The organism is Pseudomonas sp. HP_01 (assembly GCF_055284355.1).
On sequence record NZ_JBTOPV010000005.1, the window covers coordinates 1 to 56692 of the forward strand.

At 60.8% G+C, this 56692-nt stretch carries 51 protein-coding genes and 2 tRNA genes (1 of these 53 cut by a window edge); 27 read left to right on the forward strand and 26 right to left on the reverse strand.

What is annotated here, in order from left to right; all coding sequences use genetic code 11:
- Positions 1 to 23: 23 nt before the first annotated feature.
- Together ACYAR8_RS04810 and ACYAR8_RS04815 are read right to left on the reverse strand one after the other, a co-directional pair.
- Positions 24 to 110: transfer RNA gene (locus ACYAR8_RS04810), tRNA-Leu, on the reverse strand.
- Between the two features lie 193 nt (positions 111 to 303).
- Positions 304 to 390: transfer RNA gene (locus ACYAR8_RS04815), tRNA-Leu, on the reverse strand.
- A gap of 213 nt (positions 391 to 603) precedes the next feature.
- Between ACYAR8_RS04815 and rnr the strand changes: the two genes are divergently transcribed.
- The 11 genes from rnr to ACYAR8_RS04870 all read left to right on the forward strand — a co-directional run bounded on the left by rnr (position 604) and on the right by ACYAR8_RS04870 (position 17400).
- The gene (rnr, locus tag ACYAR8_RS04820) at positions 604 to 3222 is read left to right on the forward strand and encodes a ribonuclease R (protein WP_074891414.1); all 2619 of its coding nucleotides are present in this window, start codon (positions 604 to 606) and stop codon (positions 3220 to 3222) included.
- Positions 3219 to 3968: a 23S rRNA (guanosine(2251)-2'-O)-methyltransferase RlmB gene (gene rlmB, locus ACYAR8_RS04825; RefSeq protein WP_037015712.1), complete on the forward strand. Its 750-nt coding sequence runs from the start codon at positions 3219 to 3221 to the stop codon at positions 3966 to 3968. Before rnr ends, rlmB begins: the two co-directional genes overlap by 4 nt.
- Before the next feature lie 251 nt (positions 3969 to 4219).
- Positions 4220 to 4642 (forward strand): 30S ribosomal protein S6, encoded by a 423-nt coding sequence (rpsF, locus tag ACYAR8_RS04830; RefSeq protein WP_065987796.1) that lies wholly within the window; start codon positions 4220 to 4222, stop codon positions 4640 to 4642.
- Positions 4643 to 4670: 28 nt separating this feature from the next.
- Positions 4671 to 4901 carry a 30S ribosomal protein S18 gene (rpsR, locus tag ACYAR8_RS04835; protein WP_037015707.1) on the forward strand — a complete coding sequence of 77 codons (231 nt, stop codon included), beginning with the start codon at positions 4671 to 4673 and terminating at the stop codon, positions 4899 to 4901.
- A gap of 38 nt (positions 4902 to 4939) precedes the next feature.
- Positions 4940 to 5836 carry a YybS family protein gene (locus ACYAR8_RS04840; protein WP_065987795.1) on the forward strand — a complete coding sequence of 299 codons (897 nt, stop codon included), beginning with the start codon at positions 4940 to 4942 and terminating at the stop codon, positions 5834 to 5836.
- 19 nt (positions 5837 to 5855) lie between these two features.
- Positions 5856 to 6302: a 50S ribosomal protein L9 gene (gene rplI, locus ACYAR8_RS04845; RefSeq protein WP_065987794.1), complete on the forward strand. Its 447-nt coding sequence runs from the start codon at positions 5856 to 5858 to the stop codon at positions 6300 to 6302.
- A gap of 150 nt (positions 6303 to 6452) precedes the next feature.
- Positions 6453 to 7850 carry a replicative DNA helicase gene (gene dnaB / locus ACYAR8_RS04850; RefSeq protein WP_065987793.1) on the forward strand — a complete coding sequence of 466 codons (1398 nt, stop codon included), beginning with the start codon at positions 6453 to 6455 and terminating at the stop codon, positions 7848 to 7850.
- A 167-nt stretch (positions 7851 to 8017) separates the two neighbouring features.
- Positions 8018 to 10327, forward strand: a complete 2310-nt coding sequence (locus ACYAR8_RS04855; protein ID WP_108119052.1) for a YgiQ family radical SAM protein — start codon at positions 8018 to 8020, stop codon at positions 10325 to 10327.
- 246 nt (positions 10328 to 10573) lie between these two features.
- A complete protein-coding gene (locus tag ACYAR8_RS04860) occupies positions 10574 to 13867 on the forward strand; it encodes a transglutaminase family protein (protein ID WP_463579220.1) in 3294 nt (1097 codons plus the stop codon).
- A 135-nt stretch (positions 13868 to 14002) separates the two neighbouring features.
- On the forward strand, positions 14003 to 16504 hold the full coding sequence (locus ACYAR8_RS04865; RefSeq protein ID WP_463579221.1) for a circularly permuted type 2 ATP-grasp protein: 2502 nt from the start codon (positions 14003 to 14005) through the stop codon (positions 16502 to 16504).
- A complete protein-coding gene (locus ACYAR8_RS04870; protein ID WP_108119049.1) occupies positions 16504 to 17400 on the forward strand; it encodes a transglutaminase-like domain-containing protein in 897 nt (298 codons plus the stop codon). Before ACYAR8_RS04865 ends, ACYAR8_RS04870 begins: the two co-directional genes overlap by 1 nt.
- Before the next feature lie 145 nt (positions 17401 to 17545).
- On the opposite strand, the gene ACYAR8_RS04875 is transcribed toward ACYAR8_RS04870, so the two are convergent.
- Complete coding sequence (locus ACYAR8_RS04875) at positions 17546 to 17758, reverse strand: hypothetical protein (RefSeq protein ID WP_074891406.1); 213 nt, start codon at positions 17756 to 17758, stop codon at positions 17546 to 17548.
- A 110-nt stretch (positions 17759 to 17868) separates the two neighbouring features.
- Positions 17869 to 17997, reverse strand: coding sequence for a hypothetical protein (locus ACYAR8_RS04880; RefSeq protein ID WP_463579222.1), 129 nt, complete (start codon positions 17995 to 17997; stop codon positions 17869 to 17871).
- Positions 17998 to 18181: 184 nt separating this feature from the next.
- On the opposite strand from ACYAR8_RS04880, the gene azu reads away from it, so the two are divergent.
- A complete protein-coding gene (gene azu, locus ACYAR8_RS04885; protein WP_074891405.1) occupies positions 18182 to 18628 on the forward strand; it encodes an azurin in 447 nt (148 codons plus the stop codon).
- A 3-nt stretch (positions 18629 to 18631) separates the two neighbouring features.
- Here the strand turns inward: azu and ACYAR8_RS04890 are convergent, their stop codons facing one another.
- The 4 genes from ACYAR8_RS04890 to ACYAR8_RS04905 form a co-directional block, all read right to left on the reverse strand.
- A complete protein-coding gene (locus ACYAR8_RS04890; protein ID WP_074891403.1) occupies positions 18632 to 19657 on the reverse strand; it encodes a DUF1338 domain-containing protein in 1026 nt (341 codons plus the stop codon).
- Positions 19658 to 19949: 292 nt separating this feature from the next.
- On the reverse strand, positions 19950 to 20777 hold the full coding sequence (gene nadE, locus ACYAR8_RS04895; RefSeq protein WP_463579223.1) for an ammonia-dependent NAD(+) synthetase: 828 nt from the start codon (positions 20775 to 20777) through the stop codon (positions 19950 to 19952).
- A 58-nt stretch (positions 20778 to 20835) separates the two neighbouring features.
- Positions 20836 to 22035 (reverse strand): nicotinate phosphoribosyltransferase, encoded by a 1200-nt coding sequence (gene pncB / locus ACYAR8_RS04900; protein WP_463579224.1) that lies wholly within the window; start codon positions 22033 to 22035, stop codon positions 20836 to 20838.
- 471 nt (positions 22036 to 22506) lie between these two features.
- Entirely contained in the window at positions 22507 to 23412 is a 906-nt protein-coding gene (locus ACYAR8_RS04905) for a LysR family transcriptional regulator (RefSeq protein WP_463579225.1), read from the reverse strand.
- A 156-nt stretch (positions 23413 to 23568) separates the two neighbouring features.
- On the opposite strand from ACYAR8_RS04905, the gene amaB reads away from it, so the two are divergent.
- The 8 genes from amaB (at position 23569) to ACYAR8_RS04945 (ending at position 33552) form a co-directional block, all read left to right on the forward strand.
- Positions 23569 to 25059: an L-piperidine-6-carboxylate dehydrogenase gene (amaB, locus tag ACYAR8_RS04910; protein ID WP_463579226.1), complete on the forward strand. Its 1491-nt coding sequence runs from the start codon at positions 23569 to 23571 to the stop codon at positions 25057 to 25059.
- 187 nt (positions 25060 to 25246) lie between these two features.
- Entirely contained in the window at positions 25247 to 26530 is a 1284-nt protein-coding gene (gene amaA / locus ACYAR8_RS04915) for an L-pipecolate oxidase (RefSeq protein ID WP_108119045.1), read from the forward strand.
- Between the two features lie 357 nt (positions 26531 to 26887).
- Positions 26888 to 28024: an ABC transporter substrate-binding protein gene (locus tag ACYAR8_RS04920; RefSeq protein WP_074891393.1), complete on the forward strand. Its 1137-nt coding sequence runs from the start codon at positions 26888 to 26890 to the stop codon at positions 28022 to 28024.
- A 185-nt stretch (positions 28025 to 28209) separates the two neighbouring features.
- A complete protein-coding gene (locus ACYAR8_RS04925) occupies positions 28210 to 29124 on the forward strand; it encodes an ABC transporter permease subunit (protein WP_037015668.1) in 915 nt (304 codons plus the stop codon).
- A gap of 2 nt (positions 29125 to 29126) precedes the next feature.
- Entirely contained in the window at positions 29127 to 30422 is a 1296-nt protein-coding gene (gene livM, locus ACYAR8_RS04930) for a high-affinity branched-chain amino acid ABC transporter permease LivM (protein WP_463579227.1), read from the forward strand.
- On the forward strand, positions 30422 to 31297 hold the full coding sequence (locus ACYAR8_RS04935; protein ID WP_108119043.1) for an ATP-binding cassette domain-containing protein: 876 nt from the start codon (positions 30422 to 30424) through the stop codon (positions 31295 to 31297). Before livM ends, ACYAR8_RS04935 begins: the two co-directional genes overlap by 1 nt.
- Positions 31294 to 32010 (forward strand): ABC transporter ATP-binding protein, encoded by a 717-nt coding sequence (locus tag ACYAR8_RS04940; protein WP_108119042.1) that lies wholly within the window; start codon positions 31294 to 31296, stop codon positions 32008 to 32010. The genes ACYAR8_RS04935 and ACYAR8_RS04940 overlap by 4 nt, the downstream gene beginning before the upstream one ends.
- Positions 32011 to 32781: 771 nt before the next feature.
- A complete protein-coding gene (locus ACYAR8_RS04945; RefSeq protein ID WP_427683465.1) occupies positions 32782 to 33552 on the forward strand; it encodes an SDR family oxidoreductase in 771 nt (256 codons plus the stop codon).
- A gap of 276 nt (positions 33553 to 33828) precedes the next feature.
- Here ACYAR8_RS04945 and ACYAR8_RS04950 read toward each other — a convergent pair whose 3' ends face one another.
- From ACYAR8_RS04950 to ACYAR8_RS04980, 7 genes are all read right to left on the reverse strand, one after another.
- Entirely contained in the window at positions 33829 to 34965 is a 1137-nt protein-coding gene (locus tag ACYAR8_RS04950) for an AGE family epimerase/isomerase (RefSeq protein ID WP_463579228.1), read from the reverse strand.
- Between the two features lie 229 nt (positions 34966 to 35194).
- Positions 35195 to 35767 (reverse strand): HupE/UreJ family protein, encoded by a 573-nt coding sequence (locus tag ACYAR8_RS04955; RefSeq protein ID WP_463579229.1) that lies wholly within the window; start codon positions 35765 to 35767, stop codon positions 35195 to 35197.
- 49 nt (positions 35768 to 35816) lie between these two features.
- The gene (gene ureG / locus ACYAR8_RS04960; RefSeq protein ID WP_037015648.1) at positions 35817 to 36431 is read right to left on the reverse strand and encodes an urease accessory protein UreG; all 615 of its coding nucleotides are present in this window, start codon (positions 36429 to 36431) and stop codon (positions 35817 to 35819) included.
- Positions 36432 to 36489: 58 nt separating this feature from the next.
- Complete coding sequence (locus ACYAR8_RS04965; protein ID WP_463579230.1) at positions 36490 to 37164, reverse strand: urease accessory protein UreF; 675 nt, start codon at positions 37162 to 37164, stop codon at positions 36490 to 36492.
- Positions 37161 to 37661, reverse strand: a complete 501-nt coding sequence (gene ureE, locus ACYAR8_RS04970; RefSeq protein ID WP_463579231.1) for an urease accessory protein UreE — start codon at positions 37659 to 37661, stop codon at positions 37161 to 37163. Before ureE ends, ACYAR8_RS04965 begins: the two co-directional genes overlap by 4 nt.
- 380 nt (positions 37662 to 38041) lie before the next feature.
- On the reverse strand, positions 38042 to 38674 hold the full coding sequence (locus tag ACYAR8_RS04975; protein ID WP_108119037.1) for a TetR family transcriptional regulator: 633 nt from the start codon (positions 38672 to 38674) through the stop codon (positions 38042 to 38044).
- A 248-nt stretch (positions 38675 to 38922) separates the two neighbouring features.
- Positions 38923 to 39144 (reverse strand): hypothetical protein, encoded by a 222-nt coding sequence (locus ACYAR8_RS04980; protein WP_463579232.1) that lies wholly within the window; start codon positions 39142 to 39144, stop codon positions 38923 to 38925.
- Positions 39145 to 39460: 316 nt separating this feature from the next.
- Here ACYAR8_RS04980 and ACYAR8_RS04985 point away from each other — a divergent pair, with 316 nt between their 5' ends.
- A complete protein-coding gene (locus ACYAR8_RS04985; RefSeq protein WP_463579233.1) occupies positions 39461 to 41530 on the forward strand; it encodes an AsmA family protein in 2070 nt (689 codons plus the stop codon).
- 240 nt (positions 41531 to 41770) lie between these two features.
- Here the strand turns inward: ACYAR8_RS04985 and ACYAR8_RS04990 are convergent, their stop codons facing one another.
- On the reverse strand, positions 41771 to 42304 hold the full coding sequence (locus ACYAR8_RS04990; RefSeq protein WP_065987767.1) for a ferritin-like domain-containing protein: 534 nt from the start codon (positions 42302 to 42304) through the stop codon (positions 41771 to 41773).
- Between the two features lie 330 nt (positions 42305 to 42634).
- Positions 42635 to 42973, reverse strand: coding sequence for an osmotically-inducible lipoprotein OsmE (gene osmE / locus ACYAR8_RS04995; protein ID WP_074891372.1), 339 nt, complete (start codon positions 42971 to 42973; stop codon positions 42635 to 42637).
- A gap of 198 nt (positions 42974 to 43171) precedes the next feature.
- Here osmE and ACYAR8_RS05000 point away from each other — a divergent pair, with 198 nt between their 5' ends.
- Positions 43172 to 44062 (forward strand): esterase/lipase family protein, encoded by an 891-nt coding sequence (locus ACYAR8_RS05000; protein ID WP_463579234.1) that lies wholly within the window; start codon positions 43172 to 43174, stop codon positions 44060 to 44062.
- Between the two features lie 58 nt (positions 44063 to 44120).
- On the forward strand, positions 44121 to 44357 hold the full coding sequence (locus ACYAR8_RS05005; protein WP_074891368.1) for a hypothetical protein: 237 nt from the start codon (positions 44121 to 44123) through the stop codon (positions 44355 to 44357).
- A 26-nt stretch (positions 44358 to 44383) separates the two neighbouring features.
- On the opposite strand, the gene ACYAR8_RS05010 is transcribed toward ACYAR8_RS05005, so the two are convergent.
- On the reverse strand, positions 44384 to 45268 hold the full coding sequence (locus ACYAR8_RS05010) for a DMT family transporter (RefSeq protein WP_463579235.1): 885 nt from the start codon (positions 45266 to 45268) through the stop codon (positions 44384 to 44386).
- Positions 45269 to 45419: 151 nt separating this feature from the next.
- Here ACYAR8_RS05010 and ACYAR8_RS05015 point away from each other — a divergent pair, with 151 nt between their 5' ends.
- Together ACYAR8_RS05015 and ACYAR8_RS05020 are read left to right on the forward strand one after the other, a co-directional pair.
- Positions 45420 to 45710: a PsiF family protein gene (locus ACYAR8_RS05015; protein ID WP_074891365.1), complete on the forward strand. Its 291-nt coding sequence runs from the start codon at positions 45420 to 45422 to the stop codon at positions 45708 to 45710.
- A 188-nt stretch (positions 45711 to 45898) separates the two neighbouring features.
- Positions 45899 to 46909 (forward strand): AI-2E family transporter, encoded by a 1011-nt coding sequence (locus ACYAR8_RS05020; protein WP_065987762.1) that lies wholly within the window; start codon positions 45899 to 45901, stop codon positions 46907 to 46909.
- A gap of 941 nt (positions 46910 to 47850) precedes the next feature.
- Here the strand turns inward: ACYAR8_RS05020 and ACYAR8_RS05025 are convergent.
- Positions 47851 to 49116, reverse strand: coding sequence for an Hsp70 family protein (locus tag ACYAR8_RS05025; RefSeq protein ID WP_463579236.1), 1266 nt, complete (start codon positions 49114 to 49116; stop codon positions 47851 to 47853).
- Between the two features lie 294 nt (positions 49117 to 49410).
- On the opposite strand from ACYAR8_RS05025, the gene cbpA reads away from it, so the two are divergent.
- Both cbpA and ACYAR8_RS05035 read left to right on the forward strand, forming a co-directional pair.
- Positions 49411 to 50370, forward strand: a complete 960-nt coding sequence (gene cbpA, locus ACYAR8_RS05030; protein ID WP_463579237.1) for a curved DNA-binding protein — start codon at positions 49411 to 49413, stop codon at positions 50368 to 50370.
- A 2-nt stretch (positions 50371 to 50372) separates the two neighbouring features.
- Positions 50373 to 50669 carry a chaperone modulator CbpM gene (locus ACYAR8_RS05035; protein ID WP_108119032.1) on the forward strand — a complete coding sequence of 99 codons (297 nt, stop codon included), beginning with the start codon at positions 50373 to 50375 and terminating at the stop codon, positions 50667 to 50669.
- Between the two features lie 101 nt (positions 50670 to 50770).
- Here ACYAR8_RS05035 and ACYAR8_RS05040 read toward each other — a convergent pair whose 3' ends face one another.
- From ACYAR8_RS05040 to ACYAR8_RS05070, 7 genes are all read right to left on the reverse strand, one after another.
- Positions 50771 to 51904 carry a sensor histidine kinase gene (locus ACYAR8_RS05040; protein ID WP_463579238.1) on the reverse strand — a complete coding sequence of 378 codons (1134 nt, stop codon included), beginning with the start codon at positions 51902 to 51904 and terminating at the stop codon, positions 50771 to 50773.
- A 245-nt stretch (positions 51905 to 52149) separates the two neighbouring features.
- Positions 52150 to 53850 (reverse strand): urease subunit alpha, encoded by a 1701-nt coding sequence (gene ureC / locus ACYAR8_RS05045; protein ID WP_463579239.1) that lies wholly within the window; start codon positions 53848 to 53850, stop codon positions 52150 to 52152.
- 141 nt (positions 53851 to 53991) lie between these two features.
- Positions 53992 to 54297: an urease subunit beta gene (locus ACYAR8_RS05050; RefSeq protein ID WP_065987755.1), complete on the reverse strand. Its 306-nt coding sequence runs from the start codon at positions 54295 to 54297 to the stop codon at positions 53992 to 53994.
- Positions 54294 to 54830 carry a GNAT family N-acetyltransferase gene (locus tag ACYAR8_RS05055; RefSeq protein WP_463579240.1) on the reverse strand — a complete coding sequence of 179 codons (537 nt, stop codon included), beginning with the start codon at positions 54828 to 54830 and terminating at the stop codon, positions 54294 to 54296. The genes ACYAR8_RS05050 and ACYAR8_RS05055 overlap by 4 nt, the downstream gene beginning before the upstream one ends.
- A 26-nt stretch (positions 54831 to 54856) precedes the next feature.
- Entirely contained in the window at positions 54857 to 55408 is a 552-nt protein-coding gene (locus ACYAR8_RS05060; protein WP_463579241.1) for a GNAT family N-acetyltransferase, read from the reverse strand.
- Between the two features lie 61 nt (positions 55409 to 55469).
- Entirely contained in the window at positions 55470 to 55772 is a 303-nt protein-coding gene (locus tag ACYAR8_RS05065) for an urease subunit gamma (protein ID WP_020293711.1), read from the reverse strand.
- A 198-nt stretch (positions 55773 to 55970) separates the two neighbouring features.
- Positions 55971 to 56692 carry the 3' portion of an urease accessory protein UreD gene (locus tag ACYAR8_RS05070; protein WP_463579242.1) on the reverse strand. It continues 124 nt past the right edge of the window, so the window shows 722 of its 846 coding nt (coding positions 125–846); the start codon falls outside the window, past its right edge; it ends in the stop codon at positions 55971 to 55973.

The following is a 56692-nucleotide window of genomic DNA, read 5'->3' on the forward strand; positions in this document are numbered from 1 at the left end:
CACTCGGCTCGGTTTTGTTTGTTTGGTGCCCAGAAGAAGACTCGAACTTCCACGACCTTGCGGTCACCAGCACCTGAAGCTGGCGTGTCTACCAATTTCACCATCTGGGCATGGCGCTGATTTAATTAGATTTTTCGCAGGAGTGCAACTGAATTTTTGAATTTCTTCGGGAGGCTGTTCAGCGATTCGTTTGCCCCATGGGAGAGGGCAGCGGAAGTGATCTACGCTGAGCGCTGTTTGCCAGACTTGACTTTTCAAACCATAAAATGCACAAAACCGAGCCAAGGCTCGGTTTCGTTGAATTGGTGCCCAGAAGAAGACTCGAACTTCCACGACCTTGCGGTCACCAGCACCTGAAGCTGGCGTGTCTACCAATTTCACCATCTGGGCAGTTCGTTGATTTCATTCGATATTTCGTTTGATTTCAACTACAACTTGGCAGTGCCGTCGTTGTGGGGCGCATCTTACGGAGGAGATTGAAGGCTGTAAAGCCCCCGTGCAAAAATAATTTGAAATAGCGAAAAGTCCCAGCAAACGCTGTCTTCGCGTTTCAATCTGGTATATGCCAAACTAATTACATACAGATAAGGTGAATTCATTCTAATGGCCGATTGGCAGTCCCTCGATCCCGAGGCCGCTCGTGAAGCGGAAAAATACGAAAACCCCATCCCTAGCCGTGAGCTGATTCTGGCGCACCTCTCCGAGCGCGGTTCGCCCGCTGCCCGCGAGCAGTTGGTGGAAGAGTTTGGCCTGACGACTGAAGATCAGATCGAGGCCTTGCGACGTCGGCTCCGTGCCATGGAGCGCGACGCGCAATTGATTTACACCCGTCGCGGCACGTACGCGCCAGTCGACAAGCTGGACCTCATCCTGGGTCGCATCAGCGGCCACCGTGACGGCTTCGGCTTTCTGGTCCCGGATGACGGTTCCGACGACCTGTTCATGAGCCCTGCGCAAATGCGCCTGGTGTTCGATGGTGACCGTGCATTGGCGCGCGTCTCGGGTCTTGACCGTCGCGGTCGCCGCGAAGGCGTGATCGTCGAAGTCATCTCCCGCGCGCACGAAACCGTAGTGGGCCGCTATTTCGAAGAAAGCGGCATCGGTTTCGTCCAGCCGGACAACCCTAAGATCCAGCAAGAAGTGCTGATTACCCCGGGCCGTAACAACGGCGCCAAGGTCGGTCAGTTCGTCGAGGTGAAAATCACCCACTGGCCGACCCCGCGTTTCCAGCCGCAAGGCGACGTGGTTGAGGTGGTGGGCAATTACATGGCGCCCGGCATGGAGATCGATGTCGCGCTGCGTACCTACGACATCCCTCACGTCTGGCCCGAGGCTGTGCTGAAAGAAGCCGCCAAGCTCAAGCCGGAAGTCGAAGAGAAGGACAAGGAAAACCGCGTCGATCTGCGTCACCTTCCATTCGTCACCATCGACGGCGAAGATGCTCGCGACTTCGATGATGCTGTTTTCTGCGAAGCCAAACCCGGCAAGCTGCGCCTGTTCTCCGGCGGCTGGAAGCTCTACGTGGCCATCGCCGACGTATCAAGCTACGTGAAACTCGGTTCGGCGCTGGACGCTGAGTCTCAGGTGCGCGGCAACTCGGTGTATTTCCCCGAGCGCGTGATCCCGATGCTGCCTGAGCAACTGTCCAACGGCTTGTGCTCGCTGAATCCGCTGGTTGATCGTCTGGCGATGGTCTGCGAGATGACGATTTCCAAAACCGGCGAGATGACCGACTACGTTTTCTACGAAGCCGTGATTCACTCCCATGCGCGTCTGACCTACAACAAAGTCAGCTCGATGCTGGAGCATCCGAAAGCCGCCGAAGCCAAGCAGCTGCGCGAGCAGTATGGCGACGTCGTGCCGCACCTGAAGCAGCTTTATGCGCTGTACAAAGTCCTGCTGGGTGCCCGGCATGTTCGCGGTGCCATCGATTTTGAAACCCAGGAAACCCGGATCATTTTCGGGACCGAGCGCAAAATCGCCGAGATCCGTCCGACCACTCGCAACGATGCGCACAAGCTGATTGAAGAGTGCATGCTTGCGGCGAACGTGGCGACTGCAGCGTTTCTCAAGAAGCACGAGATTCCTGCGCTGTACCGCGTCCACGACGGTCCGCCGCCTGAGCGCCTGGAAAAGCTGCGTGCTTTCCTCGGCGAATTGGGTCTTTCCCTGCACAAGGGCAAAGACGGCCCGACGCCGAAGGACTATCAAGCGCTGCTCGAAACCATCAAGGACCGTCCGGATTACCACCTGATCCAGACCGTTATGTTGCGTTCGTTGAGTCAGGCGGTATACAGCTCCGATAATCACGGCCACTTCGGCTTGAATTACGAGGCGTACACCCACTTCACCTCGCCGATTCGTCGCTACCCGGACTTGCTGACTCACCGCGCCATCCGCAGTGTGATCCGCTCCAAGCAGGAAACGCCGCACGTTCGCCGTGCCGGTGCTCCTGTCATTCCGAAGGCGCGCATTTACCCATACGACGAGCCGATGCTCGAGCAGTTGGGCGAGCAGTGCTCGATGAGCGAGCGCCGTGCCGATGAGGCGACCCGCGACGTCACGAACTGGCTGAAATGCGAGTTCATGAAAGACCGCGTTGGCGAGTCGTTCCCGGGCGTGATCACAGCTGTCACCGGCTTTGGTCTGTTCGTAGAGCTGACCGATATCTACGTCGAAGGCTTGGTCCACGTCACCGCATTGCCGGGTGACTACTACCACTTCGATCCGGTCCACCATCGTCTGGCTGGCGAGCGCACGGGTCGTAGCTTCCGCCTGGGCGACACCGTTGAAGTGCGCGTCATGCGCGTTGATCTTGACGAGCGCAAGATCGACTTCGAAATGTCCGAAAAGACCACCAGCGCGCCCATTGGCCGTAAGCGTCGAACGTCTGAACCTGCTGCGGCAGATAAGGGCAAGGACTCAAAGGAATCGTCATCTGCTTCCAAGTCTGGTCGCCGCACTGCGAAAGAGCCTGTTGCCGAGGCCTATCGGCCCGGTGACGCGGCTGCCAAGAACGCAGAAGTGCGCAAAAGCCGGGAAATGAAGAAAGCGCTGCTGACCGAAGCCAAGGGTGGTAGCAAGGCATCGTCGGGAAAGTCGACGAGTGATTCCGCTGGCGCATCAGGTAAAACCAGCAAACATCGCAAGGGGTCGTCCAAGTCGGGCTCGACCTCTGCTTCGGGCAGTGGCAGCGTGCGCAAACCTAAGGCTAAGTCATGAGTCAGCTGGAAAAAATCTACGGTGTTCATGCCGTAGAGGCGCTGTTGCGTCATCACCCAAAGCGGGTCAAACAGATCTGGCTGGCTGAAGGGCGCAGCGACCCACGGGTTCAGGTGCTCATCGAGCTTGCCGCGCAGAACCGTGTGTCGGTGGGGCAGGCCGAGCGTCGCGAAATGGACGCCTGGGTAGAAGGTGTTCATCAGGGCGTGGTGGCGGACGTCAGTCCGAGCCAGGTCTGGGGCGAGGCAATGCTCGACGAGCTGCTGGACCGCACCGAAGGTCCGCCGCTGATCCTGGTGCTGGATGGAGTCACCGATCCTCATAATCTCGGTGCCTGCCTGCGGACTGCCGATGCGGCGGGCGCACTGGCAGTGATCGTGCCCAAGGACAAGTCCGCGACATTGACGCCGACCGTTCGGAAAGTGGCATGCGGTGCGGCGGAGGTCATTCCTCTCGTCGCCGTGACCAACCTGGCGCGCACGCTGGAAAAACTCCAGCAGCGCGGCCTGTGGGTCGTCGGCACTGCGGGTGAGGCGGAGCAGGAGTTGTACCAGCAGGACCTGACCGGCCCGACCATTCTGATCATGGGCGCCGAAGGCAAAGGCATGCGACGCCTGACCCGCGAGCATTGCGACTATCTGGTGCGCCTGCCGATGGCGGGTAGCGTCAGCAGCCTCAACGTTTCGGTCGCGACAGGCGTCTGCCTGTTCGAAGCCCTGCGCCAGCGCGCCGCTGCCAAGAAGTAGTTGTCAGTAGCGAGCTTCAAGCTGCAAGCCTCAAGCTCGAGCCAGTCACGCTCCGGCTTGTAGCTTGTAGCTCAGCGTCATTGTTCAAATATTCACCAATCTCCTTGCGCCCCTCCGACCCCTTCTCTACAATTGCGCCCCTTGCTGTCATGGCAGGCGCTCATGTGCCTGTCCCTGTGCAAGATAAACCAGTGTTATTCACTCCTTGTCTGACCGCTTTGGCGGCAGGCTACAACCCGTAAGGAGCATTCATGCGTCATTACGAAATCATCTTTCTGGTTCACCCGGACCAGAGCGAGCAAGTCGGCGGCATGGTTGAGCGTTACACCAAGCTGATCGAAGAAGACGGCGGCAAGATCCACCGTCTGGAAGATTGGGGCCGTCGTCAACTGGCCTACGCAATCAACAATGTTCACAAGGCTCACTACGTGATGCTGAACGTTGAGTGCACTGGCAAGGCTCTGGCCGAGCTGGAAGACAACTTCCGTTACAACGATGCCGTGATCCGTAACCTTGTCATCCGTCGCGACGAAGCTGTTACTGGCCAGTCCGAGATGCTCAAGGCTGAAGAAAACCGCAGTGAGCGCCGTGAGCGTCGCGACCGTCCTGAGCACTCCGACGCCGATGGCGCCGATGGTGATGACAGCGACAACAGCGATAACGCTGACGAGTAATCCACGGACCTTTTGAGGAGCCCATTACATGGCACGTTTCTTCCGTCGTCGTAAATTCTGCCGCTTCACAGCTGAAAATGTGAAGGAGATCGATTACAAAGATCTCAACACCCTGAAAGCCTACGTATCTGAAACCGGCAAGATCGTTCCTAGCCGCATTACTGGTACCAAAGCTCGTTATCAGCGTCAGCTGGCTACCGCTATCAAGCGCGCCCGCTTCCTGGCCCTGTTGGCCTACACCGACAGCCACGGCCGCTGAGACCAGGTAGTCGACAAACGCAGTAAGGGATAGATCGCATGCGCGCCATGGCTGAATTCATCATGCGCGGCCGCATGCAGGCCACTCTCGTAGTGGTTGGATGTGCGGCATTGCCGCTGTTGTTCTGGTTGAGTGCTGCCGCAGGTTGCCTTGTGCTCCTGCGACGCGGGATGAGTGACGCCCTCGGCGTCCTTGCCTGGGCTCTGCTGCCGGCGTTGGTCTGGTGGTATTTCGGTGAACCTCGCACCCTGATGGTGTTGCTGGGTTCCTGGGGGCTGGCCGCCGTGTTGCGCGCCAGCGAGTCCTGGGTCCGCGTGCTGCTGGTCAGCGTGGCGGTTGGATTGTTGTATGCAGTGGTTCTGGGCGCGGTCTTTCGCGAGCCCATCGAAGCCATGGCGGGGGAGCTGCAAAAGCTCTTGCCCCACGTCTTCGGTGATGTCTACCAGCAGATGTCGGTAGAAGAGCGAGCGCGTCTGGGGGCACTGATTACACCGGTCCTCAACGGCCTGATTGCAGCATTGTTGCAGATCGTCAGCGTGGTATGCCTGCTCCTTGGGCGGTACTGGCAGGCGTTGTTGTATAACCCGGGCGGTTTCGGGCGCGAATTTCGCAGCCTGAAACTCCCGCGGGCACCGATGCTGGTGCTGCTGGTGTGCATGTTGGTGGGGCCGAACTTCGGTCCTCAACTGGCGATGCTGACACCGTTGTGCAGCGTGCCGCTCATGTTCGCGGGCCTGGCCCTGATTCACGGTCTGGTGGCTGCAAAGCGCCTGACACGGTTCTGGCTGGTGGGGTTGTACGTCACGCTGTTGCTGTTCATGCAGCTGATCTACCCGTTGCTGGTGGTGTTTGCCATTGTCGACAGCCTGATTGATTTTCGCGGCCGTCTGGCGTCGAAAGACGCCGATAACGGTTCTGCGAACGGTGAAGGTTAAAGTTAAGAGGTTTTACCAAATGGAACTCATCCTGCTGGAAAAAGTCGCCAACCTGGGCAACCTGGGCGATAAAGTAAACGTTAAGGCTGGCTACGGTCGTAACTTCCTGCTGCCTTTCGGCAAAGCAACCGCTGCAACCGCTGCCAACGTGGCCGCGTTTGAAGAGCGTCGTGCAGAGCTGGAAAAAGCTGCCGCCGAGAAGAAAGCTTCTGCTGAAACTCGTGCTGCTCAACTGGCTGAGCTGGAAGTGACTATCACTGCCACCGCTGGTGACGAAGGCAAGCTGTTCGGTTCGATCGGTACTCACGACATCGCTGACGCACTGACCGCCTCCGGCGTTGAAGTGGCTAAAGCTGAAGTTCGTCTGCCGAACGGCACCATCCGTAACGTTGGCGAATACGACGTAGCCGTGCACCTGCACAGCGATGTTGAAGCTACCGTTCGCGTTGTTGTTGTAGCTGCTTAAGCAGTATGGTTTCTGCACTTCGGTGCAGAAGTCTGACCGGCTGATGAGTTGCTCCTCGGTCGGTTAGCATTGGGCACGTTCCTGTTCGCAGGTCGTGCCCTTTGTCATTTCTGAGTATCCTGATTCAACCCCCCTGATTTCCGTGTGGCCATGAACGACATCTCCGCTCCCGAGCAATATGACCTGCAAACCGCTGCCCTGAAGGTGCCGCCGCATTCCATCGAGGCCGAACAGGCCGTGCTCGGTGGTTTGATGCTGGACAACAACGCCTGGGAGCGCGTGCTTGATCAGGTGTCGGATGGCGACTTCTATCGTCATGACCACCGTCTGATATTCCGCGCTATCGCCAAGCTGGCCGATCAGAACCAGCCGATCGACGTTGTGACCCTGGCCGAACAGCTGGACAAAGAAGGCCAGACTTCGCAAGTCGGTGGCCTGGGCTACCTGTCCGAGCTGGCGAAGAACATTCCGTCTGTTGCGAACATCAAGGCCTATGCCCAGATCGTTCGTCAGCGCGCGACGCTGCGCCAGTTGATCGGCATAAGCACCGAGATCGCCGACAGTGCGTTCAACCCGGAAGGGCGTACCGCTGAAGAGATTCTCGACGAGGCCGAACGGCAGATCTTTCAAATCGCCGAGGCGCGGCCAAAGACAGGCGGTCCGGTCAGCGTCAACGACCTGCTGACCCGTGCCATTGACCGCATCGACACGCTGTTCAACATCGGCGACGGCATTACCGGCCTCTCCACGGGCTACGCCGACCTGGACGAAAAGACCAGTGGTCTGCAGCAGTCTGACCTGATCATCGTCGCAGGCCGTCCGTCGATGGGTAAGACTACCTTCGCGATGAACCTCGTGGAAAACGCGGTGCTGCGCAGCGACAAGGTGGTGCTGGTTTACTCGCTTGAGATGCCAGGCGAATCGCTGATCATGCGTATGCTTTCGTCGCTGGGTCGTATCGACCAGACCAAGGTGCGTTCTGGTCAGCTCGATGACGATGACTGGCCGCGCCTGACATCGGCGGTCAACCTGCTCAACGATCGCAAGCTGTTCATCGACGACACCGCCGGCATCAGCCCGTCGGAGATGCGTGCGCGTACCCGGCGTCTGGTCCGCGAACACGGCGACATCGGCCTGATCATGATCGACTACCTGCAGCTGATGCAGATCCCTGGCTCGAGCGGCGATAACCGGACGAACGAGATTTCCGAGATCTCCCGTTCCCTGAAAGCGCTCGCCAAGGAATTCAATTGCCCGGTCGTCGCGCTGTCCCAGCTCAACCGCTCCCTGGAGCAGCGTCCCAACAAGCGCCCGGTGAACTCCGACTTGCGGGAATCCGGAGCGATCGAGCAGGACGCCGACGTCATCATGTTCGTGTACCGGGATGAGGTGTATCACCCCGAGACCGAACACAAGGGCATCGCTGAAATCATCATCGGCAAGCAGCGGAACGGCCCGATCGGGTTCATCCGGCTGGCTTTCATCGGCAAGTACACCCGCTTCGAAAACCTCGCGCCGGGTAGTTACAACTTTGATGATGATGAATAAGTAGGGCTCTGGATCGCGACTTTGAGGCCCGAAGGGCTCCAGAGTCGAGAGTCATGCCGATCACTTATCCGACTACTGTCGTCGGACTTGATCAAAATTTGTGCTATTCTCCGCGACCGCGAATTTCCACGCGAAATCGCCCCCTGACACGAACACTGGTCATCGATATGCAAGCAGCCAAGCCGTTATTTGACTATCCGAAATACTGGGCCGAATGTTTCGGACCAGCGCCTTTCCTGCCGATGAGCCGGGAAGAAATGGATCAGCTTGGCTGGGATTCCTGCGACATCATCATTGTCACGGGTGATGCCTACGTCGATCACCCCTCGTTTGGCATGGCAATCATCGGCCGGCTGCTGGAGTCCCAGGGCTTCCGCGTGGGGATCATTGCGCAGCCTGACTGGAAGTCAAAAGACGACTTCATGAAGCTCGGCGAGCCGAACCTGTTCTTCGGCGTCGCGGCCGGCAACATGGATTCGATGATCAACCGTTACACCGCCGACAAAAAGATTCGCTCCGACGATGCGTACACGCCGGGCGGCATGGCGGGCAAGCGTCCGGACCGTGCGAGTCTGGTCTACAGCCAGCGCTGCAAGGAAGCCTACAAGAACGTGCCGATCGTTCTGGGTGGCATCGAAGCATCGCTGCGCCGCATCGCTCACTACGACTACTGGCAGGACAAGGTTCGCAACTCGATCCTGATCGACGCCTGCGCCGATATCCTGCTGTACGGCAACGCCGAGCGGGCCATCGTCGAAGTGGCCACCCGCCTGTCCTATGGCGAGACGATCGAAAGCATCACCGATGTGCGCGGCACGGCATTCATTCGTCGTGATACGCCGGAAGGCTGGTACGAAGTCGACTCCACGCGCATCGACCGTCCAGGCAAGATCGACAAGATCATCAACCCGTACGTGAACACTCAAGACACCCAGGCCTGCGCCATTGAGCAGGAAAAGGGTGACGTTGAGGATCCGAACGAAGCGAAGGTCGTGCAGATTCTGGCGAGCCCGCGCATGACCCGCGACAAGACGGTCATCCGCCTGCCGTCGATGGAGAAGGTCCGCGGCGACGCGGTTCTTTATGCCCACGCCAACCGCGTGCTGCACCTGGAAACCAACCCGGGCAACGCTCGCGCGCTGGTTCAGAAGCACGGCGAGGTGGACGTCTGGTTCAACCCGCCGCCCATTCCGATGACCACCGAAGAAATGGACTACGTGTTCGGCATGCCCTACGCGCGCATTCCGCACCCGGTGTACGGCAAGGAGAAGATCCCGGCCTACGACATGATCCGTTTCTCGGTGAACATCATGCGCGGCTGCTTCGGCGGCTGTACGTTCTGCTCGATCACCGAGCACGAAGGCCGGATCATCCAGAACCGTTCCCACGATTCGATCATTCGCGAGATTGAAGAGATCCGTGACAAGGTTCCTGGTTTTACCGGCGTGATTTCCGACCTCGGCGGGCCGACGGCGAACATGTATCGCATCGCCTGCAAGAGCCCGGAAATCGAATCCGCGTGCCGCAAGCCGTCGTGCGTGTTCCCTGGTATCTGCCCGAACCTGAATACCGATCACTCGGCGTTGATTCAGCTGTACCGCAGCGCCCGTGAACTGCCCGGCGTGAAGAAGATTCTGATCGCCTCTGGTCTGCGTTACGACCTGGCCGTGGAATCGCCCGAGTACGTCAAGGAGCTGGTGACGCACCACGTCGGCGGTTACCTGAAGATTGCGCCTGAGCACACCGAAGAAGGTCCGCTCAACCAGATGATGAAGCCGGGCATTGGCAGCTATGACAAATTCAAGCGCATGTTCGAGAAGTACTCAAAGGAAGCAGGCAAAGAGCAGTACCTGATTCCTTACTTCATTGCGGCCCACCCGGGCACGACCGACGAAGACATGATGAACCTGGCGCTGTGGCTCAAGGGCAACGGCTTCCGTGCGGATCAGGTGCAGGCGTTCTATCCGTCGCCGATGGCCAGTGCGACGGCCATGTACCACTCCGGCAAGAACCCGCTGCGCAAGGTCACGTACAAGAGCGATTCGGTCACCATCGTCAAGAGCGAGGAGCAGCGCCGTCTGCACAAGGCGTTCCTGCGCTACCACGATCCGAAGGGCTGGCCGATGCTGCGTGAAGCGCTGGAGCGGATGGGCCGTGCCGATCTTATCGGGCCGGGCAAGCATCAACTGATTCCGCTGCATCAGGTGGAAACCGATAGCTATCAGAGCGCGCGCCGCAAGAACTCGACGCCGGCCGGTAGCCACAAGGTCGCCAAGACCACCAAGATCCTGACGCAGCACACGGGCTTGCCTCAACGTGCAAGCGACGGCAGCAAGCCTTGGGACAAGCGTGAAGAGGCCAAGGCCGCTGCGGCGGCTCGTAACAGGGACGCCGCCAAGGAGCGCGCGGATGCCGCCAAGGGTGGCAAAGGCGGCAAAAGCAAGAAGCCTTCGCGCCAGCCGGTTTTTCCACGGTAAGGGCCCCGCGCAAAGCTTCTTCGCTCCAACAAAACGCCAGCTTTCGAGCTGGCGTTTTGCATTCCGGTGCAAATAACCCCACCTGCCTCATTTCCGTGCGACCCTTGCACCATTCGTTGAGGCTGGCGCGATTTTGGTGCTGTGCCTGGCTGAACAAGCATCCTCCACGCCGGAGGCGCCTGATTTGCCGGGGTGGCATAAGTCTTGCGCAGCTCCGTTACCGTCCAGGCTCGCAGGAGGCACGCCGTGTCGATTCACATTGCCTTGCACCATGTTACGCATTACCGCTACGAACGCGCGGTAGAGCTGGGTCCGCAGATCGTCCGCTTGCGCCCGGCGGCCCACAGCCGCACGCGGGTATTGTCGTATTCGCTGAAAGTCCTCCCCGAAAACCACTTCATCAACTGGCAGCAGGACCCGCAGGGTAATTACCTGGCGCGGTTGGTGTTTCCGGAAAAGACCAGCGAGCTGCGCATCGAAGTGGACCTGGTCGCCGAGATGGCGGTCTTCAATCCGTTCGATTTCTTCCTTGAGCCCTACGCCGAGAAGATCCCGTTCACCTATGCCCGCGAAGAGCACCACGAGCTGCAGCCCTATTTGGAAAAGCTGCCGCTGACCCCAAGATTTCAGGCGTATCTGGACAGCATCGACCGCACGCCGATCCCGGCGATCGACTTTCTCGTCGGCCTCAACCAGCGTCTGGCCAATGACATCGGTTACCTGATCCGCATGGAACCGGGAATTCAAACGCCGGAATACACCCTCGAAAACGCGTCTGGCTCCTGCCGTGACTCCGCCTGGTTGCTGGTGCAGTTGCTGCGTCACCTGGGCCTCGCCGCGCGATTCGTGTCCGGGTATCTGATTCAGCTCAAGGCCGATGTCAAAGCGCTGGATGGACCGTCGGGCACCGATGTTGATTTCACGGATCTGCACGCCTGGTGCGAGGTGTATCTGCCGGGCGCTGGCTGGGTGGGCCTTGACGCTACGTCCGGCTTGTTTGCCGGTGAGGGTCACATTCCGCTGGCGTGCAGTCCCGAGCCGTCTTCGGCCGCTCCAATCAGCGGGATGGTTGAGCCGTGCAAAACCGAGTTCAGCCACGAGATGTCGGTGGAACGTATCTGGGAGGCGCCCCGCGTCACCAAGCCCTACACCGAAGAGCAGTGGCAGGACATCCAGGCGCTGGGCCGGCAGATCGACAGCGATCTGGTCGCCAACGACGTGCGCCTGACCATGGGCGGCGAGCCGACCTTTGTTTCCATCGACGACCGTGACGGCGATGAATGGAACACCGCCGCACTGGGCCCGAAGAAGCGCTTGCTCTCCGCCGAGTTGTACCAGCGCATGCGCAACCATTACGCGCCCCAGGGCATCGTTCATTTCGGTCAGGGCAAGTGGTACCCCGGTGAGCAGTTGCCGCGCTGGTCGCTGAACTGCTTTTGGCGGCGGGACGGGCAACCGGTGTGGCGCAACAATGCGCTGGTGGCTGACGAAACCCGGGACTACGGCGCCGACAGCGAGATGGCGGGCAGTTTCCTGCGCAGCGTGGCCGAGCGGCTGAAGCTGCCGACACGCTACGTTTTCCCGGCTTACGAAGACCGTTTTTATTACCTGTGGCGTGAGGGCGCGCTGCCCAAAAACGTCAGCGCCGAAGCCTCGCGTCTGGAAGATCCTCTCGAACGCGCGCGCCTGCGCAAAGTGTTCTCCCAAGGGCTGGACACGATCATTGGCCACGTCTTGCCGCTGGCGCGGACCGCTGCCGACGATCACTGGCAGAGCGGCCGCTGGTACTTGCGCGACGAGCATTGCCGTCTGGTGCCGGGTGACTCTGCCCTTGGCTATCGCTTGCCGCTGGCTTCGCAGCCGTGGGTCAAGGCGGCGGAATACCCGTACATCCACCCGACCGATCACAACCAGGCATTTGCCGAATTGCCCGACCGCGACGAGGTTCAGTCGCGACTGGAAGGCCTGGCAGAGCAGGGCGACCCGAGCGTTGACCGCGAACCCGAGATCGACGAGTCCGCCGATTGGCTGACCCGCACCGCACTGAGCGCCGAAGCACGGGGCGGGCGGTTGTATCTGTTCATGCCGCCGCTGCAATCCCTTGAGGCCTATCTGGAATTGGTCGCCGCCATCGAAGCGACGGCCGAGGACATGCGCTGCCCGGTGTTGCTGGAAGGTTACGAGCCGCCGAGCGATCCGCGTCTGGCGAACTTCCGCATCACCCCGGATCCGGGCGTGATTGAGGTCAACGTGCAGCCGTCGTCGACGTGGGATGAGCTGGTCGAACGCACCGAGTTTCTCTACGAACAGGCGCGCCTGACCCGGCTGACCACCGAGAAATTCATGATCGATGGCCGCCACACTGGCACTGGCGGCGGCAACCATTTTGTCCTCGGTGGCGCGACGCCGGGCGACTCGCCCTTCCTGCGCCGGCCGGATCTGCTGCGCAGCCTGTTGAGTTACTGGCATAACCACCCGTCGCTGTCCTACTTGTTCTCCGGATTGTTCATCGGCCCGACCTCGCAAGCTCCGCGGGTCGACGAAGCACGCAACGACTCGCTGTACGAGCTGGAAATCGCCTTTTCGCAGATGCCCAAGCCGGGCGAAGAATGCGCCCCCTGGCTGGTGGATCGGCTGCTGCGCAACTTGCTGATCGACGTGACCGGCAACACCCATCGCGCCGAATTCTGCATCGACAAACTTTATTCGCCCGACGGCGCCACAGGGCGCTTGGGCCTGCTGGAGCTGCGCGCGTTCGAGATGCCGCCGCACGCGCGGATGAGCCTGGCGCAACAGCTGTTACTGCGGGCACTGGTCGCGCGTTTCTGGCGCGAGCCCTATGCACCGGCGAAGCTGGCGCGCTGGGGCACCGAGCTGCATGACCGCTTCATGCTGCCGCACTTCATCGAGCAGGATTTCGCCGACGTCATCGCCGAACTCAACGACGCGGGTTATCCCGTGCGCGCCGAGTGGTTCGCGGCGCATCTGGAGTTTCGCTTTCCGAAGGTCGGCGACTACGCCGTCAGCGGCATCGAGCTGGAGCTGCGCCAGGCGCTGGAGCCGTGGCACGTGTTGGGCGAGGAGGGTGCAGCGGGTGGTGCGGTTCGTTATGTGGACTCATCACTCGAGCGCTTGCAGCTGAAGGTCACCGGTCTGCCGCCGCAGCGGTACATGCTCACCTGCAACGGCGTGCCGGTGCCTCTGCAACCGACCGGGCGGGTGGGCGAGTTCGTCGCGGGGGTGCGTTATCGCGCCTGGCAGCCGACCAATGCCTTGCAGCCGACGATTCCGGTGCATGCGCCGCTGGTCTTCGACATCCTCGACACCTGGATGCAGCGCTCGCTGGGGGGCTGCGAGTATCATGTGGCCCATCCTGGCGGGCGTAATTACGAGACCCTGCCGGTGAACGCCAATGAAGCGGAAAGCCGGCGTCTGGCGCGGTTCTTCCGGGTCGGCCACAGCCCCGGCAAACGGCAGGTTCCTGCGCTGACCCTCAACGATGAGCTGCCGATGACCCTGGACCTGCGCCTGCATCGATAGTCGCGGCGGCGACCTGACGTGGGGTCAGGTCGCCGTGCTGCAGATCCAAACGTGGAAGCGCACCTGCGTGTCATGTTGTCTGCGCTACTCTGAGCGCAGTTGATTCGAGTCCTTTTGTTGTCTGCCGAGCCTTCCATGCCTGACCTGCTTGACCACTATCCGCTCACTCCGGGTACCTATCACGAGATGCTGGATGCCAGCGGCGCCGTTCGGCCGCATTGGCAGCGTCTGTACGAGCATCTCCAGCGCAGCACGCCTTCGCAGCTCTTCCAGCGTCAGGCGCTGCTCGCCCGGCAGATTCAGGAAAACGGCGTGACCTATAACGTCTACGCCGACCCCAAGGGTGCCGATCGACCCTGGGAACTGGACATGCTGCCCCACGTGATTCCAATGGAAGAGTGGCGGCCCCTGGCGGCCGGTATCGCCCAGCGTGCCCGTCTGCTCAATGCCGTGCTGGCCGATCTCTACGGCCCGCAGGAACTGATCGCCGAAGGTCTGCTGCCGGCGGAGCTGGTGTTCGGCCACAACAATTTTCTCTGGCCATGCCAGGGCGTAAAGCCGCCTGAAGGCACTTTTCTGCATGTGTACGCGGTTGACCTGGCGCGCACGCCCGATGGCCGCTGGTGGGTGACCGCCGACCGGACTCAGGCGCCGTCGGGTGCCGGTTATGCGCTGGAAAACCGTCTGATCGTGTCGCGTGCGTTTCCCGAGTTGTACCGGGATATGCAAGTCCAGCACCTCTCGAATTTCTTTCGGTCGCTGCAGGAAACCCTCGCGCGCCAGGCGCCGACCAGCCACGAAGCACCGCTGGTGGTGTTGCTGACGCCCGGACGTTTCAACGAGAGCTATTTCGAGCATCTTTATCTGGCCGGTCAGCTGGGCTATCCGCTGGTGGAAGGCAGCGACCTGACTGTGCGCGACGACACGGTCTATCTGAAAACCCTGAGCGGGCTGCGTCGTGTTCACGCGATCATGCGCCGTCTTGACGACGATTTCTGCGATCCACTGGAGCTGCGCACCGATTCGGCGCTGGGCGTGCCGGGCCTGCTTCAAGCGGTGCGACAGGGCCGCGTGCTGGTTGCCAATGCCTTGGGCAGCGGCGTGCTGGAATCACCGGGGCTGTTGGGGTTTTTGCCGAAGATCAATGAACACCTGTTTGGCGAAGAGTTGTTGCTGCCGTCGATCGCCACGTGGTGGTGCGGTGAGCCACCGGTACTGGCGCAGGCGCTGGAGAAGATGCCCGAGCTGCTCATCAAACCCGCGTTTCCTTCGCAGAGTTTCGCCCCGGTGTTCGGCCGTGATCTCAGCGACGAAGAGCGTCAGGCCCTGGCCGCGCGCATGCAGGCCCGGCCCTATGCCTACGTCGCTCAGGAACTGGCGCAGTTGTCCCACGCGCCGGTCTGGCACGGCGAGGACAGTCAGCTGCAACCCCGCGCCATCGGCATGCGCGTGTACGCGGTGGCAACGGCCGATGGCTATCGTGTCCTGCCGGGCGGACTGACCCGCGTGGCTGCCGACGCCGACGCCGACGTGGTGTCGATGCAGCGGGGCGGGGCGAGCAAGGACACCTGGATTCTTGGCGAGCGCCCGCTGGGCAGCGAACCGTGGAAACATCGCCATTCGTTGGGTGTGCATGACTTGGTGCGTCGCGACCCTTATCTGCCGTCGCGGGTGGTGGAAAATCTGTTCTGGTTCGGCCGCTACTGCGAGCGATGCGACAACAGTGCGCGCCTCCTGCGCATCATGCTCACGCGCTATGTCGACGGCGATGACCCAGTCGCCCTGCAAGCGGCGGTCGAGTTGGCCGAACGCTTGAACCTGCTGCCGCTCCAGGACGAAGAAGAGCCGAGCGAGCTGCATGAGCGTCTGCTTGAAGCGCTGTTGGGTGACGACTGGCCGTTCAGCCTGCGCTCGAATTTGCAGCGACTGCAGTGGGCGGCGTCCCAGGTGCGCGGCAAGTTGTCCCGGGAGAACTGGCAGGCGCTGGTGGAGCTGCAGCGTGAAGCGATGAGCCTGGAAACCGAGAGCCCCGACTTCGGCGAGTTGCTGGATTTTCTCAACCGGCTGGTGATGTCACTGGCGGCGCTGTCCGGTTTTGCCCTGGACGACATGACCCGCGACGAGGGCTGGCGCTTCCTGATGATCGGGCGGCGCATCGAGCGCTTGCAGTTTCTGTGCACGACGCTGGCGGCATTCCTGCGCAGCGAGGCGGTATTTCATCAGGATGCTCTGGATGGGCTGCTTGAGCTGGGCAATAGCGGCATCACTTACCGCTCGCGCTATCTGGCCCTGCCGCAGTTGATCCCGGTGCTCGATTTGCTGGTGCTGGACGATCAGAACCCCCACGCGGTGTTGTTTCAGCTCAAGCTGGTGGCCCGCTCGGTGAAACGCATGAACGAGGATTTCGGGGTGCCCCAGGACAATAGTCTCGCGGCGCTGATCCAGCGGCTGTCGGTCTTCGATCTGGGCTGTCTGGAAGAGGGTCTGTTCGGCACGAGCAGCGTCAAAGCGGCGCTGGATGGGCTGGCGGATTTGCTGCAGACCATCGGCGAGACCAGCGGCCATGTGTCTGATCGGCTGGCGCTGCGTCACTTCGCCCACGTCGACGATGTCAGTCAGCGCACGGTGTCGGTCTAATGAACAGTGCCCAGTATCAGATCCTCCACGACACGCACTACAAATACGACAGCCCGGTTTCCCTGGCGCAGCAGCTCGCCCATCTGTGGCCGCGACGCAGTCCCTGGCAGCGGTGCCTGGAGCAGCACCTGGTTATCAGCCCGACGCCGACCACGCGCCGCGATGAGCTGGACGTTTTCGGCAATCCGCTGACGCGCCTGGCATTCGAACGCCCCCACGATGAGCTGCAGGTCAACGCGCGCCTGCGCATTGAAGTGCTGGAACGGCCTCGGCTGGATTTCAATGGTTCCGCTGCATGGGACGAGGCGCAGCATCGGCTGACCTACAGCGCATCGAGGATGGCGCCGGACATCCTCGATGCCTGCCGCTATCGCTTCGAATCGCCTTACGTGCACCTGAAACAGACGTTCGTCGATTTCTCAGCCAGCTGTTTTCCCGCCGGACGGCCGCTGCTGATGTGCGCGCAGGCGTTGATGGAAAAGATATTCGAAGAGTTCACGTTTGACGGCGAGGCGACTCAGGTTGCCACGCCATTGGTGGAAGTGCTCGAAACCCGTCGTGGCGTGTGTCAGGACTTCGCTCATCTGATGCTGGCCTGCGTCCGCTCGCGCGGGCTGGCGGCGCGTTATGTCAGCGGCTATCTGCTGACCCAGCCGCCGCCCGGTCAGCCACGGCTGATCGGCGCCGATGCGTCCCACGCGTGGGTCTCGGTGTTCTGTCCGGTGCTGGGTTGGGTTGATTTTGATCCGACCAACAACGTTCAGCCGGCGCTTGAGCACATCAGTCTGGCGTGGGGGAGGGATTTTTCTGACGTGTCGCCGTTGCGCGGGGTGATTCTGGGAGGCGGGAGCCACGACCCTGAAGTGCGTGTGACCGTGATGCCGCTTGCGATGTGAGGGGGGGAGGCCTGTTGCAGGAGCGCGCTTGCCCGCGATAGATGAGTGTCAGCCAATGGATGGATCACGGCGAAAATCCTATCGCGAGCAAGCTCACTCCTACAGATTTTCGCGTTCATCCATCCCATTGCGCTGAATCAGATGATCACTCGGCAGGCTTTTCTTCAGCGGAGCCTTTTACGTCGGTGGCGCCATCAGCTTCGGTGGAGCCTTCGGCGTTTTCGCCGTCTACGACTGCACCTTCTCCAGCCTCTGCTTCAGCCTTCTCGGCCTGCTTGCGCTGTGCTTTTTCCTCTTTCTTTTGCTCTTTTGCCAGATCACGTTGGCGTTTGGCGAAGGAATAGTTGGGTTTGGCCATGGGCAGTCCTCGAGGCAGACGATAAGTCAGCACATTCTGCCTGAGAATGGTGCAAAACCGGCGTGGTATTTTTCCTCACGCGGTCATCGATGCTAGTCAGTCGCCCGCCATTACAGGTCCTGTCCGTCGGAAACCGCACGTTGATAGACGCCGTAAGCCTGGCTGGCGCGGTCGTAACTGCCCGATGCGCCACAGGCGTAAGCGGCGAGCAAGCTGCGCAAAATGCTGGAGAGTTGCATGGGATCGTCCTGAAGATAGGTGACAGGGCGAGCTTATGCAGCCATCGTAGTGCTGACTGTTTGATTGTCTCGATGGCACTGATAGAGCCGCCCGAGGTGACCGGTATTACCGGTTGATAACGTGTTTTAATTTAAGGGCAGTCCTTGTGTACAAAGTTGCAGGCTGCCCACCAGGAGACGCACCATGATTCGCAAGCTTGTCGCTGCATCCGTTCTGACTTTGGCCAGTGGGCACCTGCTGGCGGCCGAATGCTCGGTCGAAGTCGATTCCACCGACCAGATGACGTTCACCACCAAAGCCATCGAAATCGACAAGAGCTGCAAGCAGTTCACCGTGAACCTGAAACACTCCGGCAGCCTGCCTAAGGCCGTGATGGGCCACAACCTGGTCATCAGCAAATACGATGAAATGTCGCAGATCGCCACAGACGGCATGAGCGTCGGCATCGACAAGGATTATCTGAAGGACGGTGACGCGCGCGTTATTGCCCACACCAAAGTGATCGGCGGAGGCGAGAAGGATTCGGTCACCTTCGACGTATCCAAACTGGACCCGGCCGAGAAATACGGCTTCTTCTGCTCGTTCCCAGGCCACATCGGGATGATGAAAGGCACTGTCACGTTGAAGTGACCGCTAAGCCTGCTTCGAATCGGTCATCTTGAAGATGCCCTGGGCGTTGCTGCTGTCGAAGTTGAGATCGATCCTGCCGTTATCAGGGTCGATCTTGCGCTGAATGAACTCCACGAATGAGCCCGGCACCTTATGCGCCACCACGACGCCCTGGGCATTCAACAGTTCTCGGCTCACCGTGCAGGCTTTGTACGCGGTCTGCATGACCCTTCCCGAACCTGATACCTCGATGCTGTCCTTCATCGGCCGCTCGCGCCGATTCTGCTCTGCCACCGTCGCTTCAAGATTCACCACCCGGTCGGTCAGATGATTGAAGCTGTTGCCTTCAGTAGCGATCCACGCCATTTCCGCGCTTTCGCTCAACAGTTGGCGATAGTCGTCCTCCCGAACGACGCCGTGCTGGCGGCCAAACGCGCGATACAGCGCCGGCAGCAGGCGCGTGGCTTCAGCCAGGCTGCAATGCCGGGTGGTGCGCAGGCGATTGAGGACACTCAGGTCTTCAGGGCTCAACGGGTCGCGGCTCGAGCCGACGACGCGGCTGACCGCGTCTTGAAACGACTGACTGAGTCGCCCTGGGTGCAGTTCGGAAACGAAGAACTGCGCGATGTCTTCCGGCAGGTCCATCTGACGATAGCCCCAGCCGGTCATGTTCAGTTTGGTCAGCGGATAGGTACGCACATCGGTGAAACCCAGCGGCTCCAGCAGGCGCGAGAAGGCCTGGCGACCACGCGGCAATTCGCCGTTCCCCGCCCAATCGACGGTGCGGATGGCGCCGTGGTCAAACACCACCTTGCGGCCGACCTCGAATTGCTCGTCCACATAGCGAAGCCCGTCCGGCACTGCCTCCACCAGCTTGTGGAACAGGCACAGGTTCAACGCTTCGGCCAGCCACACTCGGTGGATCGCCTCTTCAGACCAGGAAAACCCGCTCAGCGCTTGTGGCACCTCGACGCGGTGTTCCAGCCATGCCGCAGCGGGCTGGCCGACAGTGGACGCAACGAGTGTGAAGAGGCCTTGGAAAGCAGTCATGGATAGCGGCTCTGGGCGGGATAGTCAGAGCGCTATGTAAGCCGTGATGGCGAGCGCCATCAAGCGAAAAGAACTAACGGGTTCATTCCGTTTTTGAATGCAGCGCCGTTCGACCTGCGCTGCGTATCGCGTGAATCACTGTAGGAGCGCGCTTGCCCGCGAATGAGTTGGGTCAGTTATGCACATGGCGACTGACAAAACGCTTTCGCGGGCAAGCACACTCCTACAGGATTTGCATGCGCTTAAGCGACTGGATTCACAGCCCAAAGGCGCGCTACCGTTCCCGGAAGGATTACGGCGCGTACGGCAGATCCCGTTTGTGCTGGGTCTTGCGGTAAGTGCTGACAATGATCTCGGCGGTTTCCTGTTTGACCGGCTCGCCGTGCAGGAAGGCGTCGATCTCGGCGTAGCTGATGCCGTGGGCCGCTTCGTCCGGTTTGCCGGGGACCAGTTCTTCGAGGTCGGCAGTGGGGACTTTCTCGACCAGGTTCTGCGGGGCGCCGAAGCTGCGGGCGATGGCGCGAACCTGGTTCTTCACCAGACCGCTCAACGGCGCCAGGTCGCAAGCGCCGTCGCCGAACTTGGTGTAGAAACCCATCACCGCTTCAGCCGCATGGTCGGTACCGATGACCAGACCGCCTTTCACGCCAGCAATGGCGTACTGCGCGACCATCCGCGCCCGGGCCTTGATGTTGCCTTTGACGAAATCCACGGTATTGGCCGGCTGGCCCTCGAAGGCTTTGATCTGCTCGACCAGCGCCTTCACCGAGGGCGCGATGTCCACCGTGTGGCGCTCATCGGGATTGATGAAATCCACCGATGCGGTGGCTTCGTGTTCGTCGTGCTGGATGTGATACGGCAGGCGCACGGCGACGAAGGTGTAGGCAATGTCGCCGGTACTTTCGCGCAGCTCGCGAATGGCGCGTTGGGCCATAAGACCCGCTGTCAGCGAATCCACGCCACCGCTGATGCCCAGCACCAGCACCTTCAGACGGGCGTTATGCAGGCAGTCCTTGATGAATTGCACGCGGCGGCTGACTTCCGCCTGCAGTGCCCCATCATTGGCAAAAGGCGGCTGGACGTTGAGCTGCCGGGCGATCTCGCGCTGTACGTCTTGCATGATTGACTCCTCGAGCAAAAAAGGAATGGCATAAAAAGGGCGGCGGTCGGTGCTCGACTCAGGCTGGCACCTTGAATACGTGGCGCAGATAGGACACGAATTCCGGGTCCTTGCACTGCGTTTTGCCGGGCTCGTCGGAAATCTTGGCGACGGGCTGGCCGGCGCAGGCGGTCATTTTCAGCACGATGCTCATCGGCTGAATCCCCGGGATGTCGGCGGTCAGGTTGGTGCCGATCCCGAAACTGACGTTGATGCGGCCCCGCAGCGCCCGGAATATTTCCAGCGCCTTGGGCAGATTCAACCCGTCGGAGAACACCAGCGTCTTGCTCATCGGCTCGATGCCCAGCTTTTGATAATGCCGGATGCATTTTTCGGCCCACTGCACAGGATCGCCCGAATCGTGGCGCAGGCCGTCGAAGAGCTTGGCGAAGAACAGGTCGAAATCACCGAGGAAGGCATCGGTGGTGATGCAGTCTGTCAGCGCAATACCCAGCAGGCCTCGGTATTCGCGCACCCAGCAATCGAGGGCGGCAATCTGGCTGTCGATCAGGCGCGGGCCGAGTTGCTGGTGGGCCATGATCCATTCGTGGGCCATGGTGCCGAGAGGCTTGAGGTCGAATTTGCGCGCCAGGTGCACGTTACTGGTGCCGACGAACTGGCCGGGGAAATCCTTTTTCAGCACCGAAACGACGTCTTCCTGCACCGCGTAGGAGAAACGCCGGCGCGTGCCGAAGTCAGCGACTTTCAATTCCGCCAGTTCGTCGGCGGTGGCGGTTGCGTTCAGCCAGTCGAATTTTCGATACAGCTGATCGCGAGCCTGACTGAGCAGGGTTTCCGGGTTGCGATGGCGATTGCGGACTTCGCTGACGATGGCCAGGACGGGCACTTCGAAGAGGATCACGTGCAGCCAGGGGCCGGACAGGCGGATGCACAGTTCGTCGTTTTCGATGGTGGTCTGGACATAGCGCAAGTTGAAACGGAACAGCCCGAGGAAACGCAGGAAGTCGGGCTTCATGAAATTGATGCGCTCGAGGAAACCGGTCTCTTCGACACTCAGCGACAGGTCGCAGAGCTGCTCGATCTGATAGCGGATCTCGTTCAGATACGGCCTGAGGTCTTCACCGTTGCGGCAGCGAAACTCCCACTCGACTTCGACGTTGGGGTAGTTGTGCAGCACGGCCTGCATCATGCTCAGCTTATAGAGGTCGGTATCGAGCAGGTTCTGCACGATGCGGTCCGCGAAAGCGCTCTCACTCATTGTGTCGCTCCAGCCAGCAGCGGCCGCCAAGGTGCGGCCCGGGATTCAATTGGGTGTGTCGCATACAACCTTGCGGTAGCGCTGTGGCGGTACGTCCGGTTTGTTATTGACGATGGCCGACATAATGCCAGTGGTCGTGGAAGAGGGGCAGAAATGTTTCAGCGATCGTGGGACTGGCTTTAGCCGGGAAGGCGTCAGTCGTCACACCGCAGATTTGATGGTGAGCAAACGGGCCTCCTCCCGGCTGAAGCCGGTCCCACTAAAAGCCTTGCGTGCATCCAGTGGGGCTGGCTGAAACGCTAACTGTGGGACCGGCTTTAGCCGGGAAGGCGTCGGCATTCACCCCGCAGATTTGATTGTGAGCGAACGGGCCTCTTCCCGGCTGAAGCCGGTCCCACTAAAAGCCTTGCGTGCATCCAGTGGGGCTGGCTGGAACCCCAACGTGTGGGACTGGCTTTAGCCGGGAAGCTGTCACTGCGGCGTTGGCTCATTGAGCTGTTCGAGCATCCATTCCACAAACACGCGAATCTTCGGTACTTCCGCCGCACGCTCCGGGTATGCCAGGTAATACGCATCCTGGCTGGGGAGGGCGTGTTGCCAGGGGATGATCAGCTTGCCGTCCGCCAGCTCTTCCTCCACCAGAAACCGGGGCAGTAGCGCGACGCCGCAGCCCACTTGCGCTGCGCGAATGCACATATAGATCGTTTCGAAGCGCGGGCCGTGATAGCTGTGCTCGGTCTGGTAACCCTGACTTTCGAACCAGTCATGCCAGGCCTGGGGACGATGCGCGTTTTGCAGCAGGACCAGATCGGTCAGTTGCGTAGGATCGGTGAACGGCTCCTCAGGCACGCTGCCTGGAGCGCAGACCGGGACGAGCTCTTCACTGAACAGCCTCACGCTCTCGGCACCGGGTCGGGCGCCACCGCCGAAATAGAACGACAGGTCGCAGCGGCTCTGGGCCAGGTCATCGCTTTCCTGTTCGTTGACCAGATCCAGATGAATGTGCGGATGACGCAAGCGCCAGCCCTTGAGCCGCGGTACCAGCCAGCGGGCGCCGAAGGTCGAAGGCGTCGATACGCGCAAGACTTCGGTTTCGCCGCCGTAGGAACGCAGGAAGTGCGTCGACATTTCCATCTGCGTGAGCACTTTGCGCACCTCGCCCAGGTACAGCGCTCCGGCTGGCGTCAGTTGCAGGCGCCGACGAACCCGTCGGAACAACAGATGCTGCACCAACTCCTCCAGCTGGGCGACCTGCTTGCTGACGGCGCTCTGGGTGAGGTTCAGCTCCTCGGCCGCACGGGTGAAACTCAGGTGACGGGTCACCGCTTCAAAACATTGCAGCGCGGTGACCGACGGGAGATGGCGTTTGCTCAGCATATTCGGCTCGTTCAGCGTCAGCATGAAAAAACGGAATGATATCTCGCTTAATCGTCGTTTGTTGCAGTGTCGCCGGGCAGCTATTACTAGAGGCTGACGAAATAACCAATATTTGGCATTCCGCTTTCGCGCTTACGATCAGTTTCAGGAGAAATCATGCTCAACGACCTGCTTACCCGACTCGGTGTCGATGCCGCGCTTTATCAACAGGGCGACAAGCCTGTTCACACGCCGATCGATGGCAGCCAGGTGGCCTCGGTGAGCTGGGAAAGCGCCGCCGAAGTCGAGCAGCGCATCACCCGCGCCGACCACGCCTTCGAAGCATGGCGCAAAGTGCCCGCGCCCCGTCGTGGCGAGCTGATTCGTCTGTTTGGCGAAGCGCTGCGCAAGCACAAAACCGACCTGGGCGAGCTGGTGTCGTGGGAAGCCGGCAAGATCACTCAGGAAGGTCTTGGCGAAGTGCAGGAAATGATCGACATCTGCGACTTCGCCGTCGGCCTGTCGCGTCAGATGTACGGCCTGACCATCGCCTCCGAGCGCCCGGGTCACCACATGCGTGAAACCTGGCACCCGCTGGGCGTCGTCGGCGTCATCAGCGCCTTCAACTTTCCTGTCGCGGTCTGGTCGTGGAACACCGCATTGGCACTGGTCTGCGGTAACTCGGTGATCTGGAAGCCTTCGGAAAAGACGCCGCTGACGGCGCTGGCTTGCCAGGCACTGTTCGATAAGGTCGCGGCTGAGTTCTCGGACGCTCCGCAGTACCTCACCCAATGCATCGTCGGCGGCCGTGAAGCCGGTGAGGCGTTGGTCGATGACGTTCGCGTCGCGTTGATCAGTGCCACTGGCAGCACGCGCATGGGCCGCGAAGTGGCGCCGAAACTCGCTGCACGTTTCGCCCGCAGCATTCTTGAGCTGGGCGGCAACAACGCGATGATTCTGACCCCAAGTGCCGACCTGGATCTGGCCGTCCGCGCGGTGCTGTTCAGCGCTGTCGGCACGGCCGGCCAACGTTGCACCACCCTGCGCCGTTTGATCGCGCACTCGTCGGTGAAGGCGGAGTTCGTCGAGCGCCTGAAAGCGGCATACGCCAAAGTGCGCATAGGGCATCCGCTGGAAGGCAATCTGGTGGGTCCGCTGATCGACAAGCAAAGCTACGAAAACATGCAAGAAGCCCTGGAACAGGCGTTGAGCGAAGGCGGCAAGGTGTTCGGCGGCAAGCGCCAGTTGCAAGAGCAATTCCCCAACGGTTACTACGTCTCGCCGGCCATCGTCGAGATGCCGGAGCAGAGCGATGTCGTGCGCAGCGAAACCTTCGCGCCGATTCTGTACGTGGTGGGCTATGAGGAATTCAGCGAGGCGGTGCGCCTGAACAATGATGTGCCCCAAGGTTTGTCGTCCTGCATCTTCACCACCGACGTGCGCGAGGCCGAGCAATTCATCTCGGCGCTGGGCAGCGATTGCGGCATCGCCAACGTCAACATTGGCCCGAGTGGTGCAGAGATTGGTGGCGCGTTCGGTGGCGAGAAAGAAACCGGCGGCGGTCGCGAATCCGGCTCGGACTCGTGGAAAGGCTACATGCGCCGCCAGACTGCGACCGTGAACTACTCCCGGGAATTGCCGCTGGCGCAGGGGATTACGTTTGATTGATGCTTTGCGCTGGGTGCTCTGGTTTTAAATGATCGTACCCACGCTCTGCGTGGGCACGCCCTTGGCAGGCGCTCTGCGCCCGCTTTTGTGACGCGGAGCGTCGCCAGTTGCATTACCACGCGGAGCGTGGGAACGATCAACAGTGTGGGAACGATCAGGTCTGGCTGTCTCTCTCCGAGGTTTTGCGATGCCGTTACGCGAAGAGTGTCTGTGGGAAACGCTGACGCCGCAAAGGCCTGAAGCGCCCGCGTTGAGCGGGGAAGTGACTGTCGATGTGTGCGTCATCGGCGCAGGTATCACGGGGTTGTCGGCAGCCATTCATCTGCTTGAGCAAGGCAAGACGGTCGCTGTCGTCGAAGCCCATCGCACCGGGCAGGGCGGGTCCGGGCGGAACGTAGGACTGGTCAACGCCGGCCTGTGGATTCCGCCTGACGAAATTGAAGCCGGCTTCGGCGAGAAAGTCGGCAGCCAGCTCAACACCATGCTCGGCAATGCGCCATCGCTGGTCTTCAGCCTCATCGAAAAATACGGCATCGACTGCCAGGCGACGCGCAAAGGCACGCTGCACATGGCGCACAACGCCAAGGGCGAGCTGGACCTGCGCAGCCGGGCAGAACAATGGACGCGACGCGGCGCGCCGGTGGAATTGCTCACCGGCAAAGTCTGTCAGGAAGCGACCGGCACCACAGAAATCACCTCCGCATTACTCGATCACCGCGCTGGCACCATCAACCCGATGGCCTACACCAGCGGGTTGGCGGCGGCCGTCACGCAATTGGGCGGCCAGCGTTTCGATCACTCGCCGGTCAAGCGCCTTGAACGACAAGGCTCGCGCTGGTGCGTGATCACCGAAAACGGGGCGGTGCTTGCCGAGCAAGTCGTCATCGCGTCCAACGCCTACACCGAGGGCGAATGGACGGAGCTGCGGCGCAACTTCTTTCCCGGCTATTACTATCAGGTGGCCTCGGCGCCACTGACCGAAGACGCGGCGCAGCAGATTTTGCCGGGCGGGCAGGGCTCCTGGGACACGCGGCAGGTGCTCAGCAGCATTCGCCGCGATGCCGATGGTCGGCTGTTGTTGGGCAGTCTGGGCAATGGCAATCAGAAGCCTGGGTGGTTTCTGAAGGCATGGGCCGATCGTGTGCAGCAGCATTATTTCCCGTACCTCAAAACGCTTGAGTGGGAATGCACGTGGACCGGCTGCATCGCGTTTACGCCCGATCACTTGCTGCGAATGTTCGAGCCTGCACCAGGACTGGTCGCTGTCACCGGTTACAACGGACGCGGGAACACCACAGGAACAGTCGTCGGTAAAGCATTCGCCGATTATCTGTGCAGTGGCAACGCCAGTGTCCTACCCATCCCCTTTGCGCAGATGCAGCCGCTGGCGGCCGTCGGACTGCGCAGTTCTTTGTATGAGGCTGGCTTTTCGCTATACCATGCGGGCCAATGCCTCAGAATCGTTATCTGAGAAGAATTCCCTCTCCAAAACAACGCTTTCTCCTACATCCACTACCCTCAAATGGTGCGGCCCGTAGCGGTGCCGCACCGGCGGTGTGCAGTTAGGTGACGCACGCTGTAACAACAGGGTTGTACAGGTGAGGATGGCGCGGTTGCGCGGCTGTCTCGCCAGGGTTGCTCTTTTAAAGTCGCAAGGTTGCACCTTGCGCGGTTTAGACGGTTGCACGCCCCGTGAAAAAGGGCAGGAATCAGTCGGATAGCAACAAAACGACGAGTTTCTCAAGAATAAAAAACCGATGGCACGCCACTTGCTCGCAGCAGCTCTGTGGTCGCAGTGCTAATTAAAAAACCCAAGGAGCACCAACTCATGTCGCAGACGTTCTACAGAAAAGGCTTTCTCGCACTCGCAGTGGCTACTGCCATGGGTGCGGCTTCATTTGCGCAGGCAGCCGACATCAAGATCGGCGTTGCAGGCCCGATGACCGGCGCCAACGCCTCATTCGGCGAGCAATACATGAAGGGCGCTCAAGCAGCTGCCGATGCCATCAACGCTGCGGGCGGCGTCAACGGCGATAAAATCGTCCTGACTGCCTACGACGATGCGTGCGAACCGAAACAGGCCGTTGCCGTTGCCAACAAGGCTGCGTCTGACAAAGTCGCCGGCGTTGTCGGTCACTTCTGCTCCTCCTCGACCATCCCTGCGTCGGAAGTCTATGACGAAGCCGGCATCATCGCGATCACCCCTGGCTCCACCAACCCGACCGTTACCGAGCGCGGCCTGAGCGCCATGTTCCGTATGTGCGGCCGTGACGATCAGCAAGGCATCGTTGCCGGCGACTACATCGTCGACGTGCTCAAGGGCAAGAAGATCGCCGTCATCAACGACAAAGATACCTACGGCAAAGGCCTGGCAGACGCCACCGCCAAGCAGCTGACCAAGCGCGGCGTGAAGCCTGTGCTGGAAGAAGGTCTGACCCGTGGCGAGAAGGACTTCAGCGCCCTGGTCACCAAGATCCGCTCCGTTGGCGCTGACGTCGTTTACTTCGGCGGCCTGCACCCGGAAGCCGGCCCACTGGTTCGCCAACTGCGTGAGCAAGGCCTGAAAGACGTGAAATTCATGTCCGACGACGGCGTTGTCACCGACGAACTGGTCACCACCGCTGGCGGCGCGCAATACGTCGATGGCGTGTACATGACCTTCGGCGCCGACCCGCGCATGCTGCCAGACAGCAAGGCCGTGGTTGAGCAGTTCCGCAAATCCGGCTACGAGCCAGAAGGCTACACCCTCTACGCCTACGCTTCGGTTCAGGCCCTGGCCGCTGGCTTCAACGGCGCCAAGTCGAACAAAGGCGAAGACGCTGCCAAGTTCCTCAAAGCCCACCCGGTCAAAACCGTCATGGGCGAGAAAGCCTGGGACACCAAGGGCGACCTGAAAGTCTCTGACTACGTGGTTTATCAGTGGGACAAGGACGGCAAATACCACCAGCTCGAAAAGCAGAAGTGAGTTAAGCGCTTAGTCGGATCGGTTGTTTCACGGGGGTGAGCCGGGAAACAACCTGATCCGGTAATCGGCGCTGTCTGACGGCGGCGCCGGATTTCTTCTGTTGCCACTGTGTGCGCCGATCTATTCCTCACGAGGGAGTGGTCGCCGCGCGCCAGGTTGGCCTTTCAAGTTCGTGAGCGTGCGTGATGGACGGTATTTTCCTGCAGCAAATGGTCAACGGCCTGACACTGGGCTCGGTCTATGGCCTGATTGCCATCGGTTACACGATGGTCTACGGCATCATCGGCATGATCAACTTCGCCCACGGCGACGTTTACATGATCTCCGCCTACCTCGCAGCCATCGGCCTCGCCGTGCTGTCGTTCTTCGGCGTTGAGTCATTCCCCTTTCTGATTCTCGGCACGCTGATCTTCACCATTGTGGTGACCGGTGTGTACGGTTTCGTCATCGAGCGAGTGGCGTACAAACCGCTGCGTAACTCGACCCGTCTGGCGCCGCTGATCAGCGCGATCGGCATCTCCCTGATTCTGCAGAACTACGCGCAAATCGCTCAGGGCCCGCGCCAGCAAGGCGTACCGACCCTGCTCGAAGGCGCCATGCGCTTCGATGTCGGCAGCGGTTTCGTACAGATCACCTACACCAAAATCTTCATCCTGATCGCTGCTTTCGTCGGCATGGGCGTACTGACCTACATCATCAAGTACACCAAGCTGGGCCGGATGTGCCGCGCCACGCAGCAGGATCGCAAGATGGCCTCGATTCTGGGCATCAACACCGACCGGGTCATTTCGTACGTGTTCGTCATCGGCGCGGCCATGGCGGCACTGGCCGGCGTGCTGATCACCATGAACTACGGCACCTTCGACTTCTTCGCCGGCTTCGTCATCGGCATCAAGGCGTTTACCGCAGCGGTGCTTGGCGGCATCGGTTCGCTGCCAGGCGCCATGCTCGGCGGGCTGATCCTGGGGGTTGCCGAGTCGCAGTTCTCCGGCCTGATCAACTCCGATTACAAAGACGTGTTCAGTTTCGGCCTGCTGGTAGTGATTCTGATCTTCCGTCCCCAAGGCCTGCTGGGTCGCCCACTCGTGGCGAAGGTATAACCATGTCTGCACCTACTAAACCTATCGATATCAAACAAAGCCTGATTGACGCGGTGATCGCCGGCCTGCTGGCGCTGATCGTGTTTGGCCCGATCGTCGGCATCGTGCTGGACGGCTATGGCTTCAACCTGCAACCGGCCCGCGTAGCCGTGCTGGTGGGCGTGGTCGTTGTCGGCCGCTTCTTCATGAGCCTGTTCCTGCAGACACCAAAAGGCGTGGCCATTGCCCAAAGTTTTGAAAGCTCGGGCTCCGGCGTGCACGTGCTGCCGCCGGGTTACAAGACGCGCCTGCGCTTTATCATTCCGTTGATGATCCTGATCGCGGTGATCTTCCCGATCTTCGCTGACAAGTACGTGCTGACCGTGGTCATCCTCGGCCTGATCTACGTGCTGCTGGGCCTGGGCCTTAATATCGTGGTGGGCCTCGCCGGTCTGCTGGATCTGGGGTACGTGGCCTTCTATGCCATTGGCGCGTACGGCCTGGCGCTGGGTTATCAGTATCTGGGCCTGGGGTTTTGGTCGGCGTTGCCGCTGGCAGCCATTGCAGCGGCGCTTGCCGGTTGCATCCTCGGCTTTCCGGTGTTGCGGATGCACGGGGATTACCTGGCGATCGTGACCCTGGGCTTCGGCGAGATCATCCGTCTGGTGCTCAATAACTGGCTGTCGTTCACCGGCGGACCGAACGGCGTGGCAGTGCCGGCGCCGACCTTCTTCGGCCTGGAATTCGGACGTCGCGCCAAAGACGGCGGCATCCCGATCCATGAGTATTTCGGCTTCGAATACAACCCGGACCTGAAATTCATCTTCATCTACACCGTGCTGTTCCTGGTGGTGCTGGCTGTGCTGTACGTCAAGCACCGCCTGACCCGCATGCCGGTCGGCCGCGCGTGGGAAGCCCTGCGTGAAGACGAAATCGCCTGCCGCTCCATGGGCCTGAATCACGTGCTGGTCAAGCTGTCGGCCTTCACCATCGGCGCTTCGACGGCGGGTCTGGCCGGCGTGTTCTTCGCCAGCTATCAAGGCTTCGTCAACCCGACCTCGTTCACCTTCTTCGAGTCGGCGCTGATCCTCGCCATCGTCGTGCTCGGCGGCATGGGCTCGACCGTCGGCGTGGTCATCGCGGCCTTCGTGCTGACCGTCGCACCGGAACTGCTGCGCAGCTTCGCGGAATACCGCGTCTTGCTGTTCGGCATCCTCATGGTGCTGATGATGATCTGGCGTCCCCGTGGCCTGATCCGCATCAGCCGTACCGGCGTGCAGCCACGCAAAGGCGTGCTGGCTAAAGTGGAGGGCGTGTGATGAGCGACGAAATCGTTCTGTCCGTCGAAAACCTGATGATGCATTTCGGCGGCATCAAGGCCCTCAGCGACGTCAGCCTGCAAGTGCGGCGTAACTCGATCTTTGCCCTCATCGGCCCGAACGGCGCCGGCAAGACAACGGTGTTCAACTGCCTGACCGGCTTCTACAAAGCCACGGGCGGGCGCATCGAGCTCAACGCGCGGGGCAAGAAGACCAACGTCATTCAGCTGCTCGGCGAGCAATTTCGCGCCGCCGACTTCGCTTCGCCGAAGCGCTTCGGCAGCCGCCTGTACTACAAAATGTTTGGCGGCACGCACCTGGTAAACCGTGCGGGGCTTGCGCGAACTTTCCAGAACATTCGCCTGTTCAAGGAAATGTCCGTCGTCGAGAACCTGTTGGTCGCACAGCACATGTGGGTCAACCGCAACATGCTCGCCGGCATCCTCAACACCAAGGCCTACCGCAAGGCCGAAGACGACGCCATGAGCACCGCGTTCTACTGGCTCGAAGTGGTGGATCTGGTCGACTGCGCCAACCGTCTGGCTGGCGAGCTTTCCTACGGCCAGCAACGCCGTCTGGAGATCGCGCGGGCGATGTGCACGCGTCCGCAGGTCATCTGCCTGGACGAGCCGGCAGCTGGTTTGAACCCTCAGGAAACCGAGGCGTTGAGCGGCATGATTCGCCACCTGCGCGATGATCACGACATGACCATCGTGCTGATTGAACACGACATGGGCATGGTCATGGGCATTTCCGACGACATCGTCGTGCTCGACCACGGCAACGTGATCGCCAGAGGCAAACCCGAGCAGATCCGCAACGATCCGAAAGTGATCGCCGCGTACCTGGGCGCTGATGAAGAGGAGTTGGTATGAATAAGCCGATCCTCGAACTGAAAGAGATCGACGTGTATTACGGGCCGATTCAGGCCCTGAAGAAAGTCTCGATGCACATTGACGAGGGCGAGACGGTCAGCCTGATCGGCTCCAACGGCGCGGGTAAATCCACGCTGCTGATGTCGATCTTCGGCCAGCCGCGCGCGGCCAGCGGCCAGATCATCTATCAGGGCACCGACATCACCCACAAGTCGTCCCACTACATCGCATCCAACGGCATTGCTCAGTCGCCGGAAGGCCGCCGTGTGTTCCCTGACATGTCGGTGGAAGAGAACCTGATGATGGGCACCATCCCCATCGGCGACAAACACGCCAGCGAAGACATGCAGCGCATGTTCGAGATGTTCCCTCGGCTCAAGGAGCGTCGCAACCAGCGGGCGATGACCATGTCCGGAGGTGAGCAGCAAATGCTCGCCATCGCGCGCGCGTTGATGAGCCGTCCCAAGCTGCTGCTGCTGGATGAACCGAGCCTGGGGCTGGCGCCGATCATCGTGAAGCAGATCTTCGCGACGCTGCGTGAGCTGGCGCAGACCGGGATGACCATCTTCCTGGTCGAGCAGAACGCTAACCATGCGCTGAAGCTGTCGGACCGCGCTTACGTCATGGTTAACGGCGAGATTCGCCTGACGGGTACTGGTAAGGAATTGCTCACCAATGAGGAGGTCAGGAACGCCTATCTCGGCGGTCACTGATTCCTGATCGCTGCAGTAAAAACAAGCCCCGGGTGGACAACTTCCGGGGCTTTTTTATGGCAAAGCCGAATTGTGGAAAACAATTTTGAGAAGGTGCGAAAACGCGACATATAGCCGCTGCAAATTGCTGTTTTGTCACGCTTTTGACTTGTTCAGTTTTACTGTGGAAGCGACTGTGAATAAGTTGGGAGCAGCTGGCTGGAGGCCTTTGATTACGTGGCTTCCAGCCGTCTGATCAATATTTGACCACTTGTTTCGGCCGGTATTTCAGTGGGGTTTGTCAACGTTCTTGTGGCTGGTTTTTTATACAGTCTTTGCGTGATGCCGACCTGTGGATAAGTCTGTGTGCAACCGTTGGAAAGAGCGCCGCAGATAGCGCAATCTGTGGTCTGGGGCGTGTATTCCTGTCCACGCACCCAAGTCCTGAGAAAATTCGACGGCAGATGGCCCATGGCCGGTCAAGTAAAAACATCGTTCAAGTTACCCACACGCCCCGTATGCCGGGACTCTCGGCGTTTCGAGTTGCCCCCAGAAAATGGTTGCCTGACTGTGGATAAGGTGGGCAAAAGTATCTGTAGGCCATACGGAATAAGGGCTTGGGGAAGTTGGTTGTTTTTTATACAGCAGAACGGCCGTATGACGATGTTGCTGATGGTGCTTGATCCCGGCCTGTTAGCGCGGGCATTCTCCAGAACCTTCCTACACGCAACGCTGCTTGCGTGACATTCCCGCTTGGCTTGATAAGCCCGCATCGTTAGTCAGGAGAAAGAAATGACCTCTACCGTATTCATTACCGGGGCCACTTCCGGGTTTGGCGAAGCCTGCGCCCGTCGTTTTGCCGAGGCGGGCTGGTCGCTGGTGCTGACCGGTCGCCGTGAAGACCGCTTGCAGGCGCTGAGCGCCGAATTGTCGAAACAGACCAAGGTGCACACGCTGACGCTGGACGTGCGTGATCGGGCGGGCGTGGAGCGCGCTGTGGAAAGCCTGCCGGCTGAATTCGCGAAGATTCGCGGCCTGATCAACAACGCAGGCCTGGCGCTGGGGATTGATCCTGCACCCAAGTGCGATCTGGATGACTGGGACACCATGATCGACACCAACATTAAAGGGCTGGTGTACACCACGCGCACGCTGCTTTCGCGTCTGATCGCCTACGGCCGCGGCGCCACTATCGTCAACCTCGGCTCGGTGGCGGGGAATTATCCGTACCCGGGCGGTAACGTGTATGGCGGCACCAAGGCGTTTGTCGGTCAGTTCTCGCTGAATCTGCGCAACGACCTGATTGGCACCGGCGTCCGAGTAACCAACCTTGAGCCGGGGTTGTGTGAGAGCGAGTTCTCGCTGGTGCGTTTCGGCGGCGATCAGGCCAAGTACGACGCCACCTACGCAGGCGCCGAGCCGATCCAGCCCCAGGACATCGCCGACACCATCTTCTGGATCATGAACACGCCGGCCCACGTCAACGTCAACAGCCTGGAACTGATGCCCGTCAGCCAGACCTGGGCCGGGTTTGCGATTGATCGCAGTCGTGGTGAGAAGTAAGTCAGTTTTACTGATGTGATCGTTCCCACGCTCCGCGTGGGAACGCGCTAACTGACGCTCTGCGTCGCCGGTTGCGGGACGCGGAGCGTCCTGGGCTGCATTCCCACGCAGAGCGTGGGAACGATCGTTAGGCCGAACCTGTAGGAGCCGGCTTGCTGGCGAACCGGGTGTGTCAGACGCACAAATGGCACTGATCCACCGCATTCGCCAGCAAGCCGGCGCCTACAGATCCAGAGTGAGCGTCACATCTCTCAGCGTGCCTGGGCCCGTTGTGTTTCAGCCACTGAAATACTCGACCAGCCCGATGTAGCAGGTCGCCAGGTGATACGGGGTCGTGGAAGGCATGTCGCTGCGGCTGATCTGCCCCTGGCTGTCGAGGCACTCGTTCCAGCCGGTGGGGTGCAGAAACTGCGTTTGCAGCGCAGTCAATTGGCGCGCCAGCAGATGTTCGCTCTCAGGTCGCAAGGTCAGCGCGCGCAGGTATTCAGCCTGAGCCCAGATGCGCTGCGTGCCGTCTTTCACCGAACCGTTCACTTCCAGCATCGCCGCAACCGCGCCCGTCGTTTGATCGACGCCCTGTGCCTCGGCGTGGGCGAACGCAGTCTCCAGCGAGCGATACAGCGGCGTACCCCGCAGACGCGCAGAAGATGCCAGCAGGTAGAACCATTCGAACTGGTGCCCCGGCTCGGACCAGTTATCCACAGCGTCCAGCGGTTTTTCCAGCATCACCCCGTGCTCGACATCGACGAAGCGTCGCTGCATGGCTTCCACCAAGGCATCCAGCGCCCCCTGCGTGTCAGCGTCATCGCGCACCGCGAGCGTGCCGAGAAACGCTTCGGCCAGATGCATCAAGGGGTTTTGCAGCGGGCCGGCGTTCAGCGAAGACCAATCTTCGGCCAGCACGGATTCGTACAAACCATCGCCATCGGCGAAGCGCTCGGCGACCACGTTCAGCGCGGCATTGAGCACCGACTCCACCAGCGGCTCACGAACCTTGCCCCAGTAATGCGCACAGGCAAAGACGATGAAAGCGTGGGTGTAGAGGTCCTTGCGGCGATCCAGCGGCGCGCCCTGTGTATCGATGCTGTAGAACCAGCCGCCGTGCTCGGCGTCGTGAAAGTGCTGCTGCAACGAACGAAACAGCGCCGCCGCGCGAGTCGCGGCGTCGGGTACGTCGGGGTGATCGATCAGGCTCGAAAACAGAAACAGCTGACGCGCACAGGCCATGGCCCGGTAGCGCTGCGGCGGCAAAGGCCGATGCTGAGCGTCGACCGCCTCGAACGGCAACGCCATCTCGGCATTCCACCCCGGGCCCTGCCACAACGGCACGACCACGCGCATGAAGTGTCGTTGCACCTCGGCGAATGCGGCGGACAGTTCAGACTTGGCGGTGGGGAGGAAAGCGTCAGGCATCGGATGGCGTCACGGCAGGGGCAGATTGCGCGACATGGTAACAGGAGGTGGGGATCTTGCGTCAGTTGCGGGTATCAGGAGGAGGGCGCTTGGCTGCGCCGATGATCCGTGTACGACACCGGTCCTGTGTAGGAGCGCGCTTGCCCGCGATATCGGTGTGTCAGACAACCTGTTTGTCGCTGACAGATTGCAATCGCGGGCAAGCGCGCTCCTACAATGATGCCGTCATCTAGCCCGCAAACAACCAGACGCCTGTCGCCGCCGAGAGTGCGCCGGCGATCCGCACAACCGGTGCCGCCGCCGCTGGCAGGAAGCGCACCACGGCATAACCCGCTGCGTGCAATGCCGCAGTCGCGCCAACGAAACCGAGGGCATAACCCCATGGGCTGGACATCTCCGGCAGCTCCAGACCATGGGCCACGCCGTGGAACAGCGCAAACAGCGCCGTCGCCGCCACTGCCACGAACAGCGGCGGACGCACCGCCAGCGCCACCGCCAGGCCCAACGCAAACACTGACGCCGCAATGCCGCTTTCCAGTGCAGGCAGCGCCAGCCCTTCAAACCCGAGCAAGCCGCCCATCAGCATGGTGCCGACGAACGTGCACGGCAGTGCCCAACGCGCAGCGCCTTTTTGCTGTGCAGCCCACAGCCCGACAGCGATCATCGCCAGCAGGTGATCAATGCCGCCCAATGGATGGCTGATGCCGGCCACCAGACCGCTTTCGTCGTGGCCGGGGTGAGCGAAGGCCAGCGCCGGGATGAGGAGCAGCGCCAACGCGCCGAATACTTTTTTGCCGTTCATGAATGAATTCCTTGCTTCACTTGGGTGTGAGCCATTTGGGTGGACGAAATCATGCCGCAGTCAGCAGGCCCTGACGCTCGATGAACGCGACGATCTGCTCCAGGCCGTGACCGGTTTTCTGGTTGCTGAACACGAACGGCTTGTCGCCGCGCATCTTCTTCGTGTCGCGGTCCATCATCTCCAGCGATGCACCCACCAGCGGCGCGAGGTCGATCTTGTTGATCACCAGCAGATCGGATTTGCAGATGCCAGGACCACCCTTGCGCGGCAGCTTGTCGCCTGCTGACACGTCGATCACGTAGATGGTGAGGTCCGACAGCTCCGGGCTGAACGTCGCCGACAGGTTGTCGCCACCGGATTCGACGATGATCAGGTCCAGCCCCTCGAAGCGCCGATTGAGCTGGTCGACGGCTTCCAGATTGATCGACGCATCTTCGCGGATCGCCGTGTGCGGGCAGCCGCCGGTTTCCACGCCGATGATGCGCTCGGGCGCCAGTGCTTCGTTGCGCACCAGAAAGTCAGCGTCTTCACGGGTGTAGATGTCGTTTGTGACCACTGCCAGGTTGTAGCGATCGCGCAGGGCCAGGCACAGCGCGAGCGTCAGCGCGGTCTTGCCGGAACCGACCGGACCGCCGATGCCTACGCGCAAAGGTTGGCTGTTCATTCGTTCTCTCCGTTAAGCGTGTTGTGCGGTTCGAGGTGCTGCAGCGATGGCGGCCACCTCATGATCGGAACAGGCGGCTGTACTGCCGCTCATGGTTCATGCTCGCCAGCGCCAAACCGAATGGCGCGCTGCCGATGTGTTCAGGGTTCAGTGCGGTGGCGTGTTGCTGAGCCTTTTGCAGCAGAGGCAATAGCTCGCTGGTCAGGCGCTGGGCGGCTTGCTGCCCCAGCGGCAGGGTCTTCATCAGCACTGCCAACTGATTTTCCAGCCAGCTCCAGAGCCAGGCGGCGAGTGCGTCCTGAGGACTAATCTGCCAGGCGCGCGCGGCCAGTGCCCAGCCCAGCGCCAGATGCGGCTCGCCCACACGTTGTAGAACGTCTCGCGCAGGTTGATCCATTTCCGGCAGGCCGTTGAGCAGTTGTTGCAGCGAGTAGCCCATCTGCCGGCTTTCGAGGTGCAGCTCGCGTGTTTCGCGGCTGGCGCGGTGTGCTTCGCTCAATTGCAGTAGCGTCGCCCAGTCGTCTTCGGCAGCCGCTGTGCAGTGCGCCAGTAAAAGCGGCGCCTCGAAGCGCGCAAGGTTGAGCAGCAACTGGTCGCCAATCCAGCGGGCGGCGCTGGCCGAGTCGTGAACGGTCGATTGCTCGACCGCCATTTCCAGGCCCTGGGAATAGCTGTAGCCGCCGATTGGCAGCTGGGGGCTTGCCAGACGCAGCAGCGCCCAGGCGGCGTTCACGTGCGTACGCCGAATTGATGAATGCGCGGCGCGTAGTTGAAGTCTTCCTCACCGGCGCGCGAGTGGTGATGGCCGCCGCCGTAGGCACCATGTTCCGGCTGGAAGGGTGCTTCGAGGGATTCGGTGGTGGCGCCCAGTTGATCGAGCATGGCCTTGAGCACGTAGTCGTCGAGCAGACGGAGCCAACCGTCGCCCACTTGCAGCGCCACATGGCGATTGCCCAGGTGATACGCCGCGCGGGTCAGCTCGAAGGCATTGCTGCACGTCACGTGCATCAGTTGCTCGGGGCGCGCGCAAACACGCACGATCCGGCCGTCTTCAGCCTTGAGAAAATCGCCGTCACGCAGCGGCGGCTGACCGCGTTCGAGGAACAGCCCGACGTCTTCACCCTCGGCACTGAAACAGCGCAGCCGGCTCTTGCTCCGCGCCTCGAATATCAAATGCAGCTCTGCGGCCCATTCGGCCTGAGGTTCGGTCCGTTGATGAATCACCAGCATCAGAAAGCTTCCAGCAATGTGCGATGCAAGTGCTAGAGCAAGTGGCTTGCCAACAGGCGAGCAGAACAGAAATTGCCTGAATACGGTGCAGAGGGCCGAAATTCCGCAGGCGTGACGCTCAGTGGTGGGGCGCGGGGAAAGGTTGCGCACCGGCATGGTGCGCTTGAGTGGTGACGCTACTAATCGGTACGGCGCTGGAATCTTCTGGGGTGGATGCTAGGTCTACGCGGGCAAGCGCGCTCCTACACGGGATCGCGTTTCAAACGCAGGTTTCCATCGCCTGCGACGACGACTTCAACACTATCGCCGTGATCCATCTTTAATAGCGCAACCCACTGTAGGAGCGCGCTTGCCCGCGAATAGCCTTCGCAGGCGCTGAATCACTCAGTACTGCCCAACCCCTGCCAGCGCTTGGCGCCGATGAAGATGAAGCGCAGCTGTTGAGTGATTTTCGCGCGTGGGGTCAGGTGTGCGGCCAATGCCGGGGGCGGCGGGTCGATCAGCTCGGGGAGCATGGCGAACACGCTCTTCACCACCAGGTCGGCCATGACCGAAAGGTCGTCGGTGTTCAGGTGCCGGAATTTGGGCATTGATGCCAGATCGGTCGCGAGGTCGGCGATGATGCCTTCGCGCAGCGCACCGAGCGCCTGACGGACTTTCAGCGAGCCGCCGTATTGCTCCCGCGCCAGAAACAGAAACTGCGAGCGGTTGGCGGCGACGACATCCAGAAAGATGCGGATGGAGGCATCAATGATGCCGCTGTCGATATTGTGGTTGTGACGCACGCGCCGAATGGTTTCACGGAAGGTCTGGCCGACCTCGCTGACCAGCGCCAGGCCCAGGTGGTCCATGTCATCGAAATGCCGGTAGAAACCGGTGGGCACGATGCCGGCGGTTTTCGCCACTTCACGCAGGCTCAGGCTGCCGAAACCGCGTCCGCTCTCCATCAGGCCCCGTGCTGCATCGAGCAGGGCATGGCGGGTCTGCTGTTTCTGTTCGGCGCGGGGCAGCATGGGGCGTGTATCTGATGGAGGCATGGGCCGCAACTCTAGCAAATGCGTTTGCGTGGCGTCGAACCCGGTTTTGCGTCGGGCAATAAAAAGCCCGGCGATCAGGGCCGGGCTGTTCTCATGTTTTTTGTCGTGCCGATTTTTGGGTGATCTGACCGGCCTCTTCCCGGCTGAAGCCGGTCCTACGGGGTGCGCGTGTCTTCCGTAGGACCGGCTTTAGCCGGGAAGGCGTTACATGCAGCGAGTATCGCTCAAGAAACGCGCTGATACTGCTGAATCAGGCGATCCGGGCCGTTGTCGGCCACGCGCTGGTATTGATTGATCAATCGATCCGGGCCGTCTTGCGCAATGGTCGGCAAACCGGAATGCTGCGTCGCCTTCGCTTCGCCGAGGATCGCTTGTTCGCTGGCAGGCATCGCGAATGCGCTCGAGGCAAGGAGGGAAAGGGTCAGGGCAATCAATTGGCGTTTCATGGAAGGATGCTCGGGTGTAAAGGGGGGTGTGAACGTGTTGGCGACTTTACCGCTGCCCGTTCGATAAAGAAGTTCAGCGGGCTGATGGTGACCATCGACAGAAATGATGCGGCTTCGCGCACCTTGCCCGGCGGGCGTTTCAGCGTGTTTAAGGCCAATCCTCAAACCCTTCTGGATGTACGGTATTGGCGGGCTGCGGAACTTTTCTGGCCATGAATACAGATTTCATCAAACCGACGCGGCTTTTCTCAGTCGAACCATTACGACGTACGACACGCGCCCTGGATGGCGCGTCGGTTTTTGGGGAGACAACGCAATGACGCGAGGCCGTAAAATCTTTGCCTGGACAGCTGCAATCCTGCTGCTGTTGCTGGTGATTCTGATCATTGTGATCGCGACGTTCGACTGGAACCGGCTCAAGCCGACCATCAATGAGAAGGTGTCTGCAGAACTGCATCGCCCCTTTGCCATCAACGGCAATCTGGCGGTGAGCTGGCACCGTGAGCCCGACGAAGGCGGATGGCGCGCCTGGGTGCCATGGCCGCATATGTCGGCGGAAGACATTTCACTGGGCAACCCGGAATGGTCGAAGACGCCGCAGATGGTCACGCTCAAGCGCGTCGACCTGCGCTTGTCTCCCTTGCCATTGCTGGCGCAACGCGTGGTCATTCCGCGTATCAACCTGACCGAGCCCAACGCGAAGATCGAGCGTCTGGCCGATGACCGCGCCAACTGGGTGTTTGATCTGCCCAAGAGCGACCCGAACGCCAAACCGTCGAGCTGGGTGGTCGACATTGGCTCGATCGGCTTCGATAAAGGCTTCATGAGCTACAACGACCAGAAGATCAACACGGCGGTCGATGTCGTCATCGAGATGCTGGGCAAGCCCATTCCCTACAGCGACATCGTCGGCAGCAGCGAGGCGAAGAAGGTCCAGGACAAGGGCGCTTCGGCACAGGACTATGCCTTCGGCTTTACCGCCAAAGGCCAGTACCACGGCCAGAAGCTAAACGGCAGCGGCAAAGTCGGTGGACTGCTGGCATTGAAAGACGCCACGCAGCCATTCCCGGTGCAGGCCGACGTTAGCGCGGGCGCCTTGCGTGTCGCCATTGCGGGCACCGTGACCGATCCGCAGAACTTGGGTGAGCTGGACCTGCGCCTGAAACTCTCCGGCGACAGCCTCAGCAATCTGTATCCCTTGACTGGCGTGACCCTGCCGGATTCCCCGCCGTACTCCACCGATGGCCGCCTGATCGCGAAACTGCACGACCCGGCGGGTGCGTCCTTCCAGTACAAGTCCTTCAACGGCAAGATCGGCGACAGCGATATTCATGGCGACCTGGGCTTTGTCGCCAGTGAACCTCGCCCCAAGCTGACCGGCGCGTTGGTGTCCAATCAATTGCTGATGGCGGACCTCAAGCCGCTGATCGGTGCCGACTCCAATGCCGAGCAGAAAACCCGGGGCGGCGAGAGCAAGCAGCCGACAGGCAAAGTGCTGCCGGTCGAGGAATTCAAGACCGATCGCTGGGCTGCCATGGACGCCGACGTGGAGTTCACCGGCAAGCGCATCGTGCAGAGCGCCGACCTGCCGTTTACTGACCTGTACACCCACGTAGTGCTCAACGATGGCGTGCTGAGTCTGGAACCGCTGCGATTTGGTGTGGCGGGCGGCAAGCTCGACGCCGACATCAAGCTCAACGGCCACACCCAGCCGCTGGAAGGGCGTGCGAAGCTTTCGGCCCGGGGCTTCAAGCTTAAGCAGTTGTTCCCGACTTTCGAGCCGATGAAAACCAGCTTTGGTGAGCTCAACGGTGATGCCGACCTCAGTGGCCGTGGCAACTCCGTGGCGGCGTTGCTGGGCACGTCCAACGGCGATCTGAAGATGCTGATCAACGACGGCGCTGTCAGCCGAGGCCTGATGGAGATTGCCGGCCTGAACGTCGGTAATTACGTGGTCGGCAAGCTGTTCGGCGACAAGGACGTGAAGATCAACTGTGCGGCCACTGACGTAGGCTTCAAGGACGGCCTGGCGAGCACCAAGGTGTTTTTGTTCGACACCGAAAACGCGATCATTTACGTCGAAGGCACGGCGAACATGAAGACCGAGCAACTGGACATGAAGGTGACGCCGGAATCGAAAGGCTTCCGGGTTTTCTCCTTGCGTTCGCCGCTGTATGTGCGCGGGCCGTTCAGCAAGCCCAATGCCGGCGTCGAGTCGGGCCCGTTGTTGCTGCGTGGCGCAGGCATGGTGCTGTTGGGCGCGGCAGTCGGGCCGGCGGCAGGGTTGCTGGCGCTGGTGGCACCGAGCAGTGGCGACGCGCCTAACCAATGCACCGGTTTGCTGGAGCAGATGCGTTCAGGCAAGGCGCCGAAAACGGTGAAGTGAATTCGGCGCAATGATTCTGCGCCCTAGTCCGCTCGTGTAGGAGTGAGCTTGCTCGCGAAAAGGCCAGTACAGCCGACATATCTCGGCGCCTGGAGCACCGCTTTCGCGAGCAAGGTGGAGCGCCACCCCGGTCACTCCTACAGTGGCCGCGTGCAGCACATAATCCTGCGGGGTCTTCAATCCCGCACCCACAAAAAAGCCAGGGCATGTGCCCTGGCTTTTTGCGTTGCGTGCGGCGTATCAGAGGCCGTCGAGCAGGTCGGCCATGTCGTCGGCGTGCTCTTCTTCTTGCGCCAGAATCTCTTCGAAGATACGGCGGGTGGTCGGGTCCTGATCACCGATGTACTGAATGATTTCACGGTAGCTGTCGATCGCGATGCGCTCGGCTACCAGGTCTTCAGTGATCATCTCTTTCAGCGTGTTGCCGGCCACGTACTGCGCGTGGGAATTCTTGCTCAGCAGGTCCGGGTTGAATTCCGGCTCGCCGCCCAACTGCACGATGCGCTCGGCCAGCTTGTCAGCGTGTTCAAGTTCTTGATTGGCGTGTTCCAGAAACTCGTCAGCCGCCGCGTGGGATTTGATGCCCTTGGCCATGAAGTAATGGCGCTTGTAACGCAGGGTGCAGACCAGTTCAGTGGCCAGCGACGAGTTCAGCAAACGCAGGACCTCATCACGGTCACCGTTGTAGCCTTCAGTGACGGCGCCGTCTTCGACGTTTTTGCGTGCGCGCTCTCGCAGGGTGGCGACGTCGGTCATTGGGTGCAGATTGATCATCAGATTTCTCCAGGGCTGTTCCGGTTTTTTTCCGTCGCGCTCTGTTGCGCCGTGCTTACGCAGGCGCCCGGCAGGATCGGGGTCTTAATGTGTGAGTGGTGGGCGCTGGCAAAAGTTTGATTTTTGTTCGCAGACTTTTTGACGCGGGTCAGATTGTCGCGGGGTAAGGTCGCGGGGGGTAGAACCAAGGCGGGGTCAGGACGGGGTGCGCATCTTTGCGCAGGAATCGCCCGCGATGACAGCAGTGCCGGGCATCTTTGCGATGCCACGGCGCTCGTGATCGCGAGCAGGCTCATCCAATCAAAGCCCTTTCATACGAAGGGCCTCAGATCACATGGCGCGTTCGTTGGCGTCACGCTGTTCGCAGGTCATGAAGCCCTTGCTGTTGACGCGGCCATTGTTGTCGAAGGTGACGTAGTACGCCTGCTGATGGCCTTCGCGGTTCAGCACGTAGTTGTTGCAGGTACCTGGATGGGCGCGACGCTGCATGGAGGTCGATGGGGTGCCACCAATGGTCAGGACCTGTTCTTTGGTCATGCCTTCCTCAACCTGCTTGACCAGCGGCTCATTGCGATAGGTCGCGTAATCAACCGGGTTCGGCAGGGTGGTCGATGCGCAACCAGCCAATGCGGCCATGGAAATCACTACTGCCAGGGATTGCTTGAACATTCGAATCGCTCCGCGAAAAAGGCCATTGTTGGCCCGTTGCTGTTAGGAGCGTTGAAGAGGCGAAAGAGTTCGATCAAATTGATGGCGATGGGGCATTACCGGGTTCTGTCATGTTTCATGAATGTTTCCCGACTACTTTCATATAGCTGACTTGACCCGATTGCTCTGATCAAAACGCTCACTCAGGAACGTCCCTTCATGCCGCAAGAACAGGCCACGCGTTATCCCATCGTTCTGGTACCGGGATTGATGGGGTTCGTAAAGCTGGTGGTCTATCCGTATTGGTTCGGTATCGTGCCGGCGCTGCGTCGGGGCGGCGCGCATGTCATTCCGGTGATGGTTTCGGCAGTCAATTCCACCGAGATTCGCGGGGAACAACTGCTGGCCCGCGTGCAGGAAATTCTCCTGGAAACCGGCGCGGCCAAGGTCAACCTGATCGGTCACAGTCAGGGTGCGCTGACCATTCGATATGTCGCGGGTGTTCGCCCTGACCTGGTCGCCTCGGTCACCTCGGTCGCAGGGCCCAATCATGGCTCGGAACTGGCCGATTACTTTGAAGCGCATTACCCGCCCCGCACCGTGAAAGGACGTGTGGTCAACGCTGCCATCCGCCTCGCCACGCTCATCACCAGCCTGCTCGACACCGGTTATCGCGGCACGCGTCTGCCCGTGGATGTCGACGCTGCGCACCATTCGCTGACCACGCGCGGCGTGGCGCGCTTCAACCGGCTGTTCCCCCAGGGATTGCCCCAACACTGGGGCGGGCAGGGCGACGAGGAGGTCAACGGCGTGCGCTATTACTCGTGGTCCGGGACGCTGCAAGCGGGGCGCACCGAACGTGGCAAGAACGTCTTCGATACGTCAAATCTCACCTGCCGAATATTTGCTCGCACGTTCACGAAAGAGCGAGGTCAATCTGATGGCATGGTCGGGAGGTGCAGTTCTCACCTGGGTAAAGTCATCGGTGATGACTACCCGCTCGACCATTTCGACATCGTCAACCAGCACTTCGGGCTGGTGGGCAAGGGAGCCGATCCCCTGGGGTTGTTCCTTGAACATGCCGCGCGTCTCAAAGCCGCCGGTCTTTGACTTATTTGGCCGTAGTTCGTGATCAGTCGACCCGTGAGGTCGCGTAGGAAGAGATGCGATGAGCGATAAAGAGCTTTATGAAATCGAGTACACGCTGGCCGGTGAGCACCATGTCGATCTGATTGAAAACCTCGACGTGCCGATTATCGAGGTCGTGCACGAGCTGGCGCTCAAGCACAACGTGGCCGTTGAAGATGACCCCTTCGATACCGGCGAGGACACCATCGGTCTGCCCCATGTTCTAGGCATTACCGACGTGTCGATTCACGCTGCGCAGGAGCACGACAAAGCCTGATTGCCGGTTTCATCCGAAGGACAGGCTTAATGGATTGCGGCCTTGCGCAGCGGTGTGGTCCAGCGTTCTGCCAGGATCACCCCGCCCAGCGTCAGGGCACCGCCGATGAAGTGATACGACGCCAGCTGCTCGCCCAGTGCGAGCGCAGCGACCAGCGCCGTCAGGATTGGCACCAGGTTGAAGAACAACGTGGTACGGCTTGGCCCCAGGATGGAGATCGCTTTCATCCACAGCAACGGCGCGAGCATCGAGGTCGGGATGCACGCATAGAGCACCAACGGAATGTTGCTCGCGTTCAGGCCGGTTTTCGGTGAAATTGCGAACAACGGAAACAGCGCGATGATCGCCACCAGAATCTGCAGGTACAGCAGCTGCAACGGCGGCATGCGCAACTGCCATTTCTTCAGCAGCGTGCTGTAGGTCGCATACGCCAGTGTCGCGACCAGCATCATGACGTCGCCGATGTTGATGCCATGGGCAATCAGCAAGCTCCAGCTCCCTTGGGACACCACCCATAACACGCCCGCAAACGACACGATTGCGCCGACCAGTGCGCCCGCGGTCAGCCGTGTGCCCAGGCTGGCAATCGACATGCCCAGGGTCATCACCGGCACCAGAGACAGAATGATGCCCATGTTGGTGGCTGTCGTGATATTCGCCGCGTAGTACGCCAGGCTTTGATAAATCGCCATGCCCAGCACGCCCAGCACCGCCACCTTGCCGATGATGGGTTTAATCTGCGCCCGGTTGCGCAGCACGGGACCGAGCAGAAACGGCGTGAACAGCAAGCCCGCCAGCAACCAGCGATAGAAGCCGATCTCGGCCGGGAAAATACGCCCGGCGGCTGCCTTGGTGATGACGTTGTTACCCGCCCAGATCATGACGGTGAGCAGTGGATAAAGGTATTGCATGACCGGACCGGCGGCTGAGTGAGGCGCCATTATCGGCCTGTCAGTCCGCGCGTCCAGCGTGCGCTGCGCATTTGCAGAAATATGCAGCAACATTCTTTGACTACACTGCTCGTATAGCCATGCAGGTGCGTGGCGCTTCCGGAGAAAAGCGATGACGATGCTGCGTATTCCTCTGCTGGTGATGGGCCTGCTGTTGAGCGCCCAGGGTTTTGCCGCCACCGCCCAACAAAACAAGATGACCACCTGCAACGCCGATGCCTCTGCCAAGTCCTTGAAAGGCGACGAGCGCAAGGCGTTCATGAGCACCTGCCTGAAGGCCGCGCCTGCGCCTGCCGCGACCCAGCAGGAGAAGATGAAGACCTGTAACGCAACGGCGAGCACCCAAGCGCTCAAGGGTGATGCCCGCAAGACATTCATGAGCGATTGTCTTAAAAAGAAATAATTTTCCGAGCCAATGGCGGGCGTCGAAATGCGGCGCCAACCCCTGCTTTTTTTGCGATTGCGGCCGATGAACCGGTTTGCAATCGCAGCCTCCTCACGCTTGAGCTCTCAAGGGCTTTCGCGTCGCTGGTTCTCCACTCAGAACGCTGGCAGACTGCCCATCCTTCACGCCGCTCGTTTTGAGGCTGTATGCCAACGTTTACGCCCCGTCAAGTCTATCTGGCCAGTTGCATTCTCGTGTTCGGCGGGTTGCTGCTGGTGCTGCCGCTGAACCTTCTGCCCAGTCTGCTGGCGGGTTTGCTGGTGTATGAACTGGTCGACATGCTCACCCCGCAGCTGCAACGGCTGATTGCCGGCGAGCGTGCGCGTTGGCTGGCGGTGGCATTGCTGGGGACCTTGGTGGTGACGGTGTTGGCGTTGCTGTTTGCCGGCGCGATCAGTTTCCTGCTGCACGAGGCGGAAAACCCCGGCGCGTCGCTGGATAAATTCATGATTCTGGTGGACCGCGCCCGCGGTCAGCTGCCGCCTTTCATCGACAACTACCTGCCGGCCAGTGCCACCGAGTTTCAGGTGTCGCTCAGCGCCTGGCTGACCAAGCACCTGGGCGAGCTGCAACTGCTCGGCAAGGGCGCGGCGCACATGTTCGTGACCTTGCTGATTGGCATGGTGCTGGGCGCGATCATCGCCCTGCAGCGCATCCCCGATGTCACCAAGCGCAAGCCACTGGCGGCGGCGCTGTTCGAGCGTTTGCACCTGCTGACTCAGGCCTTTCGCAATATTGTTTTCGCACAGATCAAGATCTCGCTGCTGAATACGGCGTTCACCTCGATTTTTCTGGCGGTGATCCTGCCGCTGTGTGGCGTGCACTTGCCGCTGACCAAAACCCTGATCGTGCTGACCTTCCTGCTGGGCTTGCTTCCGGTGGTCGGCAACCTGATGTCCAACACGCTGATCTTTATCGTCGGCATGTCATTGTCGATCTGGGTGGCGGTGGCGGCGTTGGGTTATCTGATCGTGATCCACAAGGTCGAGTATTTCCTCAACGCACGGATCGTCGGCGGGCAGATCAGCGCCAAGTCGTGGGAGTTGCTGCTGGCGATGCTGATCTTCGAAGCCGCCTTCGGCCTGCCGGGGGTGGTGGCAGGCCCGATTTATTACGCCTACCTGAAGAGCGAACTGCGCCGGGCGGAGTTGGTTTAGCGACTGCTGCTCAACAGTTGTGCCCCCTTTTCACGGCTGCACGCGGTGTTTTTGTGGGACCGGCTTTAGCCGGGAAGGGGCCAGATTGCACACCATCAATTTTGCGGCGTGAGGCCCGACGCCTTCCCGGCTAAAGCCAGTCCTACATTTGCACGCGGTCAGTAGGACCGGCTTCAGCCGGGAAGGGGCCAGATTGCACACCACCAATTTCGCGGCGTGACACCCGACGCCTTCCCGGCTAAAGCCAGTCCTACATGTGCACGCGGTGTTTTTGTGGGACCGGCTTCAGCCGGGAAGAGGCCTTCATGAACACCCTCGATTTCGCTGCGTGACACCCGACGCATTCCCGGCTAAAGCCGGTCCTACATTTGCACGCGGTCAGTAGGACCGGCTTCAGCCGGGAAGAGGCCGGTTTGGGCACCATAAAATTTGCGGCGTGACACCCGACGCATTCCCGGCTAAAGCCGGTCCTACATTTGCACGCGGTCAGTAGGACCGGCTTCAGCCGGGAAGTGGCCAGATTGCACACCATCAATTTTGCGGCGTGACACCCGACGCCTTCCCGGCTAAAGCCAGTCCTGCATTTGCGCGCGGTGTTTTTGTGGGACCGGCTTCAGCCGGGAAGAGGCCAGATTGCACACCATCAATTTTGCGGCGTGACACCCGACGCATTCCCGGCTAAAGCCAGTCCTACATGTGCACGCGGTGTTTTTGTGGGACCGGCTTCAGCCGGGAAGGGGCCAGATTGCACACCATCTATTTTGCGGCGTGAGGCCCGACGCATTCCCGGCTAAAGCCAGTCCTACATGTGCACGCGGTGTTTTTGTGGGACCGGCTTTAGCCGGGAAGGGGCCAGATTGCACACCATCAATTTTGCGGCGTGAGGCCCGACGCATTCCCGGCTAAAGCCGGTCCCACTAAAAAAGCGGGACAGCCGCGAGTCAGCCGTAGCGCTTTTTCGCTTCGATCGCCAGACCGCTGCCGATGCTGCCGAAGATGTTGCCTTCGACGTGCCGGGCCTTGGGCAGCATGGCCGCGACGCTGTTGCGCAGGGCCGGGATGCCGCTGGAGCCACCGGTGAAGAACACGGTATCGACCTCGGTCACGCCAACGCCCGCGTCATTCAACAGATTGGTCACGCTGGCGCGCACGCGTTCGAGCAATGCATCGATGGACGATTCGAACAGCTGCCGCGTCAGGTCGACGCTCAGGCCGGGTTCGACGCGGTCCATCGGCACAAGGCGACTATCCGCCTCGGTCAGCAGGATCTTCGTCTCTTCCACTTCCATCGCCAGCCAGTGGCCGGCGCGTTGCTCAATCAGCCTGAACAGCCGATCAATGCCCTGGGTGTCTTCGATGTCATAGCGCATGCTGCCCAGCGCCAGTTGCGACTTTTGCGAATACACCGAGTTGATCGTGTGCCAGGTCGCCAGGTTCATGTGCGTGCTGGTTGGCATGTACGCGCCGCTTTTCATCCGGCTGCCGTAACCAAACAGCGGCATCACGCCCTGCAGGCTAAGCTGCTTGTCAAAGTCGGTACCGCCGATGTGTACACCGCCCGTGGCGAGGATGTCGCTGTGGCGGTCATCGATCAGACGTCGCTCCGGCGACAGGCGCACCAGCGAGAAGTCCGACGTACCACCGCCGATGTCGACGATCAGCACCAGCTCTTCGCGGTCCAGCGTCGACTCGTAGTCGAACGCCGCCGCGATAGGCTCGAACTGAAAGGAAACGTCTTTGAAGCCGATCTTGCGCGCCACGTCGGCCAGCGTGTCTTCAGCCTCCTGATCGGCGGCAGCGTCGTCATCGACGAAATGCACCGGGCGGCCCAGCACCACTTGCTCGAAGGAGTGGCCGGCGGCGGCTTCGGCGCGCTTTTTCAGTTCGCCGATGAACAGGCCGAGCAGGTCCTTGAAAGGCATCGCTGTACCGAGCACGCTGGTGTCGTGCTTGATCAGCTTGGAACCCAGCAGGCTCTTGAGCGAGCGCATCAGGCGGCCTTCATAGCCCTCGAGGTATTCGTGAAGGGCGAGGCGACCGTAGACCGGGCGGCGCTCTTCGATGTTGAAAAATACAACCGAGGGCAGCGTGATCTTGCCGTCCTCCAGTGCGATCAGCGTTTCCACTCCAGGGCGTAGCCAGCCGACCGTAGAGTTGGACGTGCCGAAGTCGATGCCAAGGGCACGGGCCGGGGATGGAGTGCTCATCTGCTTTGCATACCAGTCAAAAAACGGCCGCGCAGTGTATGCGAGTGCGCGCCGGATGCGTAGCGCGAAACGTCGGTTTATCGCACGCCCGGTATCTATTTCGCGAGCATGGCTTGAACTGCGGCCCCGAGCCCCAATCTAGCAGGCAACTCTTCATGTTTTTTGGCCGGTCTGGACAGCGTTTCATTAGCGAGACTGCGTGCCGATAACCTTGCAACGTTCAACGCAGCCAGCATTCACATGTGAAACGCGCTGCGGACTGGGCTGGATATTCCAGAATTGGGTGACCGTCAGATGGACTTCAAAGACTATTACAAGATTCTTGGCGTAGAGCCGACAGCGGACGAGAAGGCGATCAAGACCGCCTATCGCAAGCTCGCGCGCAAGTATCACCCCGACGTCAGCAAAGAGCCTGGCGCGGAAGACAAATTCAAGGAAGCCTCCGAAGCGTATGAGGCGCTCAGCGATCCTGAAAAGCGCGCCGAATACGACGAGATTCGTAAATACGGCAGTCAGGGCCGGTTCCAGCCACCACCTGGCTGGCAGGGCCGTGACGGTGCGGGCGCGGGGCCGGGCTTTGGTGGCGGCAACTTCGAGAACGGCGACTTCTCCGACTTTTTCAGCTCCATCTTCGGCAATCGTGGTGGTCAGCAAGGCGGTCGGGCGCAGAGCCCGGGCCGTCGAGGGCAGGACGTGGAGATGGAACTGGCGGTGTTTCTGGAGGAGACACTCTCCAGCGAGTCCAAGCAGATCAGCTTCAAGGTGCCGCAACACAGCGCCAACGGTCAGCGCATGGCGGACATCACCAAGACGTTGAATGTGAAGATCCCGGCGGGCGTCACCGATGGCGAGCGCATTCGCCTCAAGGGGCAGGGTGCGCCGGGCGTGGCGGGTGGCGAGAAGGGCGATCTGTATCTGATCATCCGCCTGGCGCCGCACCCGATGTTCGACGTCGAGGGCCACGACCTGATCATCACGGTGCCGATCGCGCCGTGGGAAGCAGCGCTTGGCACCAAGGTGGCGGTACCGACGCTGACCGGCAAGATCAACCTGACCATCCGTCCGGACAGTCAGAACGGGCAGCGGCTGCGGGTCAAGGGCAACGGTCTGCTGAACAAGCAGGGCCAGCGCGGCGATCTGTACGCACAACTGAAAATCGTGATGCCCAAATCCACCGATGAGGCGACCAAAGCGCTGTGGGAGAAACTGGCCGAGCAGGCCGCGTTCAATCCGAGGGCTCAATGGAGTAACTGATCATGAGCAACACCCTGGTCATAGACATGCAGGAGCTATGTGAGGTGGTCGATCTGCCGGCCGCTTTCGTCATCGAGATTGTCGAGCACGGCATTCTCGAACCCCAGGGAAGGCAGCCGGACGAATGGCTGTTCGACAGTGCAGCACTGTCGATCGCCAGGCGTGCGGTCAAGTTGCATCACGAATTGCAGATGGAATGGGACGGCGTCGCCCTGGCGCTTGACCTTCTGGAAGAGCTTGAGCAAGTGAGGGCGGAAAACCGCATGCTCAGGCAGCGGTTGGGGCGGTTCCTGGACTGACGAGCTGATGAATGTGCTGAGGCCATCGCGAGCAAGCTCACTCCTACGGTATGAGGTGTATCAGCTGCGCCAAGGCTGACTGCCTGACCGGGGTCCGCTTGCTAGCCTTTCTTCGGCAATTCCACGGTAAACGTCGTGCCGTCTCCGACGTTGGACACGACCGTGATTCCGCCGCCATGGGCATGCACCACTTCTTTCACGATGAACAGCCCCAGGCCAAGGCTGGTGGACGGGTTGTGGATGCCGGCCTTTTCATTGGCCGAGCGCACCAGCGGGTCGAAGATGCTGCCGATGGCTTCCTCGGCGATAGGCTCTCCGCCGTTATGCACAGAGAGGCTCACATGGTTTTCGCTGCCGGTGAGTGTCACGGTGACCCGACGCGTCGCCGCACCATGCTGCAGGGCGTTGCCAATGAGGTTTTGCAGTAATTGCGCGATGCGTGCCTGATCCCACTCACCCCGGGTGTCACCGGTGCTGGTGAACACTGCGTTGCAATCGGGCTGTCCTGCCGTGGCGGCGTCGATGGCTTCGCGGCAGGCCAGGGTCATCTCCATCGGCTTGCGCTCGACCGGCAGCGTGACGCCCAGACGGCTGCGGACGAATTCCAGCAGATCATTGATCATCGTGCCCATCGACAAGCTGCTGCTCTTGATGCGCTTGATGTACGCAAGATCGGCGTCCGACAGCGTGGTCTTGCGCATCAGCACTTCGGATGACATACCGATGGCCTGCAAGGGTGCGCGCAGGTCGTGACCGAGAATGGCGAGAAAGATGTCACGGGAGCGCGTCACGCGATCGGCGTAGGCAGCGGTCGACTCGGCCAGCGCTTCGTCGATGGCCTCGTTGAAGCGGATCATGTCGGTGATGTGGCTGACCTGTGGATCTATCTGGTTTTCTGCCCAGAAGCGCACGACCGTGGCCCGAAGGTGGCGGAACTCTGAAGTCATCTGCACCAGGTCAAACCCGACTATGTGGCGCAACTCACCATGACTGGAGGCGGCCTGATCGAGTGTCGGGGTTTTGCCGATGTCTTCGCCTTGGGCCTTGGCGATGCGCTCGGCCTTGGTCTGCGCGGTGTTCATGTCACGGGCCGCCGCGAGAAGGATCGCCTCGGCGTGGTCGCGTAGCTCGACTGAACTCATCTGAGCGGCTGCGGGCGTCAGCGTGGCAGCAAACCGTTCCCACTCATCCACGATGCGATCCACATTCTGAACGATGAAGTCCGAAAGACGCATGGGGAACTACCTTGCTGGCGGGGCGCTGAATGAGAGCGCGCATAGTACCGCCATGTTGTTGCAGGAAACATCACGGATTTGCACGCTTTCATTGTAGGAGCGTGGCTTGTCCCGCGATCGGCGACAAAGTCGTCGTGAAAAGCGGCGATCACGGAGTAGCTGGATCATCGCATTCATGGATTTCACTGGCGCTGCGCACCAGATCGCGGGACAAGCCACGCTCCTACAAAAACGGACTAATACCCTTAGAACAGGAAATACCGTTGCGCCATCGGCAAGATCTCGGCCGGCTCGCACCACAACAGCACGCCGTCAGCCTTGACCTGATAGGTCTGCGGGTCGACGTCGATGTTTGGCAGGTAGTCGTTGTGGATGAGGTCGGCCTTGGTCACGCTGCGGCAGCCCTTGACCACGCCGATCTGTTTCTTCAGCCCCAGCTGCTCCGGGACGCCGGCATCAAAGGCCGCTTGACTGATGAAGGTCAGGCTGCTGGCGTGCAACGAGCTGCCGTAGCTGGCGAACATCGGGCGGTAGTGAACCGGCTGCGGGGTCGGGATCGAGGCGTTGGCGTCGCCCATCAGGCTGGCGGCAATCGAACCGCCCTTGAGGATCAGGGTCGGTTTCACGCCGAAGAAAGCCGGGCGCCAGAGCACAAGGTCCGCCCATTTACCCACTTCCACCGACCCCACTTCATGGCTGATGCCGTGGGTGATCGCCGGGTTGATGGTGTATTTGGCGATGTAGCGTTTGGCGCGGAAGTTATCGTTGCCTTCGCCGTCACCGGGCAATGGGCCGCGCTGGCGTTTCATTTTGTCGGCGGTCTGCCAGGTGCGCATGATCACTTCGCCGACGCGGCCCATGGCCTGGCTGTCGGAGCTGAGCATCGAGAACGCGCCCAGATCGTGAAGGATGTCCTCGGCAGCAATGGTTTCGCGGCGGATGCGGCTCTCGGCGAACGCGACGTCTTCGGCGATGCTCGGGTCCAGGTGATGGCAGACCATCAGCATGTCCAGGTGCTCGTCGATGGTGTTGCGGGTGAACGGCCGGGTCGGGTTGGTCGAGCTTGGCAGCACGTTGGCGAAGCCGCAGGCCTTGATGATGTCCGGCGCATGGCCGCCCCCAGCGCCTTCGGTGTGGTAGGTGTGAATGGTGCGGTTCTTGAACGCCCCCAAGGTGGTTTCGACGAAGCCGGATTCGTTCAGAGTGTCGGTATGGATCGCGACCTGCACGTCGTACTGATCGGCGACGCTCAGGCAGTTGTCGATGGCCGCGGGCGTGGTGCCCCAGTCTTCGTGCAGCTTGAGGCCGATGGCGCCGGCCTTGACCTGTTCGATCAGCGGCTCCGGCAGGCTGACGTTGCCCTTGCCGGTAAAACCGATATTCATGGGGAACGCTTCGGCGGCCTGCAACATGCGCATCATGTGCCATTTGCCGGGGGTGACCGTGGTTGCGTTGGTGCCCGTCGCCGGACCGGTTCCGCCGCCAATCATGGTGGTGACGCCGCTCATCAGCGCTTCTTCGATCTGTTGCGGGCAGATGAAGTGGATGTGCGTGTCGACGCCGCCGGCGGTGAGGATCATGCCTTCGCCGGCGATGACTTCGGTCGCGGCGCCGATGGCGATGGTCACGCCGGGCTGGATGTCCGGGTTGCCGGCTTTGCCGATGGCCGCGATGCGCCCGTCCTTGAGGCCGACGTCGGCTTTGACGATACCCCAGTGATCGACGATCAGCGCGTTGGTGATCAACGTGTCGACGACTTCGGCGGCAACGCCCTGGCCCTGGCCCATGCCGTCACGAATGACCTTGCCGCCACCGAACTTCACTTCCTCGCCATAGACGGTGAAATCCTGCTCGACCTCGATCCACAGCTCGGTGTCCGCCAGACGCACACGGTCGCCGACAGTGGGGCCGAACATGTCGGCGTAGGCTTGTCGGCTGATCTTCATACTTCGTTCCTCGAATCAAAGCGGCAAGCCTCAAGCGGCAAGCGGCAAGTAAAAGCGAATGTTGTGTACGCCGCGGACTGCTGTGCTTGGCGCTTGTGGCTTGGCGCTTGCAGCTTGACCTGGCTGGAAAGTGAACGCGTTTTACAGTTCACCCATAACTCTTCCGGCAAACCCGAATACCCGCCTCAACCCGGCCAGGTCCACCAGTTCCACTTCCCGCGCCTGCCCGGGCTCGAAACGCACGGCGGTGCCGGCAGGGATGTTCAGGCGCATGCCCCGGCTGGCGGCCCGGTCGAAGGTCAGGGCGTCGTTGGTTTCGAAAAAATGAAAATGCGAGCCGACCTGAATCGGCCGGTCACCGCTGTTGGCGACGCTGAGGGTAATGGTACGGCGACCGGCGTTGAGCTCGATGTCGCCGGGCTGGATCTGGTATTCACCAGGAATCATGCGCTCTTCCTCGACAGTAACTTGTAGTAGATGGCCGTGGCCTTGTATTCGCCATCGGGGTTGCAGGCGTAGTCCGGCAGCAGGCCAGACGGCTCGTAACCCAGCGCCCGATAGAAATCCTCGGCATCGGAACCTGCCAGCGTGTCCAGAAACAACAGCCCACGCTGATGTTGCTGCGCGGCCTGTTCCACGGCGGTCATCAACTGCGTCGCCAGCCCGCGCCGACGCGCCTGACTGAGCACCAGCAATTTCTGCACCTCGGCGCGGTTCAGGCCATTGGCCTTCTGGCACAGCGCCAGTTGCACCGTCGCCAGCACCTGGTCTTCTTCTGCCACCACCCACAGCAGCACATTGCCCTGCTCGACCTCGGCCTTGACGCCGTCCCACCAGGTGGCGGCTTCTTCAGCGGCGAGATCGGCCATAAAGCCGACCGAGGCCCCGTGGCGGACGGCGTCCAGCAACAGCGCCACCAGACCTGAGCGGTAGTGCGCGAAGCTTTCTGACGTGACACGGCGTAAGTGGGCGGCATTCATGGGTGAAGTCCTTTCAGAGTGAACAGTCAGGCGACAGGCTTGATGCCGGGCGCTTGGGAGGGTGGAGCAGAGGCGCCGGGCGACAGGTCCAGCTGCATGAAGGTCAGGTCCAGCCAGCGGCCGAACTTGGTGCCGACCTGGGGCATTTGCCCGGTAGTGATGAACCCCTCGCGCTCATGCAGGCGAATCGACGCCGCGTTACCGCTCTCGATGGCCGCAACCATCATGTGCTTGTCGCAGGCGCGGGCGCGTTCGATCAGCGCCTTCATCAGAAGCGGACCCAGGCCGTTGCCCCGCTGATCGGCACGCACGTAAACCGAGTGCTCGACGGTATGGCGAAAGCCTTCGAACGGCCGCCAGTCGCCGAACGACGAATAGCCCAGCACCTGATCGTCGGCGTCGACCACCACCAGAATCGGGTAACCCTGGGCCTGGCGTGCGGCAAACCAGGTTTCGCGGTTGGCGAGATCCACCGGCTGCTCGTTCCAGATCGCCGTGGTGTTGAGCACCGCGTCGTTGTAGATGGCCAGCACGGCCGGCATGTCAGTCAGCAAAGCGTCACGAATCGAATAGGTCATGTTCGTTTCCACGGGTTCCTGTGTGGCTGTTTCGACGGGCATCTCAGGTTCAATGGGCCGCTCAGGCAATCGGCTGATGCACGGTGACCAGCTTGGTGCCATCCGGAAAGGTGGCTTCGACCTGGATTTCCGGGATCATTTCCGGGATGCCTTCCATCACCTGTTCGCGGGTCAGCAGGGTGGTGCCGTAGTGCATGAGGTCGGCAACGGTCTGGCCGTCACGCGCACCTTCCAGCAGAGCGGCGGAGATGAAGGCCATCGCTTCTGGGTAATTGAGCTTCACACCGCGTGCCAGCCGCCGCTCGGCAACCAGGCCTGCGGTGAAGATCAGCATCTTGTCTTTTTCGCGTGGGGTCAGGTCCATGGGTTTTGTCCGTCTTAAATAACTGAATAAGTCAGCGCTGCAATGTACTTGTAGGAGTGAGCTTGCTCGCGATTGCGATTCGTCAGATAGGTACATGTCTCCGACACACCGCAATCGTCCGGATGCGGCCCAGACCAAGCTCACTCCTACAGGATGTCTATGCGTGCCCCGAGGGAGCGAATTGGGGAACGCGGTCCATCATGTACTCCAAATCCTCGGTGCCACTGCGTCACGCCCCAACAGGGCAGGGCGCAGCAGTTTCCATAATTCAATCAGCCAGGCCCGCGCGTGCAGCGCTTCGTCTGCCAGGCAGCGGGCGACGATCAAACCGGGCAACTGGCTGAGGTCGCCGCGCACGGGAGAATCTTCGGCCAGCTCGCGGCAGCGCTCCATCAAATCTGCATCGATTTCCCCGGTCACGATCAGCGTCGCGAACACCGGTTTTCCGCCCAGGCCGATGGGTGAATCCAGCAAGCCGTCATCGCCGACGATGCGCTGACGCTCGTGCCACAACAGCCTGCCGTCGCGACGAATATCCAGGTGCGCCTGAAAGTGGCCCTGATCAAAACGCTCGCCGCTGGCCGGTCGGCCCAGCGCAACCACGTCCCAGTAGAACAGCCGGGCGTCGCCTTCCAGGTCGATTCGCGTCGTCAGTTCAGCCTTGGCCTCGCTGAACACGATGCTCTCCTGGGGCAGCCACTCCAAGGTGCCGCCTGCAGCGACTTTTAGGTCCAGTTGCTGATAGGCCGGACCTGCTGCGCGGTACCACTTCGCTGCGCCGGGGCTGGTCAGTTGTGCCCAGGCGTTGGCGCCGACGCTGGCGCTGATGTCCAGCCGATCGCCGCCGGCAATGCCGCCCGGCGGGTGAACGATGATGTGCTGGCAGACCTGCGGGCCTTCGGCGTACAGATGCTTTTGCA

Coding starts and splice junctions, on each gene's coding strand:
- rnr (WP_074891414.1), top strand. CDS start 604: ATGGCCGATTGGCAGTCCCTCGATCCCGAGGCCGCTCGTGAAGCGGAA.
- rlmB (WP_037015712.1), top strand. CDS start 3,219: ATGAGTCAGCTGGAAAAAATCTACGGTGTTCATGCCGTAGAGGCGCTG.
- rpsF (WP_065987796.1), top strand. CDS start 4,220: ATGCGTCATTACGAAATCATCTTTCTGGTTCACCCGGACCAGAGCGAG.
- rpsR (WP_037015707.1), top strand. CDS start 4,671: ATGGCACGTTTCTTCCGTCGTCGTAAATTCTGCCGCTTCACAGCTGAA.
- ACYAR8_RS04840 (WP_065987795.1), top strand. CDS start 4,940: ATGCGCGCCATGGCTGAATTCATCATGCGCGGCCGCATGCAGGCCACT.
- rplI (WP_065987794.1), top strand. CDS start 5,856: ATGGAACTCATCCTGCTGGAAAAAGTCGCCAACCTGGGCAACCTGGGC.
- dnaB (WP_065987793.1), top strand. CDS start 6,453: ATGAACGACATCTCCGCTCCCGAGCAATATGACCTGCAAACCGCTGCC.
- ACYAR8_RS04855 (WP_108119052.1), top strand. CDS start 8,018: ATGCAAGCAGCCAAGCCGTTATTTGACTATCCGAAATACTGGGCCGAA.
- ACYAR8_RS04865 (WP_463579221.1), top strand. CDS start 14,003: ATGCCTGACCTGCTTGACCACTATCCGCTCACTCCGGGTACCTATCAC.
- ACYAR8_RS04870 (WP_108119049.1), top strand. CDS start 16,504: ATGAACAGTGCCCAGTATCAGATCCTCCACGACACGCACTACAAATAC.
- ACYAR8_RS04875 (WP_074891406.1), bottom strand. CDS start 17,758: ATGGCCAAACCCAACTATTCCTTCGCCAAACGCCAACGTGATCTGGCA.
- ACYAR8_RS04880 (WP_463579222.1), bottom strand. CDS start 17,997: ATGCAACTCTCCAGCATTTTGCGCAGCTTGCTCGCCGCTTACGCCTGT.
- azu (WP_074891405.1), top strand. CDS start 18,182: ATGATTCGCAAGCTTGTCGCTGCATCCGTTCTGACTTTGGCCAGTGGG.
- ACYAR8_RS04890 (WP_074891403.1), bottom strand. CDS start 19,657: ATGACTGCTTTCCAAGGCCTCTTCACACTCGTTGCGTCCACTGTCGGC.
- nadE (WP_463579223.1), bottom strand. CDS start 20,777: ATGCAAGACGTACAGCGCGAGATCGCCCGGCAGCTCAACGTCCAGCCG.
- pncB (WP_463579224.1), bottom strand. CDS start 22,035: ATGAGTGAGAGCGCTTTCGCGGACCGCATCGTGCAGAACCTGCTCGAT.
- ACYAR8_RS04905 (WP_463579225.1), bottom strand. CDS start 23,412: ATGCTGAGCAAACGCCATCTCCCGTCGGTCACCGCGCTGCAATGTTTT.
- amaB (WP_463579226.1), top strand. CDS start 23,569: ATGCTCAACGACCTGCTTACCCGACTCGGTGTCGATGCCGCGCTTTAT.
- amaA (WP_108119045.1), top strand. CDS start 25,247: ATGCCGTTACGCGAAGAGTGTCTGTGGGAAACGCTGACGCCGCAAAGG.
- ACYAR8_RS04920 (WP_074891393.1), top strand. CDS start 26,888: ATGTCGCAGACGTTCTACAGAAAAGGCTTTCTCGCACTCGCAGTGGCT.
- ACYAR8_RS04925 (WP_037015668.1), top strand. CDS start 28,210: ATGGACGGTATTTTCCTGCAGCAAATGGTCAACGGCCTGACACTGGGC.
- livM (WP_463579227.1), top strand. CDS start 29,127: ATGTCTGCACCTACTAAACCTATCGATATCAAACAAAGCCTGATTGAC.
- ACYAR8_RS04935 (WP_108119043.1), top strand. CDS start 30,422: ATGAGCGACGAAATCGTTCTGTCCGTCGAAAACCTGATGATGCATTTC.
- ACYAR8_RS04940 (WP_108119042.1), top strand. CDS start 31,294: ATGAATAAGCCGATCCTCGAACTGAAAGAGATCGACGTGTATTACGGG.
- ACYAR8_RS04945 (WP_427683465.1), top strand. CDS start 32,782: ATGACCTCTACCGTATTCATTACCGGGGCCACTTCCGGGTTTGGCGAA.
- ACYAR8_RS04950 (WP_463579228.1), bottom strand. CDS start 34,965: ATGCCTGACGCTTTCCTCCCCACCGCCAAGTCTGAACTGTCCGCCGCA.
- ACYAR8_RS04955 (WP_463579229.1), bottom strand. CDS start 35,767: ATGAACGGCAAAAAAGTATTCGGCGCGTTGGCGCTGCTCCTCATCCCG.
- ureG (WP_037015648.1), bottom strand. CDS start 36,431: ATGAACAGCCAACCTTTGCGCGTAGGCATCGGCGGTCCGGTCGGTTCC.
- ureE (WP_463579231.1), bottom strand. CDS start 37,661: ATGCTGGTGATTCATCAACGGACCGAACCTCAGGCCGAATGGGCCGCA.
- ACYAR8_RS04975 (WP_108119037.1), bottom strand. CDS start 38,674: ATGCTGCCCCGCGCCGAACAGAAACAGCAGACCCGCCATGCCCTGCTC.
- ACYAR8_RS04980 (WP_463579232.1), bottom strand. CDS start 39,144: ATGAAACGCCAATTGATTGCCCTGACCCTTTCCCTCCTTGCCTCGAGC.
- ACYAR8_RS04985 (WP_463579233.1), top strand. CDS start 39,461: ATGACGCGAGGCCGTAAAATCTTTGCCTGGACAGCTGCAATCCTGCTG.
- ACYAR8_RS04990 (WP_065987767.1), bottom strand. CDS start 42,304: ATGATCAATCTGCACCCAATGACCGACGTCGCCACCCTGCGAGAGCGC.
- osmE (WP_074891372.1), bottom strand. CDS start 42,973: ATGTTCAAGCAATCCCTGGCAGTAGTGATTTCCATGGCCGCATTGGCT.
- ACYAR8_RS05000 (WP_463579234.1), top strand. CDS start 43,172: ATGCCGCAAGAACAGGCCACGCGTTATCCCATCGTTCTGGTACCGGGA.
- ACYAR8_RS05005 (WP_074891368.1), top strand. CDS start 44,121: ATGAGCGATAAAGAGCTTTATGAAATCGAGTACACGCTGGCCGGTGAG.
- ACYAR8_RS05010 (WP_463579235.1), bottom strand. CDS start 45,268: ATGCAATACCTTTATCCACTGCTCACCGTCATGATCTGGGCGGGTAAC.
- ACYAR8_RS05015 (WP_074891365.1), top strand. CDS start 45,420: ATGACGATGCTGCGTATTCCTCTGCTGGTGATGGGCCTGCTGTTGAGC.
- ACYAR8_RS05020 (WP_065987762.1), top strand. CDS start 45,899: ATGCCAACGTTTACGCCCCGTCAAGTCTATCTGGCCAGTTGCATTCTC.
- ACYAR8_RS05025 (WP_463579236.1), bottom strand. CDS start 49,116: ATGAGCACTCCATCCCCGGCCCGTGCCCTTGGCATCGACTTCGGCACG.
- cbpA (WP_463579237.1), top strand. CDS start 49,411: ATGGACTTCAAAGACTATTACAAGATTCTTGGCGTAGAGCCGACAGCG.
- ACYAR8_RS05035 (WP_108119032.1), top strand. CDS start 50,373: ATGAGCAACACCCTGGTCATAGACATGCAGGAGCTATGTGAGGTGGTC.
- ACYAR8_RS05040 (WP_463579238.1), bottom strand. CDS start 51,904: ATGCGTCTTTCGGACTTCATCGTTCAGAATGTGGATCGCATCGTGGAT.
- ureC (WP_463579239.1), bottom strand. CDS start 53,850: ATGAAGATCAGCCGACAAGCCTACGCCGACATGTTCGGCCCCACTGTC.
- ACYAR8_RS05050 (WP_065987755.1), bottom strand. CDS start 54,297: ATGATTCCTGGTGAATACCAGATCCAGCCCGGCGACATCGAGCTCAAC.
- ACYAR8_RS05055 (WP_463579240.1), bottom strand. CDS start 54,830: ATGAATGCCGCCCACTTACGCCGTGTCACGTCAGAAAGCTTCGCGCAC.
- ACYAR8_RS05060 (WP_463579241.1), bottom strand. CDS start 55,408: ATGACCTATTCGATTCGTGACGCTTTGCTGACTGACATGCCGGCCGTG.
- ACYAR8_RS05065 (WP_020293711.1), bottom strand. CDS start 55,772: ATGGACCTGACCCCACGCGAAAAAGACAAGATGCTGATCTTCACCGCA.